Genomic DNA, 54,071 nt, shown 5'->3' on the forward strand with positions numbered 1-54,071 from the left:
GGGCCTGGGGGCTGATCGGGGACGGCGGGCGAGCCCGGTGGAGTCGGGCCCGCCGCCTCAGCCGGCCGAGCGGATCCCTCCGGTCGGACCCCAGGCGACTCCGGCGCCGCCCGCGTCGCCCTGGTAGTCGTCGGGCGAGAGGGCCATGCCGCTCGCGACGAAGTCCGCGGTCGCCGCGCAGTCCGTGACGACGACGTCGCCGTCGGAGCGCGCGAGCCCGTAGAGGCAGACGGACTCGTCGGCGAGCTCCGCGGCCGAGAAGGAGTCGAGGCTGAGGGTGGCGAAGTAGTCGACTCCGGCGATGCTGCCCAGGTAGCGCGTCGGCCCCCAGTGGAAGACGCGGAGGCTCGCGAGGGTCGACAGCGGGCGCGTGGCGACGTCGTCGGGGACGGCCCAGGGCTCGGTGAAGACCTCCAGAGACGGGCGAGGGGCCAGCGCGACGGAGGCGGCCGTGCCGAGGGCGGCGAGCCCGAGCACGGCGACGAGGGCGGCGATCACCCCGAGGCGGCGGCGCGGGCGGGGCGTGGTGGAGGTGCGGGAGTCGGCGTCGTCGGCTCCGGTGGTCTCGCCGGTCTCGTCCCCACCGGTCCGGCCGCTCGCCGTCCCGCGGCCGATCCGGCCCTGGGCCGCTGCGGGTCCGACGGGCGCGGCCAGTCCCGCGACCGCGGCGTCGAGCGCCTCCTCCCGCTCGCGGCGCTGCGCCCGCAGCAGTGCCAGCTCCTCGAGCGCCGCGGGGTCCGCCTCCGCGCTGAACGCCCGGCGCTCGAGCGCGGCCCGCTGCCTCCGCTCCTCCGGCGACGCCCCGTCGCGGCTCCGCTGCAGGGCGGCCCGGCCGCGACCGCGACCTCCGAGAGCCGCGTCGAGCGCCTCCTCCGTCGCGGGATCGAGCTCGTCGAGCAGCCGGGCCGCGCGCGCGGGCGTGACCGCGATGCCGACGGACGCCGGCATGTCAGCCCCGGTCGCGGACGGCGCGCGCCAGCGACTCGAGGCGCTCCCGGTACTCCGGCCACCACTCCTCCGGCACCGGCGGGAGGTTGTCGCCGGGCGTCCGGAGCCCGACCCGCCCGTCGATCAGCTCGCGGACGATGTCGGCGTGGCCGGCGTGCCGGTGCGTCTCCGCGGTGATGTGGACGAGGATCCGGTGCAGCGTCACGTCGCGGTTCGTCCACCAGGGGACCTGCCCGGGAGCGTCGAGCGGGAGGGCCGCGACCGTCGCGTCGGAGTGGGCCCACACGCGGCGGTACAGCGCGACGACGTCGGCCGGGGACTCGTCGGCCGTCGCCCACATGTCCGAGTTCGGCTCCGACTCGTCCTCCATCCACGGCATCGACTCCGGGAACGGCCGCCCGAACACGGCGCCGAGGTAGCCCGCCTCGGTGCCCGCCACGTGCTTCACCAGGCCGAGCAGGTTCGTGCCCGTCGAAACCAGCGGCCGCCGCACGTCGTACTCGTCGAGCCCGTCGAGCTTCTGCAGCAGGGCGTCGCGCCCCTCCTGCAGGTAGCGGAGGAGGGTCTGCTTCGCGTCGTCGCTCATCCCCCCAGCCTGCCGCGCCCGCCCGAGCCGCGCCAGAGCGGTGCCGGAGCCGCGCCGTGCCCAGACCGCATGAAGGATCGCCCCGCGGGCACCGGGATCCGCGGATCCACGGCCCGCCGGAGCGATCCTTCCAGCGTTGTCCACGGGGTCAGGCCGGGACGCCCGCTCCCGCCCGCTGGACCCGCGTGCCGACGAGGCGCTGCGAGGAGGCGTCGACAGCGGCGGCCGGGCCGACCAGCTCGAGCGCCGTCTCCGTCTCGCGCGTCGCGCAGTCCGGGCCAACCCACAGCTCGACGCGGCCGGGCTCGACGATCCGCACGCCCTCGCGTCCGGTGAAGGCCAGGCGCGCGGCCGGGACCTCGAAGCGGACCTCCGCCTCCTCGCCGGGCTCGAGCGCGACCCGCGCGTAGCCGAGCAGCTGCGCCACCGGCCGGGTCACGCTCGCGAACACGTCGCGGGCGTACAGCTGCACCAGGTCGATGCCCGCCCGCTCGCCCGTGTTGCGGACGCGCACGGTCGCCGTGAAGGATCCGTCCGTCGGGGCGGACTCCTCGGCCGCCAGCTCCGTCCGGGCGAAGTGCGTGTACGAGAGCCCGTGGCCGAACGGCCGCACCGGCGTGCTGTCGGCGGAGGTCACGTCCGACGGCCCGCCGAGGATCGGGTGCAGGTACGAGAACGGCTGCGCCCCGGCCGAGCGCGGCAGCGAGACCGGCAGGTGGCCGGAGGGGTCGACCCGTCCCGAGACGACGCCCGCGATCGCGCCGGCGCCCTCCTCCCCCGGGAAGAACGCCTGCAGCACGGCGGCGGGAGCCGACGGCCTGTCGAGCGCCCAGCCCACGGCGTAGGGGCGGCCGGTCAGCAGCACGAGCACGACCGGAGTCCCGGTCGCCACGACCGCCTCGACCAGCTCGCGCTGGCGGCCCGGGAGCTCGAGGCTCTCGACGTCGTTGCCCTCGCCGACCGTGCCGCGGCCGAACAGACCCGCCCGGTCGCCGACGACCACGATCGCCACGTCGGAGTCGGCGGCCGCCCGGACCGCTTCGGCGATCCCGGAGGCGTCGTCCCCCTCGACCGAGCAGCCCTCGGCGAGCAGCAGCTCCGCCGACCCGAACTCGTCGGCCAGCGCGTCCGCGACCGTCGGGATCTCGAAGCCCAGCGGCACGCCCGGGTGGTGCGCCAGCACGTGGTTGGCGAAGGAGTAGCAGCCCATGAGCGCGGGCGCGCTGTCTGCGTTGGGGCCGATCAGCGCGAGGCGGCGCGGCGCAGCGAGCGGCAGGACGCCGTCGTTCGCGAGCAGCACCACCGACTCCTCGGCCAGGCGGCGGGCGATGTCGCGGTGGGCCGGCGAATCGAGGTCGATCGACTCGGGGGCGTCGTCGAAGCGCGCGTCGAGCAGGCCGAGCCGCTCCTTCTGCGCGAGCACCCGCAGCACGGCCCGGTCGACGAGCGCCTCGTCGGCCTCCCCGGCCCGGATCCGCGCGGCCAGCGGCGCGAGGAACGCGTCGCCCGTGGGAAGCTCCACGTCGATCCCCGCGGCGAGCGCCAGCTCGGCCGCCTCGCCCAGATCGGCGGCGACCGCGTGCATGAGGTGGAGGAACGCGACCGAGAAGTAGTCGGCGACGACCACGCCGTCGAAGCCCCAGCGCTCGCGCAGCACGCCGGTGAGGTAGGCGGGCGTCGCTCCGACCGGGTCCCCGTCGATCTCGGCGTAGGAGTTCATCACCGAGCGGGCGCCCCCGTCGCGGATCGCCATCTCGAACGGCGGCAGCAGCACGTCCGCGATCTCGCGCGGTCCGGCGTGCACCGGCGCGTGGTTGCGGCCGCCGCGGGAGGCGGAGTAGCCGATGAAGTGCTTCAGCGTCGCGTCGACGCCGGTGGACTGCAGCCCCTGCACGTACGCGGTGCCGATCGTGCCGACCACGTACGGGTCCTCGGCGATGCACTCGTCGACCCGGCCCCAGCGGGGGTCGCGGATCACGTCGAGCACGGGCGCCAGGCCCTGGTGGATCCCGAGCTCGCGCATCGAACCGCCGATCACGGCGCCGAGCTCGGCCACGAGCTCCGGGTCGAAGGAGGCGCCCCAGGCGAGTGGAGTCGGGAACGTCGCGGCCTGCCAGGCGGCGAGCCCGGTCAGGCACTCCTCGTGGACGATCGCCGGGATGCCCAGCCGCGTCTCCTCGACGAGCCGGCGCTGCTCCGCCCACAGCCAGCGGGCGCGCTCGAGCGGATCGACGGGGCGCGTGCCGTAGACGCGGGTCAGCTGGCCGATCCCCTCGCGGGTCGCCTCGGCGTACCCGGTCGAGGTGGCCATCTCGCCGGCGAGCGGGGCGACGACCTCGCCGCCCTGGTCGACCCAGTAGCCGACCAGCTGGGAGAGCTTCTCCTCCAGCGTCATCCGGCCCAGCAGCTCGGTGGTGCGGGCGGACGGGGCCTGGGGGTCCTCTGGTGCGTGCGGTGCGGTCACGGTGCGACCCTCTCTGCGGGTGGGGCGACGGGTGCGGACGGGACGGGGGACGCGGCGGACGGGCGGAGCGATCCGCTCATCCCTTCACCGCCCCCGTCAGCCCGCCGACGATGCGGCGCTCGAAGACGCTGAAGAAGATCAGCGCCGGGATCATCGACAGCGACACGAAGGCCAGCACCTTCGCCGTGTCGACCGAGTACTGCGACGAGAACGCCTGCACTCCGAGCGGGAGCGTGAAGGTGGACTCGTTGTTGAGGATGAACAGGGGCAGCAGGTAGCTGTTCCAGCTCGCGATGAACGCGAGGATCCCCGTGGTGATCACGCCGGGCATCGCCAGGCGCACGACCATCCGGAAGAAGAAGCCGATCCGGCTGCAGCCGTCGATGAAGGCCGCCTCCTGGATCTCGTCCGGGATCGCGCGGAGGAACGGCACCAGGATGATGATCGTGGTCGGCAGGCCGAACGCGATCTGCGGCAGCACCACTCCGGCGAGCGAGTTCATCAGGCCGAGGCTCTTGATCACCAGGTAGAGAGGAGTGATCGCCACGGTCATCGGGAACATCAGGCCGGCGGCGAAGAGCGCGTAGAACACGCCGCGTCCGGTGAAGTCGTAGCGGGCCAGGACGTAGCTCGCCATCAGGCCGAGCACGACCACGCCGAGCGTCGTCGCGAGGCCGGCGACGGTGGAGTTGCCCACCTCCTGCCAGAAGACGCCGCCGGTGATCACGTCGAGGTAGTTCTGCACGTTCCACGGCGAGGGCAGGCCCGCCGGGTCGGTGGTGATCTGCGCGTTCGTGCGGAAGCCGCCGAGGATGATGTACGCCACCGGGGCGAGCATCAGCGCGATCACGACGATCGCCACGACGTAGGCGATCGTGGTGCCGCGGCCCAGGGGCTGCCGGCGCCGCTTCACCGCGAGAGGCCGAGGGGTCTCCGGAGTGATCGGCGGGGCCGTCATCGTCGTGCCGGTCATCGCTTGTCTCCCGTCAGTGCGCCCGCCGTGTCGCGCCGGAGCACGAAGCGCTGGTAGAGCAGCGCCACCACGAGCGAGATCAGGAACAGGACCACCGCGACGGCGTTCCCGTACCCGTAGTTGCCGGCGTTGCGGCCGTTGGTGACCAGGTAGATCGCCATGGTCGAGGTGCCCGCGGTCGAGGACACGTACTGGCCCCAGATGATGTAGACGAGGTCGAACAGCTGCAGTGCGCCGATGATCGACAGGAACGCCCAGATCCGCAGGGTCGGCGCGAGCAGGGGCAGGGTGATCCGCCGCTGCACCTGCCAGTAGGAGGCGCCGTCGATGGCCGCGGCCTCGGACAGCTCCTCGGGGATGCCCTGCAGTCCCGCGAGGAAGAGGATCACGGCGAAGCCGATGTACTTCCACGTGATGATCAGCATCAGCGTCCAGATCGCGATCGCCGGATCCGAGAGCCAGTCCTGCTTCAGCGCGCCGAGGCCGACCTTCTCGAGCAGGCCGTTGACCGCGCCGCTGGTCTGGAGCATCAGGCTCCAGCCGGTGCCGACGACGACCTCCGAGATCACGTACGGCACGAAGATCAGGACGCGGATGATCGACTGCCCGCGCAGCTTGCGGTTCAGCAGCAGCGCCAGGAGGATCGCGACCGGCCCCTGGAGCACGAGCGAGAGCACCACGATGATGCCGTTGTGCGCGAGGGCGTCGTGGAAGGTGGGGTCCTGCAGGATCGTCAGGTAGTTGCGGAAGCCGACGAAGTCCGTCGGCACTCCGTAGCCCTGCCAGCTGGAGAAGCCGTAGTAGGCCGCCATCACGACCGGGAAGATCACGAAGGCGAGGAAGACGATCAGCGCCGGGCCGACCAGGAGCGCGATCTCGAAGCGCCCCGCCCAGCCCACGCTGCGGCGGCGCCGGCGCACCGGAGGCGTCGAGGTGACGCCTCCGGTGCGCGCGGTCCCGCGGGGCTCATCCACTCCGAGGAGCGGGCTCTCGCGGAGTGCCATGGTGGCTAGGCCTTCGCCGCGGCGGCGTTGACGGCCTCGACCAGCTGCTCGGGGTCGCTCTTGCCGGCCAGCAGGTCGACGACTCCGACGTTCAGCGCGTTGCCGACGTTGAGGCCGTAGACGGTGTCGAGCCACTGCGAGACGTACGGGGCCGAGTTGTAGGCCTCGAGGATCTGCTGCAGGTACGGCTCGGTGACCGCCTCCTGCGCCACGGTGTTCACCGGGGGCGCGTTGAAGGCCGCGTAGTACTCCTTCTGCACGTCGGAGGTGGCCAGGTAGTTGAGGAAGTCGACGCACTCGTCGGGAGCGCCCGCGGAGCAGGAGTAGCCGTCGACGCCGCCCATGATCGCGCCGGCCTCGCCGTCGCCGCCGTCGATCTCGGGGAACGGGAACCAGCCCAGGTCGGGCAGCGGCTTCTCGTCGGGGGTGAGGGAGGCGATCACGCCGGGGTTCCACGCGCCCATGAGCTCCATCGACGCCTGGTGATTGGCGAGGAGTCCGGCCGAGCTGCCCGCGCCCTGCTGGGCGGCGGTGGTGAGGAAGCCCTCGTTGAACGGCTCGGTTGCCGAGAAGTCCTGCAGGTCCTCGCCCGCGCGGACCCAGCAGTCGTCCGAGAAGTCCTTGGTGTCGGCCGCCTCGGCCATGGTGTCGGCGCTGCACTCGCGCAGCGCGAAGAAGTAGTACCAGTGCGCGGCGGGCCAGGCGTCCTTCGCGCCGAGCGCGACGGCCTGGGCTCCGCTGCCCTTGATCTTCGTGATCGCCGAGTCGAGCTCGTCGATGGTCTTCGGCGTCTCGGTGACTCCCGCCGCCGTGAAGACGTCCTGGCTGTAGAACAGGCCGCCCGGGAGGACGGCGACCGGCATCGCCCAGACCTTGTCGTCGAGCGTGTTCGCCGAGAACGAGCCCTCGGGGATCTCGCTGCGCGCCTGGTCCGAGATGCCGCCGGTGAGGTCCTTCAGCTGTCCGCCCGCGACCAGGGCGGCGAGCTTGCCGCCTCCGCGCTGGAGGAAGACGTCGGGGGCGTCGCCCGAGTTGAGCGCCGTCTGGAGCTTGCCGTCGAGGTCCTCGTTCTGGATGGCCTGCGACTCGATGGTCACTCCGGGGTTCGCGGCCTCGAAGTCCGCGATCGTCTTGTCCCAGAACTCCTGGCCGGGGCCCGTGGTCGAGTTCTGCCAGAGGGTCATCGCGACGGTGCCGTCGCTCGATCCCGAGTCCTGAGCCGAGCAGCCGGTGAGGGCCGCGACCGTGCCGAGCAGGGCTGCTGTCGCCACTGCGATCTTCCTGAACTTCATCGTCCAACCGTTCTCTTCATCGAGGGCGCCGCCTGGTGCACCGGCGCCGTGGGGGTTCCCGCCTTCGCGGGTGGAGTCAGTGTCCGCAGTGCTTGCGAAAGTGGTCAAACGTTTTCGAAATGGTTTTCGAAGCACGGGTTACAGTCGGCCACATGACCACCCGACCGACCATCCACGACGTCGCCGCTGCCGCCGGCGTCTCGGTGGCGACGGTGTCCAAGGCCGTGAACGGCCGCTACGGCATCGCCCCGTCCACCGCCACCCGCGTGCTCGAGGTCGTGCGCGAGCTCGGCTACGAGTCGAGCCTGGTGGCGAGCAGCATGCGCTCCCGACGCACGGGCGTGATCGGCGTGCTCGTCGCGGGGTTCGAGCCGTTCAGCGCCGAGATCCTGAAGGGCGTGGGGTCGGTGCTGGCGGAGTCGCGGTTCGACCTGCTCGCCTACTCCGGCTCCCACGAGGGCGAGCAGGAGGGCTGGGAGCGGCGCTCGCTCAGCCGGCTCAGCGGCACCCTCATCGACGGGGCGATCATGGTCACGCCGAGCGTGGTGAGCGCGCCCTCCGACATCCCGCTCGTCGCCGTGGACCCGCACACCGGCCGCGCCGACCTGCCCACCGTCGAGTCCGACAACTTCGGCGGCGCCCTGCTCGCCACCCGCCACCTCGTCGCCCTCGGGCACCGCCGCATCGGCTTCGTCGCGGGCCGCGGCGACCTGCGCTCGGCGCGGCTGCGGGAGGCCGGCTACCGGGCGGCGCTGGCGGAGGCCGGCATCGCCTTCGACGAGCGCCTGCTGCGGGTGGGCAACTACCACCGCGACACCGCCCGGCGGCCCGCCTCCTCGCTCCTGTCGCTGCCCGACCGCCCGACCGCGGTCTTCGCCGCCAACGACGTCTCGGCGCTGGCGATCATCGAGACCGCCGCGCACCTGGGCCTCGCCGTGCCCCACGACCTGTCGGTGATCGGCTTCGACGACGTGCCCGAGGCCGCGCGCTTCGATCCGCCGCTGACCACCGTCCGCCAGCCGATGCAGACGCTCGGAGCGACCGCCGCCGAGATGCTGATCGCCCTGATGGCCGGGCGCGAGCCGCGCTCGCTGCACGTGCAGCTGCCGACGCAGCTCGTCCGCCGCGCGACGACGGGACCGCCGGCATGAGCGGCGACGGGACCGCCGGCAGGGGCGACGAGCTGGAGGACGACGGCCCGACCGCGGTGCACGCCGCCCTCTTCGACGCGCTGGAGCTGGTGGACCTGCCCGCGCTCGAGGCGCTGCTCGACGAGCGCTTCGTGATCGAGCACCCGACCGGCCTCGTGCAGTCGCGGGAGGAGTGGCTCGCCGACATCGACGAGGCGCGCAAGGAGTACCACGAGATCGACCACGTCGAGAGCGCCCTCTCGGGCGGCGCCGCGCACCCGGTGCTCACCTCCCGCACCATCACCGAGGCGACCATCGGCCGCCTGCACGCGACCTGGCGGCTCCAGCTGACGAGCCGCCTCGTCCGCCGCGACGAGGGGTGGGTGATCACGCGGACCGTGGTGACGAGCTGGTGAGGCGGGCGGACCGGCGCGTCCGTGGCCGGCTGCGGGCGCGGCGGGCAGGATCGACACCGTGCTCCTCCAGGTCGTGACCCGCTCCGCCCGCCCGGCCGCCGAGATGTTCGACCGGGCGCGCGACATCGACCTGCACACCGCCTCGCAGGCCGGCGCTCGCGAGCGCGCGGTGTCCGGGACGACCACCGGGCTGATCGGGCTCGGCGAGCACGTGACCTGGAGCGCCCGGCACTTCGGTGTCCCGCTCCGGCTGACCAGCACCGTCACCGCGCTCGACGCCCCGCACTCCTTCGTCGACGAGCAGACCCGCGGACCCTTCGCGACGTTCCGGCACGAGCACCGCTTCGAGCCCGACGGCTCCGGCTCCGGCTCGGTGATGATCGACCGGCTCGAGTACTCCGCCCCGCTCGGCGTCCTCGGGCGGATCGCGGAGCGGCTGGTGCTCGACCGGCACCTGCGGCGGCTGCTGGAGGAGCGCGGCGCGTTCCTCGCCGGGGGCGACCGGTGAGGCTCCTGATCCGGACCCTGCTGACGCTCGTCGCCGTCGCCGGGGTCCTCTCGCTCGCGACGACCTCGGTCCTGTTCGCCCTGTCCTCCCTCGACACCGGCCGGGACCCCGGCGAGCTGCTCCCCCCGCTGGCCCGAGCGCTTCTGGCGACCGCCGTGACGGCGGCCGTCGGCGGGCTCCCCTACTCCGCGGGACGGGGTCGCGCGCCCTGGCCGGTCCTCTGGTCGGCCTCCGCGGTCTGCATCCTCGCGATCGCCTGGATCGTGGTCTCGATCGCGGCGTGGACCGACGCGGGCGACGGGACGGACGCCGTCGTCGCGCTGCTGACCGTGGTGCCCGCCGCCTGCTGCTCGATCGCCGCGGTGCCGGTGACCGAGCTCGTCCTCCGGGTGGGAACCCGCAGGATCGGCGCCCGCTAGCGGATCCGTTCCCGCCGCTTGACGTTGACGCCGCGTCAACCCGTACCGTCGCTTCCATCGCCGCCGGAGTCACCGGCGACGCGGAGACGGAGGGCGCTGTGGAGCAGGAGTGGACCGTGCACGAGGTGGCGCGGCTGGCCGGCACGACCAGCCGGACGCTGCGGCACTACGGTGCCGAGGGACTGCTCACGGCGAGCCGGGTGGGCGCGAACGGCTACCGCTACTACGACGCCGCCGCGCTCGTGACGCTGCAGCGGATCCTGCTGCTGCGCGACCTCGGTCTCGGGCTGCCCGAGATCGGGCGGATCCTGCGACGCGACGCGGAGCCGGTGGCCGCTCTCGAGCGGCACCTCGACGTGCTCCAGGAGGAGCGCCGGCGGATCGACCGCCGCATCCGGGCGGTCGCCGGGACGATCACGACGATGAGGGAGGGGAACGGGCCGATGGCCGAGGAGATGTTCGACGGGTTCGACCACGCGGAGCACCGCGAGGAGGTGGAGCGCCGCTGGGGCGCCCCGGCGTACGCCGACGGCGACCGCTGGTGGCGGTCGATGAGCGCGGAGGAGCGGGAGCGGTGGCGGCGGAGGCAGGCGGACCTCGCCGGCGCGTGGACCGCCGCGGCGGCGAGCGGAGCGGATCCGACGGGGGACGCGGCCCTCGCGCTCGCCGAGCGGCACCGGGCCTGGCTCGCGGAGGTGCCGGGCACGCCCCGCGACGCGACCGGCGGCCCGAGCGACGAGTACCTGCTCGGGCTCGGCGAGATGTACGTCGACGACGAGCGGTTCTCGGCGCACTACGGCGGAGTCGCCGGCGCCCGGTTCGTCCGCGACGCGCTGCGGGCGCTGGTCGAGCGGCGGGGATGACGGAGGTTCCGTCGGCCGGGCCGGGACCCCGCTCCGGAACGGCATGATCGCCTGATGGGACGCATCCGATTCAGCAGTCCGGGCTGGGACGAGGACACCGACCGGGGGCCCGCGCCCGACCCCGACCGCGGCCGGTACTCCCGGGGCGACGGGGCGAGGTTCACCGCGATCATGCTCACCTGCCTGTCGGTCCTCCCCGCGATCGTCCTCACGGCCGCGTTCCTCCTCGTGCGGCTCCGTCCGCTCGACCGCGACGACCAGCCCGACTGGACGGCGCCGAGCGCGGACGTCCTTGCTCCGTGGCTGCTGCTGTTCCTGCTCCCGCCGCTGGTCACGGGGCTGCTCGCCCGTCTGGTCGGCGGGCGGGACTCCTCCCACGGGTTCGGTCGCTCCGCCGCGGTCTGCCTCGTGGTGATGGCGCCGTTCCTCGGGCTCTCGGCCCTGTCGCTCCTCGGCTAGGCGCGGCCTCTCACGCCTGCAGGACCACCGCGCCGTAGTGGGTGCCCGCGCCCGTGCCCACCAGCAGCACCGACTCCCCCGGCTGCACGCGCGAGCGGTGCAGGGCCAGCGGGATCGCGCTGCCGATCGTGTTGCCGACCTCGCCGAGCGTGATCGTCATCCGGTCGCGGCCCCAGAGGCGGGCCATGCCCTCGAGCCCCGCCGCGCTGGTCTGGTGCGGGACCACCCGGTCGATGCCGGGGAGCCCAGTCGAGAGGCCGGGCCGCACCTCCTCGAGGAACCCCGGGAAGTGCCGCAACGCGTCGACGAGCAGCGCCTTGCCCTGCATGTCGAAGCGGAAGTCGGCGAGCCGGTCCTGCGCCTCCTCGATCCGGATCCGCGAGCCGAAGCCGCGCAGCTCCGCGTGGCGCACACCGCTCGGGCGGGTGCGGAAGTGCGTGGTGACCAGGCCCTGCCCCGGAGTCTCGGCGCGTCCGATCACGACGGCGGCGGCCGCGTCGCCGAAGAGCAGGGCGCTCTCGGGCTGGCCCGGGTCGATGCCGCGGCTGCCGCAGTCGGTCGAGACGATGAGCACGGTGTCGGCGCGACCCGTGGCGAGGAGGAATCCCGCCTCCTGCAGCGCGAAGAGGAACGACAGGCAGGTGGCGCCGACGCTGTACGCCGAGACGTCGTCGAGGCCGAGTCCCGCCGCGAGCAGCGCGCCTCCGTCCGGGATCGCCTGCAGCTGAGTGCCCGAGGCGTTGAGCACCACGTCGACCGTGTCGAGCCCGGCCGCCGCGAGCGCCCGGCGGGCGGCGAGCAGGCCGAGCTCCAGCGGGTCCTCGTCGTCGGTGACCCAGTGGCGGGTGCGTACGCCGGAGCGGCGCTCGGCCTCGTCGGCGGGCAGGCCGCAGAGCGCGGCGACCTCGGCGGTCGTGACGATCCGCTCGGGCAGCGCTTCGCCCGTGCCGAGGACGCGGAGCGGGAGGAGGTCGGGCACGCGGGCCCCTTCCTGCCCCGGGACGTGCGGAGCGAATCCCTGTATAGCGCGCCTCTGCACCTCCGCGCGCACTGTTCGGCGCGGTTTGACGGCACGGGCCCCCGCCGACACCATGGTCCCGGAGCGGGGGACGGATGGACGCGCGCGGTTTCTGGGTGGTCGTGCCCTTCCTCGACGAGGAGAAGCTGCTCGGCGGCGCCCTCGACGCGCTCGCCCGCCAGACCGATCCGGACTTCACCCTCCTGCTCGTCGACAACGGCAGCACCGACGGCTCGCGCGCCGTGATCGAGGAGTTCCGCCGCCGACGCCCGGAGCGGCAGGTCGCCGTGATCGACGAGGCGCAGAAGGGCACGGGAGCCGCCTCCGACACCGGCTTCCGCCACGCGATCGCCGAGGGCGCGTCGGCCGTCGCCCGCACCGACGCCGACTGCCTGCCGAAAGCCGACTGGGTGGCGCGCCTCAAGGCCGACCTCCGCGGCGGCGCCCGTTTCGTCGGCGGCCGCCTGTCCCCGCGGCGGGACGAAGCCGTCTACCGCTGGTACGACGGCGTGCTCGGCACCGCGCTGATCCGCCTGATGGAGCACGCGCCGGGCGTCTTCTACCGCCGCCCCGGCCAGCGGTACCGGATGTTCATGGCGGCCGGCTGCAACCTCGCGATCGACGCCGCGCTGTACCTCCAGGTCGACGGCTTCCCGCGCTCGAGCATCGACGACACCGACGAGGACCTGGAGCTGCACCTCAAGGTCTGCCAGGTGATCGGGCGGAGCGAGGCGCTGCTCGACAAGGACGCGGTCGTGCTGATGTCGATCCGGAAGGGCAAGGCGCTCGGGTACCTGGGGATCCTGCTCTGGTACTGGGGCCGCAAGCGCGGGTTGGAGGTCGTCGATGTCCGCTGAGCGCCGGCGCCGCGTGCTGATCACCGGGGCGACGGGCTTCCTCGGCGGCTACGCGGTGCGCGAGTTCCTGGCCGCGGGCGACGACGTGCTCGCTACCGGTCGCGCCCCCGAGGCGCTGGCGCGGCTGGAGGAGGAGGGCGCCACGGTCCTCCGCGCCGACCTCGCCGAGCTGGGCGCGACGACCGTCGAGGCCGACGTGCTCGTGCACGCCGCCGCTCTCTCGAGCCCGTGGGGCACGTGGAGCGAGTTCGAGCGCGCGAACGTCGCGGGGACCGAGGCGATGATCGCGCTGGCCGAGCGCTGCGGGATCCGCCGCTTCGTCTTCGTCTCCTCGCCGAGCATCTACTCCGCCCGCCGCCACCAGTACCTGGTTCGGGAGGAGGAGGTCGACACCGGCAGCCGGATGAGCCTCTACATCCGCAGCAAGATCGAGGCCGAGCGGCTGCTGCAGGAGGCGCACCGCTCCGGCCGGATCCCCGAGCTCGTGATCCTGCGCCCCCGCGGCCTGATCGGCGTCGGCGACCCCAGCCTCCTCCCCCGCTTCGTCGCCGCGAGCCGCCGCCGAGGCATCCCCCTCTTCGACGGCGGCCGGAACCCCGTCGACATCACCTGCGTCGAGAACGCCGCGCACGCGCTGGTCCTCGCGGCCGACGCTCCCGTGGCCGACGGCGGCGTCTACAACATCACCAACGGCGAGCCCGCTCCGCTCGGCGACCTCCTCGAGCGCTTCTTCGCCGCGATGGGCGAGGAGCCGCGCTTCATCCGGGTGGACCTGCGCGTGCTGACTGCGCTCGCCGAGATCCTGGAGCGGGTGTACCGGCTACTGCCCGGCCGCGAGCCGCCGTTCACCCGCTACACCGTGGCGACCCTCGCCTACGCGCAGACCCTCGACATCTCGCGGGCGCGGACCGAGCTCGGCTACGAGCCGACCGTGCCGCTGGCCGAGGGCATCCGCCGGGTCGGCGAGCACCTGAGGAGGACGCGTGGCTGAGTCGTCGCTGCAGGTGATGGCGTGCGGGAGCACCGTCTTCCCGCTGTCCCGGGTGTTCCGCGGGAAGGGGCTCCCCCGCCGCGTCTTCCCCTCGAACGTCTTCCTCTACACGCACGCGAGCGGCCGGCGGGTGCTCGTGGACACGGGCTACCCGCTGACGTTCCGCGGAACAGGCCTCGTCGGACGGCTGTACGAGCGCATCCTGCCCGCGTCCGTGCCGGACGACGAGACCGTCGACCAGCGGCTGCTCGCCCTCGGCCTGACCCCGGCCGACGTGGAGTTCGTGGTGCTCACGCACCTGCACCCGGACCACGTGGGCGGCGTGCGCTGGTTCCCGGACGCGACGTTCGTGCTGTCGTCTGGCCAGGTCGCCTCCGTGCGGCGGAACCGCGTGCGCGAGGGGATCTTCCGCGCGCTGCTGCCGCCGTGGTTCGCGGCCGGGATCGTGACGGACGAGCAGCCCGTGACGACGATCAAGGGGCTGAGCGGATTCGACCTCTTCGGCGACGGATCGCTGCTCGTGGTGCCGCTCCCGGGGCATGCGCGCGGGCACCTGGGGGCGCTCGTCGAGGGGCGCGTGCTGGTCGCCGGGGACGCGGCGTGGGGGCGGGAGTTCCTCGGCTGGTCCGGGCGCCTGCGCCGGCTGCCGCGGTTCATCAGCGACGACGCGCGGGCGCACGAGCGGACATCCGAGATGCTCGAGCGGGTCGAGGCGGCGGGCGTGCGGCTGCGCTTCTCGCACGACGCGTATCCGGAGGGGGACGTGCGGCTGGGTGGGGCGGCGGCCAGTGGCGGACAGGACCTCATCGACCTCGACGGTGAGAGCTCCCGTCTCCGCTAGACGGGAGGCGACTCAGGTTCACGCGATCCTCGGCGGATCAGCCGTTCGGACGTCCCGTGAGAGGCCCTGTCACCGAGGCTTGTCATCGGGCATGTCTTTCGGGACGCTGCGGACCGCGAGATCTCGAGTTCCGATGCTCGACCAGCCGGCGGTCGTCAGCGGGGCAGGTGCTCGTAGGGGACGCGGCGGCTCAGCCAGGCGAGCAGACCGGCGGCGAGCGCCGCGATCGCCGCCGGGATGAGAAGCAGCCAGAGGGCCGAGGTCACGGCGACGAGGACGAGCGCCGCCGCGGCGACGCCGGCGCCGATCGCGAAGTTCCAGCGCACGTCCGTCGCCACTCCGCCCTCGGGACGCGTCCACAGCACCACGAGGGCCGTCGCGATCGGCCCGAGCAGCAGCCCCAGCACGAACCAGCGCCAGCGCGAGCGGCCCTTCTGCTCGGCGAGACCGGCGGTGACGATCGCGAGTCCGAACCAGATCCAACCGGAGTCCTGGGTGAGTGTCATGCGTGGAGCCTAGGGCGCGGGCAGGATCGCCCCGGCGAGGTCGCCGATCGGGCATGTGGGCCTGTCGCCCGCGTCTCCCGCCCAGCGTTCCCCGGCACGGCCGCTGACCTGGACCGCTACCCAGGCACCACCGCGAAGGCGACTCCGACGACGACGCCCAGCACGAGAGCCGCCGAGCCGAACCCGATCAGGAGGGCGAACGTCAGCGGACGGGTCTCGCGGAAGCTCATCGTGCCGGGGATCAGCTCGTTGATCTCGGCGGGGCTGAGCGTCTTCTCCGGGGCGGGCGGCGCCTCGATCTTCCGCCGACGAGCGGCTCCGGTCAGGCGCGCCCACACGCTCCGGCCACCGGTGTGCACGCCACGCGCCGCCGGCAAGAGCGGCGTCGTCACGGCGGCGACGACGGCTCGCAGATCCTCGATCTCCCAGTCCGACCCGCGGAGCCGCAGCGACCGGCTCCCGTCCGACAGGAACAGGATGAGCGACGGGGGCAGATCGATCCCCTCACTGTTGGGGCCGGCGGGCACCCACGCGAGCAGCGCCTTCACCGACGGGTCGGCGCGGTCGAAGGTCACGACCCTGCCTCGAGCGTCCGTGCACTCGATCGCCCGGACCGAGATCCGCAGCGACGCGCTGGCGAGGAACCGCCGGTTGCGGAGCGCCAGCACTCCGACGATCACCAGAGCCACCACGGTGGCGAAGCCGAACAGCCCGAGGTAGACGGCCAGCGCTGCCCCGCGGTCGTCGGCGATCACGACGCCCCAGACGCTCCCCGCCAGCAGGACCAGCGCGGGAAGGACGGCGACGGGCCTCAGCCGTCGCGACTCGTTCTTCTGCCGGGCCCTCGAGGGCCGGAACTCGCGAACCGGCTCCGAGCGGTCCGTCCGTCGCCGTTCCATCAGACGGACGCGACGGCCGGGGAGCCGGCGCGGGCGCGATTCCGAGGAGGGTCGTCGAGGCTGCGGCGCATGGCGTCAGGGTAGCGGTGGCGTTTGGTCGGGCCGCGCAGGACGTCACCTGACGACAGGTCGACCTCTCCCGAGGTGCCGCCGCCGAGCACGATCATCCGAGCGAGGGCGCGTCCGGGGCGACAGACTGGGCTGGTGTCCTCACCGATGACGATCCGCGCCGTGCTGACCTCGGCGCAGCGTGAGGAGATGCACCTCAGGCTCCATCTCGCGATGAGCGAGCGAGCGCGGCCCCTCGCGGCCGTCCCCGACGACCGGCCTCCTCACGACCTGCCGTACCGGGCGGCGCGCTCGACGCACCCTCGACGCCGGGCGCGGCGGCAGCACGCCGGGCGCACAGCGCCCTGACGCGACTCCCGCGCCGCCGACAACACGCCGCCCCCACTCGACGCCCGCACGTACCCACTCCAGACAGGACCCGCCATGACCTCCTCCCTCTCCCACCCGGCGAGCCGCTGGGCTCTCGACCACATGCCCCTCACCGCGCAGGCGGTCCGGGAGCTCGCTCCGGTGCTCTCCGGGAAGAAGCTGGCGATCTGCCTCCACGTCGAGCCCAAGACCGCCGCCCTCGTCTCGCTCCTCGTCGAGGCCGGGATGGACATCGCTCTGACGGGCTCGCCCGGAACCACGAAGGACGACGTCGCCGACGACCTCCGCACCCTCGGCGTGCACGTCCACACGAAGCAGAGCGACGGCGAGGCGGAGCACCTCCGCAACATCGAGAAGGTGCTCGAGCACGATCCCGATCTCACCCTCGACAACGGCGCCGACCTCACCCTCCGCCTGATCAATTCGGGCGTCCCGGACCACTACCTCGGCGGCACCGAGGAGACCACCACCGGCGGCATCCGCCTGCGGGAGAACAGCGCGACCCTCCCGCGACCGGTCGTCGTCATCAACGACTCGCCCCTCAAGCTGATCGTCGAGAACGAGTACGGGGTCGGCCAGAGCGTCGTCCAGGGCTTCATGAACGCCACGAACCTCATGATCCCGGGCACCCGCGCCGCGGTCATCGGCTACGGCCCGTGCGGACGCGGAGTCGCCGACACCCTCGCGCAGCTCGGAGCGCGGGTCTCCGTCGCCGACGTCGACCCGATCCGCTCGCTGCAGGCGATCCTCCGCGGCCACCGTGTCGGAGCCGTCGCCGACGTCCTCTCGGACGCGCAGTTCGTCTTCACCGCCACCGGCGCACCCGGCGTCATCGGCGCGTCGGAGATCGACGCGTTCGCCGACGGCGCCGTGATCGCCGGCGTCGGCCACTTCCCGTGGGAGATCGACGAGGACGCCCTCGCGGCCGCCACGGAGTCGACCACCGAGTTCGCCGACGGACAGCGCCGGCAGGGCATCCGCCTGAAGAACGGCAAGCAGATCGTCCGCCTCGAGAACGGCCGGATGATCAACCTCACCGCGGCCGGCGGGAATCCGATCCAGGCGATGGACCTCGGCCTGACCCTGCAGGCCCGGAGCCTCGCCGCTGTCGTCACCGCGGACCTCGACGCCGCCGTGCAGCCCGTCCCGGCCGACGTCGAGCACCGCATCGCGACCGACCTCGTCGCCCTCCTCAGCCGCTGAGGGGCGCCGGGCAGGAGGGTCTCGCCGGGCGCAGCGGGTCGGGATCGCGACCCGGCTGCGCCGACGTCGGCGCGGTTGCCGGCAGCAGGAGCAGGCATCCGTGGCCGCTCCCGCGAGGCCGAACCAGCGGGCCCGCCCGGCTCACGGGACCGTCACTCGCGGCCGAGCCAGTCCGTGATCGCGCTGACGACGCCGTCGAGGTGGGACTCGAGCAGGAAGTGCCCGCCGTCGACGAGCTCGATGCGCGCGTGAGGGGCGTCGCGGAGGAACGCCTGGGCGCCGGCGGGGGCGAAGATCTCGTCGTTCCGGCCCCAGACGGCGAGGACGGGGACTCCGGACTCGCGGATCCACGCCTGCACGGCGGGGTACAGGGCGCGGTTGGTGGCGTAGTCGCGGAAGAGCGCCAGCTGCACGTCGACCTGGCCGGGGCGGGCGAGGAGCGCGAGGTCGTGCTCCCAGGCGTCCGGATCGACGGTGGTGGAGTCGGGGACACCGTGGGTGTACTGCCATTCGACGGCCTCCCGGCCGAGGGCCGGTCGGAGGGCTTCGCGCGTCTCGTCGGTCCGCTCGGCGGCGTCGGCCCAGATCGGGTCCCAGAAGCCGGGCACGAAGCCCTCCTCGTAGGCGTTGCCGTTCTGCGAGATCACGGCGACGACCGCGGACGGATCGGCGAGGGCGAGGCGCCAGCCGACGGGGGCGCCGTAGTCCTGCACGTAGATCGTGTACCGGGTCACCCCGATGGTCTCGAGGAAGCGGCCGGTCACCGCGGTCAGGGCCGCGAACGTGTAGTCGAAGTCGTCGACGGAGGGCGCGGACGAGCGTCCGAAGCCGATGTGGTCGGGGGCGATGACGCGGTAGTGGCCGGCGAGGGCGGGGAGGAGATGGCGGAACATGTGCGAGCTGCTCGGGTATCCGTGCAGCAGCAGGAGGACGGGCGCGTCGGCGGGCCCGGCCTCCCGCCAGAAGACGTCGAGTCCGTCGACGGACACGGTGCGGTGATGGACGACGACCATGGCTAACCCCTTCAAAGAGATTTACTGGTTAGTCGGACGCTAGCATGGATCGAACGGGTCGCACGGCGCGGGAGGACGGAGAACGATGGATCGGGACGAGGAGCTGCTCCTGGCGGTGCTGAACAGCGCGCCCGTGGTGGACGGACAGCCGACGGACGACCTCGGCGACGCGGCCGGTCGCGAGCTCGCCCGGCGGTGGGGCGGAGTCGGCACCGAGGACGAGCTCGAGCGGCTGCGCCGCGCCCGCGACGCGCTCCAGGCCGTCGTGCGCTCGGACGCGCCCGCGGCCGTCACGGAGCTCGCGGACCTGGTCGCGCGCGCCGTTCGCACCCCGCGCATCACCGGTGAGGGCGTCGTGTGGGAGCTGAGCGCTCCCGAGCCGGATCGCCTCGCGGTGCAGTCGATCCTCGCCTGGTCCGCTGTGAACGCCCGGTTCCCCGGGCGGCTCCGCGCCTGCGCGAACGACGAGTGCAACCTCTTCCTCCTCGACCGCAGCCGCCCCGGCACCGCCAAGTGGTGCTCGATGGCGACGTGCGGCAACCGGATGAAGGCCCGCGCGCACGCGAGCCGGTCGCGGGACTGAGCGCGGCCGGGAGGCGCAGCGGCGAAGGCTACGCGGCGCGCAGCCGGGCCGTCGATGCGGACGCCTGCGCTCGAGCCCGTTGCAGGGCCTCCTCGCGTCCTGCCGCGTCGAGGCGGGCGGGACCGTAGGTGACCACCGGAGGCAGGACGTCGTAGCCGACGAACTCGAGCATCCCGCGATGGATGTGGAAGAGGAACGACTGCAGGTCGCCGTAGCCGTCGGCGGCGCCGGGCGCGAAGGCCGCCTCGCCGCCGCCCGTCGTCAGCAGGAGCATCGCGCTCCTGCCGCGCAGGCCGCCCTCGGCGAAGACGCCGTGCTCGCCTCCGAACGTCGCGCCCATCACGAAGACGCGGTCGATCCAGCCCTTCATGATCGCCGGCATCGAGAACCACCACAGGGGGAACGAGAGCACCAGGAGATCCGCCTGCATCAGCTCGTCGAGGTCGCTCGTGACGGGCTCCCCGAGCGTCTTCTCGAGGACCGCGGTCATCTGCTGCGCCTGCGGCTTGAAGTAGCCGGAGCCGGGCGCGAACTGGTCGCGGTGCAGCACCGGGTCCCGGCCCTCGGCGTACAGGTCGAGCCGTCGCACCTCCATGCCGTCGGCCCTCAGCTGCTCGAGGACCGCGTCCGCCTGCGCCGAGGAGAAGGACCGCTCCTCGGGATGGGCGTGGACGAGCAGAGCACGGCGAGCGGGAGCGGCCTCGGAAGCATCGGTCATGCGGCCGATCATATCGACGATTCGCGATATGTCGCTAGATCGAGGCTCCGAGCCGCTTCAGGAGCCCGTCGACGTCGGCGTCGCTCCTCCGGTAGTGGGTGTACTTCCCCACGCGCGTCGAGCGGACGAGGCCCGCGCGCTCCAGGGATCCCATGTACGACGAGATGGTCGACTGCGCGAGACCGCTCTTCGCGGCGAGATGGGTGACGCAGACCCCGAACTCGGCGCGGTCGGCGATCGGCTCGAACTCGCTGAACGACGCCTCGGGAGAGCGGAGCCACTCCATGATCTGCAGTCGCGTGGGATTGCCCAGCGCCTTCAGCACCTCGACCAGTCCCGTGTCCACCGCGCCATTCTCCTCCGCTCGCCGTCCGGGCGCCTCCGCGCCGGAATCACCCTCCGCCCGGACGCACCCCGCTCACGGCAGCAGGATCACCTTGCCGTCGAGCGTCCGGGACTCGGCGAGCTCCATCGCCTCGACGATCCCGGTGAGCGGGAAGCGGGCGGCGATGTTGGCCGTCAGCGAGCCGTCGGCGAGGAGTCCGAGCACGCGGCCGAGGTCCTCCTCGAGCCGAGCACGGAAGCGCGCGGGGCGCAGCGAGTGGCCCGCCCAGAGGTCGTAGAAGACCGCGCGCCGGCCGTTGGGGGCGAGCTGGTAGGCCTAGATCCGCGCGAGCTGGCGGAGGAACGGGGGCCAGATGCTCCCGGTGCTCGCGCTGACGATCGCGTAGGCGACGAGGGTGCCGCCGGGCGCGAGCAGCGACCACGCCAGCCGGGTCGTCGCTCCGCCGACGTTGTCGAACACGGCCTGCACTCCGCCGGGAGCGAGCTCGCGCACGCGAGCGGCGAGGTCGGGATCGGCGTAGTCGACGGGCTCCACTCCGGCCGCTCGGAGGGCCTCGTGGTGGCGGGGCGAGGCGGCGCCGATCACGCGGATCCCCTCGAGGCGGGCGAGGCGGTGCACGAGGCCGCCGACTCCGCCGTTCGCGCCGAACAGGAGGATCGTGTCGCCGCGGGAGACCCGGGCCGAGCGGTGCAGCATCTGCCACGCCGTCACTCCGTTGACCACGACGGCCTCGGCGTCCTCGGACGCGACTCCGTCGGGGACGAGAACGCAGTCGCGGGCGGCGACGCGGGCGTGACCCGTCCAGCCGCCGGTCTTGGTGAGGGCGGCGACGCGGCGGCCCTCGAGCGACGCGTCGCCGCCGGGGCCGACCGCGAGGACCCGGCCGACGAGGTCGTAGCCGGGCGTGAAGGGGAACGGCGGCTGGGCGAAGTAGCGGCCGCGGCGCATCGACTGCTCGGCGAACGAGATGCCGGTGGCCTCGACGGCTACGAGCAGCTCGCCGGCCGCGGGAGGCTCGACCGGCGCCTGCTCGAGGAGCAGCCCGGACGGCTCGACGATCCCGGGGAGGACGACGCGGGTAGTGGTGCGGGGAAGCGTGGTGGGCATGAGCGGCTCCTGAGGTCGTAGGTGAGTGACTGAACAGTCACAACGGCGGTTATGAAAAGGGATGATGGCGAAGAGGAGAAGGAGGAGGGAAGGAAGAAGAGGAGGAGAGGCGAGCGCCGCGGACTCAGTCGCGGTGCCGGATGCCGTCGGAGACGATGCGGGCCCACTCGGAGTCGACGCCGCCGAGGTCAGTCTGCACGATCAGGTGGCAGAGCTGCCCGTAGGCGATGAAGCGCTGCACGGCCGGGCCGTCGGCTCCGGAGACGACGGTGACCGTCCGGACGACCGCGGAGATCCCGCGGCACACCGCCTCGCGGATCTCGGGGACCTCGCACGCGCTCTGCGCCTGCGACTGCAGCATGATCAGGTCACGGTCGGCGATCAGGTCGATGTAGGCGACGGTCATCGCCTCGAGCCGGTCGGCCGGGTCCGAGGAGGGCGAGGCCTCCCCCGCCGCCGCGAGCGTGGACGCCACCTGCTCGTAGCAGCGGTCGACCGCGGCGACGAAGACGCCGAGCTTGCCCGGGAACAGGCGGAAGACGTAGGCGGGCGAGACGCCGGCCTCGGCCGCGACCTCGGTGATCGGAGTCGCGGCGTAGCCGGTGCGCGCGAACACGTGGAGCGCCGCCGCGGTGATCCGCTCGCGCTGCGCCTCGGCGGTGGAGCGGGTGGAGGGAGAAGGCATGTGACTGATCGAACACTTACTTTGCTCGCCTGTCAAGAAGGGCTGCCGGACGGATCGAGACTGCGGCCCCGATCAGGGGCACCTCCACGATCCGGTCCGGCACGCGGCAACGGCAGGCCTAGCGATCGTGGAGCCCGCCGCACACCCCCTACCCCGCACCCCCACCCCGCCCCTAGGTTGGGGGGACCCGCATCGCCGACCGCGCACCACTGAGTTCCGATGGAGGAACGCCATGGCCACGACACCCGTGCTCCGCAGGATCGCGATCGCGCTGGTCGCGGTCGTCGCAGTGGGAGTGGCGGGTGCCGCACCGGCGTCCGCTCTCGACAGGCCCGTCTCCGGGTACCTGAAGGACAGCGGGCTCACGCCCGAGAAGATCCGCGACTTCCTCGGCGGACCCCTCATCTCGCCCTCGACGCAGGTGGGCTACGGCGGAGCGGTCTCGAGCGTCGACGCGAACGCGAGCCGCGTGGGCATGGAGGTGCTGAAGCGCGGCGGCAACGCAGCTGACGCCGCTGTCGCCACGGCCGCGGCCCTCGGCGTGAGCGAGCCCTACAGCGCCGGCATCGGCGGAGGCGGGTACTTCGTCTACTTCGACAAGGCCTCCGGCGAGGTCAGCACCATCGACGGACGCGAGACAGCGCCGGCCGGCATCACCTCGGACGCGTTCCTCGACCCCGCGACCGGAGCCCCGTACCCGTTCACCCCGGACCTCGTCTCCTCCGGCGTCGCGGTCGGCGTGCCCGGCACGGTGGCGACCTGGGACACCGCGGTCGACCGCTTCGGCACCCTGCCGCTCCCCGTCGTGCTGGCGCCCTCGATCGCGCTCGCGGCGAAGGGCTTCCGGGTGGACGAGACCTTCCGCAACCAGACGCTCGACAACCTCGAGCGGTTCCAGGCGTTCCCCGACACGGCCGAGCTCTTCCTCCCCGGTGGGGACGCGCCGAAGGTGGGCAGCACCTTCCGCAACCTCGACCTCGCGAAGACGCTGACCTCCATCGCCGTCCACGGGCCGGACGCGTTCTACGAGGGCGCGCTGGCCGCCGAGATCGCCGACACGGTCCAGAACCCGCGGATCGCCGAGGGGTCGGACCTCCCCGCCCCGGCCGGCACGATGACCGCCGCCGACCTCGCGGCGTACTCGGTCGCCGAGCAGGCGCCGACCCGCGTCTCCTACCGCGGACTCGACGTCTACGGGATGGCGCCCTCCTCCTCCGGCGGGATCGCGGTCGGCGAGGCCCTCAACATCCTCGAGAACCACGACCTCGCGGCCGAGGACACGGGCAGCGCCCTGCACCTCTACCTCGAGGCGTCCGCCCGCGCCTTCGCCGACCGCGGCGCCTACGTCGGCGACCCGGCCTTCGTCGACGTGCCCACCGAGACGCTCCTCAGCCAGGAGTTCGCGGACTCGCGGGACTGCACGATCGACCCGGCGACCGCCTCCGTCCGCCCGGTCGCGCCCGGCGCTCTCGACGGCTCCGGATGCGCGACCGCCCCCGCCGCGGAGGAGCCGGACACCGAGAACATCTCCACGACCCACCTCTCGGTCGTCGACAAGTGGGGCAACGCCGCCTCCTACACGCTCACGATCGAGCAGACCGGCGGCTCGGCGATGACCGTCCCCGGCCGCGGCTTCCTCCTCAACAACGAGATGACCGACTTCTCCCCCACCTTCGTCAACGGGGACCCGAACCGGATCGAGCCGGGCAAGCGCCCGCGCTCGTCGATGTCGCCGACGATCGTGCTCGACGGCGGGGACGTGCGGTTCGTCGTCGGCTCGCCGGGCGGATCCACGATCATCACGACGGTCCTGCAGACCCTGGTCAACCGCATCGACCTCGGCATGACGCTCCCCGAGGCGGTGGCAGCGCCCCGCGCCTCCCAGCGCAACGGCGCGACGACCTCGGCCGAGCCCGAGTTCATCGAGGCGTACGCCGACGACCTCGCTCCCTTCGGCCAGCAGCTGGTCCCCTCGGGCGACACCTTCACCTCGGCCGCGCAGATCGGGGCGGTGGCCGCCATCGAGGTCGACCCCTCCGGCCGGATGACCGCGGTCGCCGAACCGGTGCGGCGCGGCGGCGGCGTCGGGCTGGTGGTCCGGCCCGAGAAGTGACGCCCCGGAGCCTCCGCGGCCCGCTGAGAGGAACCGTCGGCCGGCCGCCCCTCTCGCCCGAGAGCGGTCCTCCGCGGGAAGGAGGCGTCTGCGACACTGGGGAGATGTCGTCGTCGCGCCCGCTGCGCACCCTCCGGGGTGTCGTCGCGGCGACGGTGGCGACGCTCGTCGCGCTGTTCTCGCACGTGGCCGGTGGCGGCCAGATCCCGGGTCCGCTCGGTGTCGCGATGCCGCTCGTCCTGTCGGTCCTGGTGTGCGTGGCGCTCGCCGGGCGCAGGCTCTCCCTGGTCCGCCTGGCGGCCTCGGTGGGAGTCAGCCAGTTCCTGTTCCACACGCTCTTCACGATCGGGACCTTCGCGGGGCCGGTCGATGCGCCGACTTTGCACGCGCACCACGGTGCCATGATCGACGTCAGCGCGGCGATGACGCACAGCGGGATGACCGGCTCCTCGATGTGGGCGGCGCACCTCGTCGCCGCCGTCGCGACGACCGCGGCGCTCCACCGCGGCGAGTCCCTCCTCGTCCGAGTCGCCGCGACGACGAGCCACCTCGTCACCCGCCTGGTGCGGGTCCTGCCGGCTCCGGTGGCCGCTCCTCGACCCGCGCGACGCTCCTCCTTCGAGCTGCGCGACGTGCTCCCCCTCGCCTCGGGCGTCTTCCCCCAGGCGGCGTTGCGGCGCGGCCCCCCTCTGCAGCCCGCCTCCTGATCATCGACGCGAGCCGCGGCGAGGACCTCCCCGGAGGTCCCCGCGGCGTCTGACCGACCCGTCTCCTCCCCGGACCCTCGCGAACGGCGCGCCCCTCACCGGGACGGCGGAGGCCGACGAGCGCGACTTCGAGGCGACGACGACCATCGGCTTCCCGGTGATCCCGGAGTTCTCGCACATGAGGCGCGCCCGCTCGGAGAACACCACCGAGCGCTTCCACCGCCGGGCCTACAACTACGACGACACCCCGACGGGCGAGGACATCTCGAACTCCGGGCTGATCTTCGCGGCGTTCCAGGCCGACGTCACCGCGCAGTTCGTGCCGATCCAGAAGCGCCTGGACGAGCTGGACCTGCTCAACGAGTGGACGACGCCGATCGGCTCCGCCGTCTTCGCGATCCCGCCGGGCTGCGTCGAGGGCGGCTACATCGGCGACACCCTCCTCTGACCCTCACCGGCACCCGCCACAGCACCGAAGGACCGGAAGCATGACCACCACCGCCACGAGACCCCGCGACTCCGCCGACACCCCGCCCCCGCCGCGCAGAAGCAGCGCAGGCTGGCTCGGACAGCTGCTGCTCCGCCTGCACTTCTCCGCCGCCCTGTTCGTCGGGCCGTTCATCCTCGTCGCCGCGACCAGCGGAGCGCTCTACGCACTCACCCCGCAGCTCGAGCAGGTCGTCTACGCGCAGGAGCTGCACGCCGCCGAAGCGGACACCTACCTGCCCCTGGCCGACCAGATCGACGCCGCCGACGCGTACACCGGAGGCGGGCAGAGCATCGTCGCCGTCCGCCCCGCCCCGAACCCCGGCGACACCACCCGGGTGATGTACGCGGACCCGGCGCTCGGCGCCAGCGAGACCCGCGCGGTCTTCATCGACCCGGCCACCGCCGACGTCCGCGGCGACCTCACCGCCTACGGCACCAGCGGCGCCCTGCCGTTGCGGACCTGGATCAGCGACCTGCACCGGACGCTGCACCTCGGGGACGTGGGCCGCTCCTACAGCGAGCTCGCCGCCTCCTGGCTGTGGGTCGTCGCCCTCGCCGGCCTGGGCCTCTGGATCATCCGCCTCCGCCGCGCCCGCGTGAAGAGGGACCTGCTGCGCCCCGCGCCGAGGACCACCGGCTACAAGCGCCTGTTCTCCTGGCACGCCTCCACCGGCGTCTGGCTGCTCGTCGGCGCCCTGTTCCTCTCGACCACAGGCATCACCTGGTCGCTCTACGGAGGCGGGAACTTCGAGACTCTCCGCTCCGCAGTCGGCTGGACCACGCCCTCGCTGGGGACGACGCTCGGCGACCGGACCGGCGAGGTGGCCGACGAGCACGCCGGGCACGCCGGACACGGCGCGGCCACCGACGACGCCGTCGAGTCGACGGCGGGCTACTCGCCGGCCGCCTACGACTCGGTGCTCTCGGTCGCCCGCGAGGTCAACGTGAACACGGGACTGGTCGAGATCCGGCCGCCCGCGGCGGAGGGCTCGGCCTGGGTCGTGCAGGAGATCCAGCGCAGCTTCCCGACCGAGGTCGACGGCGTCGCGATCGACGGGAGGACGATGCAGGTCGTCGACCGGGTCGACTTCGCCGAGTTCGGCCTCGTCGCCAAGCTCTCCCGCTGGGGCATCGACACGCACATGGGCTCGATGTTCGGGCTGCCCAACCAGCTGCTGCTGTTCGTCACCGCGGCCGGCATCGCCACGATGGTCGTGCTCGGGTACCTGATGTGGTGGAAGCGCCGCCCCACCCGCGGTTCCCGACGGCTCGGCGGCACCCCGCCGGCCCGGGGAGCGCTCCGGCGCGCGCCGTGGTGGGGAGTCGCGTCCGTCCTGGTCGTCGCCACCGCGCTCGGGCTGTTCCTCCCGCTCCTGGGTGCGAGTCTCGCGGCCTTCGTGATCGTCGACACGCTGCTGGGGCTCCGACCCGCGCACCGCTGAGCGCGCGGGCGTCGGCCCGGTGAGGTCCACCGGGCCGGCGTCACAGCCCCTTCGGGAAGCCGAGGGAACGCAGCGCGGGGGCGAGGCCCTCCCACTGGTCACGCCGCTCCGCGTCCCGGTCGGCGTCGCTCCCCCGGATTCCGACCGCCTTCCTTACCGTTATCTCCGTGGATCCGGGGCAGTTGTAGGCTCCGGAACGCGCCAGGGGTCCCGGGTATGGCTGACCGCCTTCAGCCGCCTGATGGCACGCCGTGATGAGCCGCCCGGGACCCCGCAACGGCAGGACCGCTCATTGAGAAACGCGACCAGATCGCCCCGTAAGGACATGCCGGCACGGTCGTTCACGGCGCACCGCAGCCCTCAACGGAAGGACCCTGCATGCCACAACTCTGGGCCGGTATCGACGCCGGCAAGACCGACCACCACTGCCGGTGAGGGTGCATCGATGATGCTCATCGCGCGCCTCCGAGCCAGAGTCCTGTTGCTGCGGCGATGACGCTGAGGAGGAGCGTGCCGAGGGCGTTGATGGCGGAGGCGAGTTGGCGTCCTTCGGCGAGGAGACGGACGGTTTCGAGGCTGGCGGTGGAGAAGGTGGTGTAGCCGCCGAGGAAGCCGGTGCCGAGGACGAGTCGCCACGGCTCGGGGGCGATGCCTGCGAGGGCGAGGCCGGTGATCAGGCCGAGGAGGAGTGATCCGGTGACGTTGATGACGGTGGTGCCCCAGGGGTAGGCGCCGCCGGTGCGGGCCTTGATGAGCCCATCGAGGAGGAGCCGTGTTGCGGCTCCGATTCCACCGGCGAGGGAGAGCGCGAGGAACAGTGCGGGTGTCATGCCGGCACCTTCCTCTGCGTGCGTCGCCGGTGGAGTGCTGCGGCGAGGGCGACTCCGGTCCAGGACGCGAGGGCACCGAGCAGGACGGTGCCGAGCGCGTAGAGGGCGGCGGGTGCGGGGTGTCCTGTGGTGAGCAGGTGGGCGGTGTCGGTGGCGAGGGTGCTGTAGGTGGTGAAGCCTCCGAGCGCTCCGGTACCGAGCAGCAGCCGTGCGGTGCGGCGTCGGCCCTCGTCGCTGCCGGCTCTGGCGAGGCTCTCCAGGAGTACGCCGAGCAGGAGCGCGCCGACGATGTTGATGGCGAAGACGACGGTGTCGAAGGCGGGATCGGCGGGGAACGCGAGGGTCAGGCCTTCCCGCGCCCCGGTCCCGACCGTGCCGCCGGCGGCGACGAGGAGGAGGTATCGCGGACGCAGGTGCACGGGTCGTGGCGTCCCGTCGGGGGCGTCGTCGAGGTCGCTGTCGACCGGCAGCTCGGGGTCGGGGTCCGGGGGGCGGTGACGGTGGCGGTCATCAGTCACGGGGAGTGGGACCTTTCGGGAGGGGGCGGGTCAGTGGGTGAGACCGTAGTGCAGCGTGGGGTCGAGGTGTTCGATGTCGACGAGGCGGTTGTACTTCGCGACCCTCTCGCCGCGCGCGGGGGCGCCGGATTTGATCTGCCCGACTCCGGTTCCCACCGAGAGGTCGGCGATGAAGGTGTCGAGGGTCTCGCCGGAGCGGTGGGAGACCATGCAGCGCATGCCGGCGTCGTGCGCGGCCGCGATCGCGTCGAGGGTGCCGGTGATGGTGCCGATCTGATTGGGCTTGATGAGTGCGGCGTTGGAGTAGCCGTCGCGGGCTCCGTCGCGGATGCGGTCGGCGTCGGTGACGTAGAGGTCGTCTCCCACGAGCTGCACCCGGTCGCTGATGGCGTGGGCGAGGAGGGCCCAGCCCTCGTGGTCGTCCTCGGCGAAGCCGTCCTCGATGCTGCGGATCGGGTAGTCGGCGATCAGCTTCTCGTAGTAGCGGGCGAGTGCGTCGCGGTCGAGATCGGTGCCGGCGACGGTGTAGTGGCCGTCGCCGTGGAAGAAGCCGTTCGCGGCGGGATCCATCGCGATCGCGATGTCACCGGTGCCGGGCTGGTATCCGGCGTCGGTGATCGCTGCGACGAGGAGGTCCAGGGCGTCTTCGGGCCGGTCGATGGGGGGCGCGAAGCCGCCCTCGTCGCCGAGCCCGGAGGTGCCGTAGGCGGTGCGGACGCGGGCGGCGAGGGCGTGATAGATCTCGGCGCCGACCTGCACTGCCTCCTCCTCGGTGCCGGCGGAGACGGGGGCGATCATGAACTCTTGGAAGTCGAGGCCGTTCGCGGCGTGCGCGCCGCCGTTGATGACGTTGAAGTGCGGGACGGGCAGGGAGGCGGTCGCCCCGGTGTGATCGGCGATCCACCGGTGCAGGGGCAGGCCGGTGCGCGCGGCGAAGGCGCGGGCGGCCGCGATGGAGACGGCGACGACGGAGTTCGCTCCGAGGCGGGCGAGGTTCGCGGTTCCATCCAGCGCTCGCAGCGCTTCGTCGATCTCGCGAAGCGAAGTCCAGGAGTGATCGAGCAGGAGGGCGCGGATCTCGCCGTCGACGGCCGCGACAGCGGAGCGGACTCCGCGTCCGCCGAACGCGGGGCCGCCGTCGCGCAGCTCGACCGCTTCGAACGCGCCCGTCGAGGCGCCCGCGGGGGCGGAGGCGTCCAGGACGGTGTCGTCGTCCAGACGCAGGGTGACAGCGACGGTCGGGAAGCCGCGGGAGTCGAGGATCTGCCGTGCGGCGACGTCGGTGATGACCAGCGGGTGTCCGGCGGGGTGGGTGACGTACTCGCCCGTCCCGTGGATGCTGGTGCGGGTGTGGCTGATGTAGGCGTTCATCAGGTTCCTCCTTCGTGGGCGAGCGTGATCGCCGCCCGGTCGGCTCTTGCGGGGTCGAGGTAGCGTCCGCTCCTCGAGATCGGTGTCCCGGACGGCCCGGTGTCGTACAGGTACGGCTGACCCGTCGGGATGTTCAGATCGCGGACCGCGGCATCGCCGAGGTCCTCGAGAAGGGCGCGCAGCGCGCGCAGGGAGTTGCCGTGCCCGACGATGAGCACCGTCTCGCCCTCCTGGAGGGCGGGCATGATGCGCTCCTCGAGGAGCGGCTGCAGTCGGTGGACGACGTCGCGCAACGACTCCATCTCCGTCATCGCCTCGGCCGGCTGCCCACGGAACGCCGCGGACCTGTGCAGCTGCACGAAGGCGGCGGCGGACAGAGCAGGCGGGCGGACGTCCATCGACCGGCGCCACTCCAGGAAGGCGTCGGCCCCGTACCGGGCTCCGACGGCGCTTGTGGACAGGCCGGTGAGCGCTCCGTAGTTGCGCTCGTTCAGCCGCCACTGGGCCGCGACGATCCGCGGCCGCCCGGGAAGGGCGCCGGCGATGATCCGGGCCGATTCGGTGGAGCGTTGCAGGGTCGACGTGAGGATCAGATCGGGGTCGATCGATGCGTCCCTCAGTACCGTCGCGGCCTGTCGCGCTTCGTCACGTCCGAGGTCGGTGAGGGGGACGTCGAGGACGCCGCAGAAGAGACCGTCGGCGTTGCCGGTGCTCTCACCGTGGCGCACGAGGACGAGCGGGGGATGCGCGGGCATGGGTCACCTACCTGGTCTCTGATCGAGAAGGTAGGAACCATCAGCCTCGGCGGCAGTTCGAGCTCACGCTCGGGCGGGATCCATCACCACTGCCGTCAGCCTACGCCCGCACCTCGGTCAGGACCAGGGCAGCGGCTCCGAATCATCGACCGGGGCGAGGGGGATCATGAGGGCCGGCCGGTGCTGACGGTGAGCGAGACGGGCGCCGACGGCGCCGGAGAAGACCTCCTGCACGGTGCGACGCAGAGACGGCTCCTTCGTGCCGACAATGATCATGACCGCATCGACACGGTCCGCGAGCTTCGCCAGAGCGTGTGCAACGTCACCGGCCATCTGATGCGTCTGCCACGGGACACGGTCACCGACGATCCGGTCAAGCCGCTCGAGGATCGCAGGATCTGGAGCCAGTGGAGTGTCGCAGATGCACTGCGGGCGACACCGGCCCCTTCCCCAGGGTCCGGTCCCCGCCAGCTGCCCGCGCGTACACGTGCGGACGCTGCGGCGTACCCGGATCGGCTGCTACTGACGAAGCGCGCCTCGGGAACGAACGGTGGGATCACGCTCGACCCGACGATCGGGGTGTCGTCGAGGATGGCACGCGGTCGAACCGATCACCATGGAGACCACCGCGCGCGAGACGGTGAGAAGCAGCTCAGGCGCAAGGGGGTCTCGGATCGTCGTTGTCGCGGTTCACTCACTGCATGGATGGTCTGCCCTTCGTTGTTCTCGTCGCCATCTTTCTCGCCGCCGCCGCAGTGGTGTGGATCGTCGGCATCCAGTTGTCGAAGGCCACGGACGTTCTGGATGCGCGTCTGCACCTGGGGAGTGCGCTGGGCGGTCTGATCGTTCTCGCCGTCGCGACGAACCTGCCGGAGATCGCGATCACCGTGTCCGCCGCGCTCTCCGGGAACCTGGACGTCGCGGTCGGCAACATCCTCGGCGGCATCGCACTGCAGACCGTGGTCCTCGTCGTCCTCGACCTGTTCGGCAAGCGCGGAAGAGGTGCGAAGCCGCTCACCTACCGTGCCGCGTCCCTCACACTCGTGCTCGAGGGGCTCGTGGTCGTCGCGGTGCTCGCCGTCGTCATCGCCGGCAGCCAGCTGCCCTCCGGACTGGAAGTGCTGCGCCTGACCCCGGACGTCGTCCTCATCGCCGGCCTCTGGGTCGTCGGGCTGCTGCTCGTGCAACGCTCCGGCAAGCACCTCCCCTGGCACGAGGACGGGCGGGCCCCCGACGCGACAGCATCCCCCTCGAAGAAGAAGACGCACCCGATGAGCACACGCAAGGCGACCATCGTGTTCACGATCTCCGCCGCGGCGACCCTCCTCGCCGGTGTCGTGCTCGAGCGCGCCGGTGACGCAGCATCCTCGCAGCTCGGTCTCTCCGGGGTGCTGTTCGGAGCCACCGTGCTCGCTCTCGCCACCTCCCTCCCCGAGATCTCGACCGGGCTGCAAGCCATCAAGCAGGGCGACGACGACCTCGCCATCAGCGACATCTTCGGCGGCAACGCCTTCCTCCCCGTCCTGTTCCTCGTCGCCACCGTCCTCTCCGGCACCGCAGTCCTCCCGCAGGCGAACTCGTCCGATATCTACCTCACCGCTCTCGCCGCCCTGCTCACCCTCGTCTACATCGTCGGACTGATCTTCCGACCCACCCGCCGCATCGCCGGCATGGGAATCGACTCGTTGATCGTGCTCGCGCTCTACACCGTCGGCATCGCGGGACTCTTCGCCATCACCGCGACATGACGTCCGTGCCGCCGTGGGCAGATCGACCAGATCGCTGCAGTTGAGCAGACACGGCCGCTGGCGTGATCGGCGTTGCGACGAGCCGTGCACCGGTCAGCGCATCTCGTGCGCGATCTCCAGGAACGCCGCCGCGGACGACCCGATGCGATCGGACCAGATGGCGCGGAGGGGTCGCACGAGTGCTGGTCCGCGGAGGGGCACTCGTATCAGTGAGCGCGCGGCGAGATCTGTTTCGACGGTGAGGATGCTCATGACGGCGGGCGCGATGCCGGCGCGGGCGTTCGCTCGGATGATCGCCGTCGTCTCCAGGATCGCGGCGGGAGTCGTGAGTGCGAGCCCGGCGTCGTGGAGCCATGCTTCGAGGGTCGTCCGGGTGCCGGAGCCTTCCTCTCGCGTCAGCAGTGCGGTCCCGGCCAACTCCTCGGCGCTGATACTCGCCGCGCGTGCCCAGGGGTGGTCGGGTGCCACGACGACAGCGAGTTCGTCCTCCGTGACCACGTCAGAGGAGAGCGTGGCCGTGGACGCTGGTGTCTCGACGAATCCGAGTTGCGCGGCACCGGATCTCACGAGCTCTGTGACCGTGGCTGAATTGCCGGCGATCAGCTGCACACTCACCTCGGGTGTGCGCTGTCGGAATTCGAGGAGCCAGCGTGGGAGCAGCAGTTCGGCGATGGTCTGCGACGCCGCGAGAACCAGTGAGCCGGTCGGCTGTCGCAGTGCTGCCGCGCCCGCCTCGAGGCGGCGGGACGCCTCGAGGACCGGGCCGGCCAGCTCGAGCACGAGCCGGCCCGCGTCGGTCATCAGGGACCCGGTCGGAGAGCGGCGCACGAGCGGCTGCCCGATGGCGCGCTCCGCGACCCGCAGACGCGCCGAGACGGCCTGCTGGGTGACGCCGAGGTCTTCGGCAGCGCGGGAGAGCGAGCCCGCCTCGGCGATGCGTTCGAGCACCTCCAGCGTGTCGAGATCCAGGATCCGGTCCGTCAATCGCCGCGTCGCCACAAGCACTCATTGTGCCCCGCCAAGACGATCGCTGTATCGGCTGGTGCCGGCGATGCTCAGGCTGGAGGCATGACAACTTTCTCCCCCGCCCGCGCATCTTCCTCGATCGGGCATCCTCCGCGGTCGAGGCGCTTGTTCCGGGAGCTGGAGCATCCGGGACTGATCGTGTCGAACCTGACGCCGAACTGGTTCGCGTCGATCATGGGCACCGGCATCGTCGCGGTCGCCGCCGCGTCCCTGCCACTCCAGTTCCCCGGACTCCGTACCGGGGCCACCGTCGTCTGGGCGATCGCCGCGCTGCTGCTCGTCGCGCTGACGGTCGCGACCGGGCTGCACTGGGTCCGCTACCGCGGTACAGCGGTGAGGCACCACCTGAATCCCGTACTCTCGCACTTCTACGGCGCGCCGCCCATGGCGTTCCTCACTGTCGGCGCGGGAACCCTCCTCCTCGGCAAGGACTGGATCGGCCTGCCGGCCGCTGTCACCATCGACTGGGTGCTCTGGGGTGCGGGGACTCTCGGCGGGCTGGTGACGGCGGTCCTGGTGCCCTACCTCGCGTTCACCCGGCATGAGAACAAGCCCGATTCGGCGTTCGGCGGCTGGCTGATGCCGATCGTTCCGCCGATGGTGTCCGCTTCCACCGGCGCACTGCTGCTGCCGTACGCGCCCGCCGGGCAAGCGCGGGAGACGCTCCTGTGGTCCTGCTACGGCTTCTTCGGCCTCAGCCTGGTCGCGTCGCTGGTGGTGATCACCCTGATCTGGAACCGGCTCGCGCAGCACAAGGTCGGAGCGGCGGGGATGGTGCCGACGCTGTGGATCGTCCTCGGTCCGGTCGGACAGTCGATCACCGCCGTGAATCTGCTCGCCTCGAACGCGCCCACCGTCGTGGACGCCGGCATGGCGCGTGCGCTGCTGGTCGTGGCTCTGGTGTACGGCTTCGCGATGCTCGGCTTCGCACTGCTCTGGACCGTCATCGCCCTCGCGATCACCCTCCGCACCGCGAAGGAGCACCTGCCGTTCAGCCTGACGTGGTGGTCGTTCACGTTCCCCGTCGGCACCTGCGTCACCGGACTGAACGGCCTCGCCCTGCACTCCGGTCTCACGGTTGTCGCCGGCCTCGCGGTGCTCTACTACGTCGGCCTGGTCGCCGCGTGGATCATCGTCGCCGCCCGCACGTTCCACGGTTCCGTGATCCGCGGAACCCTGCTCGCACCACCGCGGCCGGCCTGACCGGGATCGAGGACCATCGTGGACATCCGGACCCTGAACGCCCTCGCCGAGACCTGGCGGAGTACCGCGGACGCGACCGGACGCTTCGTTCCGGGCTTCGATCCCTGCTCCGGCGGCACCGCCAGTCGCGTCCTGGTGCTGATGCAGTCACCCGGCCCTCGGACGATCGCCGCGGGATCCGCTGCCGTCTGCAGCGAGGACAACCTCGGGCCCACCGCCGCCGCGTTCCGGGCGGCCCGCATCGAGTCCGGACTCTCCCGCGACCACTACGTCCGGTGGAACCTCATCCCGTGGGAGATCCCTGGCCGCGTCCGCCCCGCGGACATCGAGGAGGGTCGGCTCGCGCTCGGTGAGCTGCTGGAGCTGCTGCCCGCGCTCGGCGCCGTCGTCACCTACGGGACCGTGGCGCTCGACGGGGTCATGCGCTATCTGACCCTGCACGATGATCCCCGTGTCGTCCCCGTCCTCGCGGCACCGCACCCCTCACCGGCCAACGGGCGTCACCGCGCCGACCAGCACCTCCGCTCCGTGAACGCGCTCCGCCTCGCGAATCGTCTCGGATCCGGTCGGCGAGTCGCAGACTGACGGCACTGAAGGGAGACGTCCGCGTCTCGGTCGTCACCGGTCGTCGTGACCGATGAGGTGTTGATCTCAGACGGTCCCCGTCCTCGGACCGCTGACGGGAGCGGCCTGGTCGTCCACGACGTCGACGGTGTACGCCGCGCCGTGCTCGAGCGTGTGGCCGACGGTGCACTGGCGATCCACGGCCCGGTGGGTGCGTTCGGACAGTGAGGCGATCCGCTCGGGATCGAGCGCCGACAGGTCGGCGCGGATCACGGCGGTGATGGAGTCGTAGCGGTCCTCGCCCTCGGGCTTGGTCGCGGTGATGTCGGTGGTCGCTTCGAAGTCGGCTCCGAGTCGGCTGGCGAGGATGTGGTCCGAGGAGAGCATGCCGCAGGCGGCGAGGGCGAGGTGCAGCAGCTCGCCGGGCGAGAACACGCCGTCGGCGTCCGACCCGCCGATGCGGACCTCGGCTCCTCGCGCGTTGCGGCCGATGAAGCTTCTCGGGCCCTCGCGGGTGATGTGCAGCGGTGTGGTCTCGGTGCTCATGGTCTGCTCCTGTCCTGTGTCCGCGGCACCGCGGGCAGTGTCGGTGTCTCCTGCGGGTGGGCGGTGTCTCAGGTGTCGGTGCGGACGAGGGGGGAGTTCGTGCCGCGGACCCTGATGTCGACGCCGGTGATCTCCGACCGGGCGATGCCCGTGGACGCCGCCAGGTCGACGGCGCGCTGCCCGGCCGCCGTCCAGGTGGCGACGGTGATCGTGCTGCCGTCTGTGCGGGTGATCACGAGTTCGTACTCCGCGTCGGCGGGCGCATCACCACTGTAGGTGCAGCTCCACTCCAGCCGGGTGCCCCACGGCTTCCCCTCGACCTGGATGTCCGCAGCGAGAGCGGGATCGTCCGCGATCGGGTCCATCGGTTCGAGGGTCGCCTCGCTCGCCACGGGAGCACCCGCGATGCCCGTGCCGAGAGCGACACCTCCGAAGACGGAGGCGGTGACGGCGGCCGCGACGGCGAGGGACGTCACCAGCCGGCGCCGACGTCGGCGCGTCCGGACACGGTGAGCGATGGCGGGCAGCGTCACCGGGGAGGGCGGCGCGTCCTCGCCGTCGTCCGATGCGCTGATGGCGAGAGCGTCCTCGACGGAGAGCCGACCGACGATGCCGGGCAGTCCTGCCAGCTCTGCCACGGCCGCGCGGCAGGCCGCGCAGCCGCTGAGGTGCTGCTCGTACTCGAGTCGCTGATCCGCGGGGAGAGCGCCGAGGACGTAGGACGCGTCCCAGTCGCGGTACTCGTCCTCCGTCGCAGAGCTTCCGTGGTGGTCGTTCATCGGGTGACGCCCCTTTCCTGCAGAGCCAGTCGCAGTCCGCGCAGTCCGTAGTGCAATCGAGATTTCGCTGTTCCCTCGGGGATGGAGTGCCGGCGGGCGATCTCGGGGACGGTGTGTCCGAGGAAGTACGCGTCCACCACGATCCGACGATGCTCCACCGACAGCGATGCGAGAGCGTCGGCGACGAGGATGCTGTCCAGGACTGCGTCGGTGTGATCGGGGACGGCGCCGCCGCCGTCCTCGTCCTTCGCCGGCACTTCGCGTCGGCTCCGAGCGGAGCGGGCGTCGTCGATGACGAGGTTGCGGGCGACGGTGAACAGCCACGCGCGAGCGGCGTCGGCGTCGCGTTCGAGGACCTGCGGGCGCTGCCAGGCCCGGACCATCGTCTCCTGCACGACGTCCTCCGTCAGCGCCGCGTTCCGAGTGAGGTTCTGCACGAAGCGCCGCAGCGCCGGGCCGTGACTCTCGTATAGCGCCGCCAGGAGCTCATCGACGGGGCGGGGCACAGTGCTCACCGCCTCGAAGCGCCACGGTGCGCTCCCTCATCACGGTTGCTGCGATCACTGCCGGTCATCCCTTCCGTCCATGCCTGTCGAGAACCGGCGACCCGGCCCGACGATGCGCTTCGCTGCGCGGGGACGGGTCGCCGTCGCATCAGGACGCCGGGGTGGCGGTGCTCATGGCCGCGGCTTCCTTGTTCATCGTGCCGTCAGGGAGGAGGACGTACCAGGCGTCCTTCACACCCTGCCCGTTGACCTGGCCCGGCGCGGTGTCCTTCGCGAACCGGTAGACCGGCCATCCGTCGACGGTCAGCTGGGTCGTCCCGTCGGTGCGGGTGATCGAGCCGACCTCTCCGGTGATCCCGTCCGCGGCGGTCGTGCTGGACGCCGACACGGCCGGCCAGGTCGTGGCGCACTCGTCGTAGCAGCTGCTGCTGCCCGAGTTCTGCGTGTCCTTGGCGAATGTGTAGACGGTGTAGCCGGCCTCGTCCGTGATGATCTCGCCCAGCGGCGAGGACGCCGTCGTGAGAGCCGCCGTCCCAGCGGAGGCGGTCGCGGTGGCGGAGGCCATCGCGGTGGCGGAGGGGCTGTCGGCCGGCGCTTCCGACGAGGCGGCCGAGCCGGCGGCCGTCGAGCATCCGGCGAGAAGGACGGCGGCGAACGCCGCAGTCGTCACAGTGGTCGCGATTCGCTTGAGCATGATGCCTCCTGTAGTGCGGGGGCCGAGGTGGTCCCACCGAGGACACGACACAGCAGTCGCGGACGTTCAACGACGCGAGAAGATCGCTGGGAGAGCATCCGCGCAGCGGGCGGATTCAGTGAGAGCGACGATCCGTTGCGCGCTCCTTCGCGTGAAGGCCCGAGGCTGCGCGCTGCTCTCCACGGCGGCGTGCGAGCAGTGATCGACCATGTGCGCGACGGCCGCGGCCTGCCCGGCCGCCCGCGCGGCAGCGGTGGCGGCCGGCTCGCCCGCCTGCGTCGCGGCGCGGGCTGCGGCGTGCGCCGCGAAGGCCGCCGAGCGGCACTCCGTCATCGGAGCCTCGCCCCGCTCCCACGCGAGGAGGACGTCGAGCGCGCGCCGGGGCCGGGGATCGTCCGGGTCCCACTCCTCGAACGCCGGGAGGGCGCGCTCCGCGCACTCCGCCGCCCACCGCGCGAGCGCCCGGTGGACCTCCGGCTCCGGATCCGCCCAGGCCTGCTTCTCCGATCCGCCCACGGGTCTTCCTCCGATTCCGGAGCTCAGCTGGCTCTTCCCAGATGAGGGTGTAGGTCGGCCGGGAGCGTCGGTCCGCAGATAGACGTCGAGGTCTCCCGACGACGGAGGTTCCTACGCCATCCGTCCGAAAGACCTCGACGTGACCGACGCTACCCCGCCGGCCGGCTTCAGCCGCCCTGACCTGACCGCCTTCGCGTCTCATCCCAGTCGACCCTGATCGAGTCTGCTGACCCCCTCGACGAGAACGCAGCGACATCACAGCCACCCAACCCCGACCGTCCGGGAAGCCGGGACACGTCACATGACCTGTGCTGCGGGCGTGTCGAGTGGGTCGTCCAGGGGCGACGCAGGAGCGTCGACGCGACGTGCTGAGAGGTGGTTCCAGTCGAGCGCTAGGACACCGGCTACAGGCATGGCGATAGGTCAGGAACGGCGTCGCTCCCTGCGCAGGAGGGAGCGCAGAGTCTCGGCATTCGCGTAGCCGACCCGTAGCGCGATCTCGGCGGAGGTGAAGTCCGTGGTTGCTGAGAGGTGCCGAGCTCGTTCGATGCGAAGCCGTTGGACGAAGCCGAGCGGAGTGAGGTTGAGCGCCGCACGGACTCGTCGTTCGAGGGTGCGCCGGCTGGTGCCGAGCGACTGCGCGACGAAGGCGACGTTGAACGGTTCGTCCAGGCGGGCGCGCACGAAGCGTTCGAACTCGACGACGATCGGGTCCTCGTGCCGGAGATGTTCGTAGGCGACGAAGGCCGCCTGAGACGGACGCTCGTCGATGATGAGGAGCTTGGCGACATGTTGGGCCAGGTCGGGGCTGATCGATCGCACGAGTGAGAGCGCGAGGTCGATGTGGGCGAACGCGGCGCCGGCGGTGACGAGGTTCCCGTCGACCACGACCATGGTGTCGAGATCGAGGGCGACGGTCGGATAGCGCTTCAGGAACTCCGGCCCCAGGAACCAGCTGGTCGTCGCCCTCCGATGATGCATCCGTCCGGTCTCGGCGACAGCGAACACGCCGGTGCACGCCGCGGCGATCCGGGTGGTCGCCTCGTCGAGGCGCCCGAGCGAGGCGATGACCGAACGAGCATCTCGGCTCTGGAGGACGTCGTTGGTAGCGGCGGCCGTAAGGGTTCCAAGCGCAGGGACGACGACCACGTCGAACTCTCCGGACTCCGACAGCGGGTGGTCCACCGACAGGGTCATCGATGCCGTCGTGGTCACTCGCCGTTTCGGTCCGAGGATGGCGAGTTCGATCGGGTCGATCCGCGGGTCGACATCGCCGCGGGCTCCGTCGGCCACCCGCACGATGTCGATGATCGACGCGATAGCCGAACCGAAGCAGCCGTCGATCGCGATCAGTCCGATACGCATGACGTAAACAATAGCAATACTGCCGTATACGCCACTCCCCACCGGCCCTCGCTCGTCATACGCTGAACTCGTCCCACGAAGAACCCCGACGTCAAGGAGAGCCCCTCATGTCCACACCCGCATCACTTCCGTATGCCTTCGTCGCCAAGATCGTCGCGGCCGACGGACAGCACGACGCAGTCGCCGATCTGCTCGCCGGCGCTGTCGCACTCGCCAACGAAGAAGGAGGAACGATTGTCTGGTTCGCGGTCAGGACCCACGCCGACACCTTCTGGATCTTCGATGCATTCCCCGACGAAGCCGCTCGCGACGCCCACGCCAACGGCGCCATCGTCGCAGCCCTGATGGCCAACCAGCACCTCCTCGGCGCAGCACCCGAGATCCTGGCGGCCGACGTCCTCGCGTCCAAGCTCCCGTAGTCCGCCAACGCACGAGACGATCGCGCCCCGCCGAGCCGTCGCCAGGTCGCGACGCAACGCCACGCTGCGTTGCCGAGCGGTGCGAGGCCTATCGGCACACGGACAGGATGCCGGCCGCGAGCGCTCAGCCGGCGAGGGGTCCGTCGCAGAGGAGAGCGACGTCGGTGTCGGGCAGAGCCGTGAGGCCAGCGCATCGCGCGACCACCAGAACGGTTCGCCGGAGCCGCCTGTCGGAATCGAACGGACGACCTCATCACGTCGGCTTTGCGTCTATCGCTTGATGCGCCCACTGGGCGAGCGAGCCGCTGACCTGCGCAAACGCCGAGCGTGGAGGACGCCGCCATCCGGTGGTGACCGACGACGACCGACCAGTACCGACCGTTTCACCGGAGCTTGCGGCGGCGTCGAAGCCGAGCAAGCTCCATTCTTCTAGCTCACCGCGCCCTCCTCCTCGCCGGCCCCGTCGTCGGCGAAGACGTTTCAGGGGTCTTCTCAGATGACGGTGTAGGTCGGCCGGGCGCGTCGGTCCGCAGATAGACGTCGAGGTCTCCCGACGACGGAGGTTCCTACGCCATCCGTCCGAAAGACCTCGACGTGTCCGACGCTAGCCCGCCGGCCGGGTTCGGCCGCCCTGACCTGACCGCCTTCGCTCGACTCGACGGCCTCGGTCTGCACACCGGCGCGGACCTGCTCACCGACAAGCAGAGCGACAGGCTACGCGCGCTGTTCGTTGATGACGCTCACGTCGAGGTCGAGGCGACCTGGGGTGTCTACCAGCGCATGATCGCCGCCTATCGCCACGAGGACCGGCAACGTGGCCGCGAGCTCATGGAGAAGCTGATCACCGACCTCAGCGCCGGCGTCCCCAAGGTGCTCACCGAGCTCACCACCCTGGGCCGGACCCTGAAGAAGCGAGCCGCTGACGTGCTCGCCTACTTCGAACGACCCGGCACCAGCAACGGGCCCACCGAGGCGCTCAACGGACGGCTCGAACACCTGCGCGGCTCCGCACTCGGGTTCCGCAACCTGACCAACTGCATCGCCCGAAGCCTGCTCGAGACCGGCGGCTTCAGACCCCAACTCCTACACCCCCGATGGGGATGAGCCGCTCAGCTCCGGCGCGGCCGCCCCGTGAAGTGCTTCACCCCGTAGACCAGGAGGAGCAGGATGCCGCTCAGCTGCAGGGCGAGCGAGAAGCCGGAGGCGAATTCACCGGCCGGCCACACCAGCCTCAGCACCAGCGCGACGAACATCGCTGTGACCCCGACGACGAACAGGACTCGATTCCGCATCCGTCGAGTCGACCATCCGCACGCGGGCCCTGGCCAACCGCCAGTGCTCAGCTCAGGCGCTCGGTCAGGTGGACGGTGACGACGTCGCCGAGGTCCTTGCCGATCGTCTTCCGCAGTTTCGCGCTGATCGACAGCATGTGACCGCCGGTGCCGGTCGGCAGCAGGCCCGCGGTCACCGGCTCGCCGTCGACGGTGGCGACCACCTTCTCCGACCTCCCTGTGCCGAGCAGCTCGACGGAGCCGGGCACCTCGACGCACGACCAGAGGTCGCCCTTCACGGCGACACCGATCGGGGCGGTGAAGGCGAGGTCCAGGGGGCCGGCGCTCATGCGCTCTCCTCCGCGGACGCCGCGCTCTCGCCGGAGGAGTCCTGCCCGCTGTACCGGTCGAGGATCTCGTCGTACATCGCGGCGTCGAGCAGACCATCGGACAGGGCCCGGCGGACCTCCTCGAACTCCCCCGGGTCGAGGGTCGTCCAGTCGAAGCCGTCGCTCGGCGATCCGGGCCGGTAGCGCCGGCGGCCGAGCTCGTCGACGGCCTGCTCCCGCGTCAGCTCCCCCGCGGCGAAGCGCTGCGCGATCCCGTACGGTGTCGCGGTGGAGAAGCCGGAGCGCACGTGCGGCAGCGCGGCGGCGGCCTCGATCCCGTCGGACACCTCGTCGATCGACATGCGGACCCCTCCCGTCCGAGGGTCCACCGACCCTCCCGTCGACCCTACGACGAGACGTCGCATCCCGGTCGGGCCGGGCGACGCGCACTGCCCTCGACAGGCGGCTACCGTTCCTCCATGACCGGACACGCCGCTACGTCCCGGCACGAGTTCCGCGTCGACTCGCGCACGCTCGTCGCCCACGACTTCCCCGGCACTCGAGCCCCCCGCGCTGCAGTCGTCTGGTGCGGAGGGACACCGCACACCGGCGCACTCCTCGCTCCCCACGTCGACGCCGCTGCGGCGCGCGGCATCCGGCTCGTCTCCGTCGCCCGTCCCGGCTTCGGCGGCTCGATGCGCGCTCCCGGACGGAGCATCGCGGACGCGGCCGCCGATGTGCTCCGCGTCGCCGACCTGCTCGGGATCGAGCGCTTCGTGGTGACGGGCTACTCCGGCGGCGGCCCGCACGCACTGGCCGTCGGGGCTCTCGGAGGTGATCGCGTCCGGGGCGTCGCGACGTTCGGCAGCCCGGCGCCCTTCAGTGACGACGGAGCATGGTTCGACGGCATGCAGGATCCGGGCGCTCTCCGCAGCGCGCGCAACGGCCGGGCTGCGCGCGAGGAGTGGGAGGAGACGGCCCGCTTCGATCCTGAGCAGTTCACCGGTGACGACTACTCGGCCCTCGACGGCCCGCTGACGGCGCTCGGCGCAGAGGCCGGCCGCGCCTCGGAGCTCGAACAGGGCGGGAGCGTCGACGACGACCTCGCCCTCGTCATGCCCTGGGGCGTCGACCTCTCGCGCCTCACCGCGCCGGTCCTCCTCCACCACGGCGCGGCCGACAGGGTGGTCCCGGTGGCCCACGCGGAGCGGATCCGCCGCCTCCACCCGGCTGCGGAGCTCACGATCCGGCCCGGTCGAGGCCACATCGGCGTCCTGCTCGACTGGCCGGACGTCCTCGACCGCCTCCTCGCGGACGGGTTCCTCGGGGACCGCCCCGGCAGCGGAGGCTGAGCGTCTCATCGCGGCCGGCAGCGGATCCGACGCGCAAGGTGGGCCTGGAAGGGCCACGCTTCGGGAGGGCTCCCTCCGCGAGGATCACGGCATGGCCCCCCACACGGATCCCCGCCGATGACTCTGCAGGACCTCGCCGACGAGCTCGCCCAGGCTCTCGACCGCCCGGTGACGATCGAGGACGCCTCGAGCCGGGTGCTGGCCGCGACGCGCGCGCGCGAGGAGGCGCCTCACGACGGCGTGTTCCCCGTCCAGGATCCGCGGGGCCGGCTCGCGACCCTCCTCCTCCCCCGGGAGCGGCCCGCGCCGCTCACTCCGGCCGAGTACTCGCTCATCGATGCGGCCGTCGGAGCGATCCGCCGCCTCCTCGGCCCCTCGACGCGGGCGGGCGGCAGCTCCCGGCGCGCAGACGTCCTCGCGGCGCTCCTGTCGGGCGACGGCGGCACCCGGCGCGCCTCCTTCGCCGAGGCGGTCGAGCGCCGCTGGCTGCGCCGGGACGCCCAGACCGTGGTCCGCGCGGTGCGGCTGACCGGCCCGACCGGCTCCCTGCAGCGGACGGCGCTGGCGCGGCGGATCGACGCGAGCGCCGCCTCCGGCCTGACGTTCCTCGGCGACCAGGAGGGCGTGCTGTTCTTCGTGAGCGTGGAGGCGCCCGAGGCCGCCGCGGAGGCGGACGACGTCCTGCGGGCGGAGGCGCGCGGCCGCGGCACGGCCGTCGACGCGATCGGCTCGGCGCACTTCGACGTCCGCGACGACGACCTCCTGCCGACCGCCGAGCGGGCCGCTCTCGCGGCGACCATCGTCGGCTCCCTGCCCGACGGCCGTAGCCGGGCCGACATCGCCGAGCTCGGGGCCTGGGTGCTCCTCGCCTCGATCGGGGCGGACAGCTCGCAGCTCGCCATGCTCTCGCCGGCCGCGGCGACGCTGCTCGAGCGGGGCGACGAGGTGCAGCGGCGGACGGTCGAGGCCTACCTCGACGTGCGCGGCAGCGTGCGGGAGGCGTGCGGGCTCCTCCACATCCACCGCACCACGCTCTACTACCGCCTCGACAACCTGCCCGAGGCGGTCCGGGAGGCGCTCGACGACGGCCTCGCCCGCAGCACGCTGCACCTCTGCCTCAAGCTGATGAAGTTCCGCGACGGGCTCGAGCGGCGGCGGGCCTCGTGACCGTGGCCGGGGACCTCCCGCAGGTCCGCCTCTACGGGCGGCGCGAGAGCCGCGACGCGTGGGAGATCCGCGACCTCCTCTCGCGCAGCGTCGTCTCGTTCTCGTGGACGCCGATCGACACGGACGAGCAGTGCCTCGCCGTCGCGGGGCATCCGCTCGCCACCGCGTCGCTCCCCCTCGTGGTGTTCCCGGACGGCAGCCGCGCCTCCGATCCGACGCTCGCCGAGGTCGCGGCCCGGCTCGGCTGGGTGGGCTCGCCGCGGCTCGCGGAGTACGACCTCTCCATCTACGGAGCCGGCCCGGCCGGGCTCTCGGCCGCCGTGTACGCCGCCTCGGAGGGGCTGAAGGTCGTGGTCCTCGAGCGCTCGGCCATCGGCGGGCAGGCCGGCTCGAGCAGCCTGATCGAGAACTACCTCGGCTTCCCGCACGGGATCGCGGGAGCCGATCTGGCCGAGCGCGCGCGGCAGCAGGCCGTCTCGTTCGGCGCCGAGCTGCTGCGGATGCGCGAGGGGATCCGCGGGCGCTTCGCCGACGACCGGATCCACGCGCTGCTCGCCGACGGGACGACCGTCGTCGCCCGCACCAACATCTGCGCCACGGGCATCCAGTGGCGCCGGCTCGGCCTCGAGCGCGAGGACGAGCTGCTCGGCGTCGGCCTCTACTACGGCGCCGGCACGAGCGAGGCGCCGCTCTGCGAGGGCGAGGACGTCGTGGTCGTCGGAGGCGGCAACTCGGCCGGGCAGGCCGTGATGAACCTCTCGGCGCACGCGCGGCACGTGACCATGCTGGTCCGCGGCCCGGATCTGGCCGACAGCCTCTCCTCCTACCTCGCGGAGCGCGTCGTCCGGCAGCCGAACGTGACGATCCTGCTCGACTCGCGCGTCACCCGCCTGCACGGCGCCGACGCCCTCGAGTCGATCGAGGTCGAGAACTCGGCGACCGGTGTGCACGGGGCGCTGGCCACCTCCCACCTCTTCGTCTGCATCGGGGGCGAGCCGGATACGACGTGGGCGGCGGAGACCGCGATCGTCCGCGACTCCGGCGGCTACCTCGTGACGGGACCGGATCTCGCCGGTGAGCACGCGGCTCGCGACTGGCCGCTCGAGCGGGCGCCGTTCTACCTCGAGACCAGCGTCCCCGGCTCCTTCGCCGCGGGCGACGTGCGCCGCAGCTCGGTCAAGCGCGTCGCCTCCGCCGTCGGCGAGGGCGCGATGGCCGTCACCTTCGCCCACCGCCACCTGCAGGAGACCTCGTGAGCCGCCGGCTGCCGATGGTGCGCCACGGCGTCGGCTTCTGGATCGTCGCCGCGACCTTCCTGCTCGTGATGGCGTACTCGACGGTGCCGACTCCGCTCTACCCGCTCTACCAGCAGCTCGACGGCTTCCCGCCGTTCGTGATCACCGTCGTCTTCGCCGCCTACGCGGTCGGAGTGATCGTGAGCCTGTACCTCGCCGGTCACGTCAGCGACTGGCTAGGCCGCCGCCGAGTGCTGCTGATCGCGGTGCTCGTCTCGGCGATCTCGGCCGTGCTCTTCTCGCTGACGACGGAGGTGCCGGGGCTGATCGTCGCCCGCTTCGTCAACGGCGTCAGCATCGGGATGCTCACCGCCACCGCGACCGCCCACCTCGGCGAGCTGCGCGCCCGCGCCCGGCCGGACGAGAACACGATCGTCGCCGCGTCGATCTCGGGCGCGGTGAACCTCGGCGGGCTCTCGCTGGGCCCGCTGCTCGGAGGGGTCTTCGCCGAGTTCCTGCCCGATCCGCTCCTCCTGCCGCACCAGGTGTTCCTGGTCGCGCTGCTCGTGGCGGGCCTCGCGCTGCTCCTCGTGCCCGAGACGGTCGACGTGCCGGAGACGGCGCCCGCCTACCGGCCGCAGCGGCTCTCGGTGCCGGCGGACGCGCGCAGGGCGTTCCTGCTCGCGGCGTTCGGAGCGTTCTCGGCCTTCTCCGTCCTCGGCCTCTTCACCTCGCTCGCACCGACGTTCCTGGTGCAGACCTTCCAGGTGCGCGACCACCTGCTGGCCGGCGCGACGTCCTTCGCCGTGTTCGCCTCCGCGGCCCTCGGCCAGCTGCTGCTCGTGAAGGTGGGGACGCGCCTGCAGCTCTCGATCGCGGTGGCGGGCTGCGCGGTCGGGCTGGCGGCGGTCGCGGCCGGAGCGATCGCTCCGCAGCTGGGAGTGTTCCTCGCCGGGGCCGTCGTCTCGGGCTTCGGGGTGGGGCTGCTCTTCAAGGGCTCGATCGGCACGGCGGTCGCCCTCGCGGATCCCGCCCGCCGGGGCGAGACCCTGGCGGTGGTGTTCCTGGTCGCGTACACGGGACTCGCGGTGCCCGCACTGGCGGCGGGAGCGGCGCTCAACCTCGTCGCCGCGACGACGGTGCTGACGGTGTTCGCGGCGCTCGTGCTGGCGGCGACCGCGACGGCCGGCGTGCTGCTGCGCGCCCGCAGCGCGGCGGCCGGGCGATGAGCGGCGGAGCGGGGCGGCGCTGCGGGGTGCGGGCCGGCGGCCGTCCGGGTGCCGGCCGCGTGCACCCCGGACGGCCGCCCGCCGCATCAGAAGTCCTCGCGCCGCTCCTGCTCGGCCTCCGCGGCCGGCTCGAGCGCGGCGAGATCCCCGAGCGCGAGGCGCAGCTGGCGCAGCAGCCACTCCTCGGTCAGCGCACCCGCGTCGAGCGCGTCCAGCCGGCGGAGGCGCTCGGCGGCCGACCCGGTGAGGTCGGCGGGCGTCCCCGCGCTCATGCGCCGTACCCCGCTCCGCGGAGCAGGCGGCGCAGGTCGACGAGCTGCTGCTCGTCCACGTCCTTGCGGTGCGGCCGGTGGAGGGTCTCGGTCGTCGAGCCGACCGTCACCGAGAAGGCGCCGTCGTGCTTCTCGTGGACGGTGCCGACGGCCTCGAGCAGCGTCAGCACGTCCGCCCAGAGGACGTTGTGGCTCGGCGAGTCCTCGAGCAGCCGCTCGAGGGTGTCTCGCTGGTTCGAGTGGAGGTGGCGGGTGTCGGTCATGAACGGCCCTTCGGTGTCTGCGCACGCGCCCCGGTGGCGGTGCTCGGCGTCGCGTCCGACGGTAGGCGCGCGGGTGGAGCCGGTGCGCGAGTCGGATGACTCGAAGAGCGGACGCCGCGGGGCGGCCCCGCGAGAGGTGCGGTCCCCGCGAGAGGTGCGGCCGTGAATCCGGAGCCGGGCGACCGCCTCGACGAGGAGGACTCTCCCCGAACGCCCGCGTTGCCCGAGGCCGCCGTCTCCGCCGCGTCGCTCCCGGACCGGCCGGCCGCGTTCCTCAACGCCCTGCTGACCGAGCACTTCGTGCTGGAGTCGGCGCGCGGGATCACCGTGACGGAGTCGAGCAGCCGCGCCTCGCTCTACCTGACGATGCTCTCCAGCTCGCTCGTGGCCTTCGGCTTCCTCGCCCCGACCCGGTACGCGATGGGGTTCCTCGCGGTGATCATCCCGGTCGTCGTGCTGCTGGGGGTGTTCACCTACGAGCGGCTGGTGCAGACCTCGATGGAGGACATCGCCGCGCTGACGGCCATCCAGCGCATCCGTCGCTACTACGGGACCCTGCTGCCGGGCGCGGGCGCCTACTTCGCGGTGCCGCGCGGCCGACACGCGCCGAACGAGCTGCTCGAGATCGGCCGGCGGCAGAGCTGGCGGGGCATCTTCTTCACGATGTCCTCGGCGATCGCGGTGGTCAACTCGATCGTGGCGGGCGCCGGAGTCGCGCTCGCGCTGACGCAGAGCGGCGCGGACGAGGTCCCCGCGATCGCGTGCGGGATGGCGGCCGCGGTCGTTCTCGCGGTGCTGCACGGGGTGTACCAGTTCCACCGCTACCGGCAGATGCGGCTGCGGATCGCCGAGGCGGAGGCGCTGGACGGGGTCGAGAGGGGGTGACGGGGCGGGGCTCGGCCGGCGGGGTCCGGAGCTGACGAACGCCGATCAGGCGCGGCGTCGGCCGCCGGCTGGTCAGCTGGCTCCGACCTGCTCCCGCGACTGCTCCCTTGACTGATCAAGAGTTGTCGCACTCGACGCCCAGTGCGACGACTCCTGGACTCTCGTGGCGATCGCTCCTCGGCGGGCCGCCGCGACCATCCAGAAGTCGCCGTCGTCGGTCGCGAGTACGGCGACTCCTGGCTACTCGCCGCCTGTGGACGAGCGTTGGGTGTCGGCGGCTCCGACGGCCGCGACTGCTCGAGACTTGTCGCAGTCGACGCCCAGTGCGACGACTTCTGGACTCTCGTGGCGATCGCTCCTGGGCGGGCCGCCGCGACCATCCAGAAGTCGCCGTGGTCGGTCGCGAGCACGGTGACTTCTGGCTGCACGCCGCCTGCGGACGTGCGCAGGTAGCCGGCGGCCGGCGGCCGGCGACTGTCCAGGAGTTGTCGCAGTCGATGCCGAGTGCGACAACTCCTGGACTCTCGCGAAAGTCCTGCGCTCTCGCGGAGGCGCGCGGCTCAGCCGCGCTCGGCGCGCTCGGCGAGGAGGTACTGCCAGTCGCGCGGCACGCGGTCCTTCGGCCCCGGGGTGGTCTGGCTCGCCGGGTGGCTCTGCGGGTCGGCCAGGGCGGGGCCGTCGGCGTAGTCGTCGGTCCGGTAGTCCCAGAACCAGTCCTCGCCGGGCTCGAAGCTGCGGATGACCGCGTGGCCGGTCGAGTGGTAGTGGGCCGTCGCGTGGCGGTTCAGCGAGTCGTCGCAGCAGCCGATGTGCCCGCAGAGCGCGCAGCGGCGCAGGTGCAGCCACCACGAGCCGGACTGCTCGCACTCGACGCAGCCGGGGCCGCTCGGCGGGACGGAGGGGTCGATCATCTGCTGCGACGTCATGCGCTCAGCATGCGCCTCCCGCGGCGGCAGGCACCAGGTCGGATGACTCGATCCTGCGGCTCCGTCACGCGCTCCGGGCGTCCTCGAGGCTGAGGAGCGCGTCGCGGAGCCCGGCCCGCGAGGTCACCCCGAGCTTGGGGAAGATCCGGTACAGGTGCCCGCTGACGGTGCGGGGCGAGACGAAGAGCTGCTGGGCGATCTGCTTGTTCGACAGGCCGGCAGCGGCCAGGGAGACCACGCGCCGCTCCTGCTCGCTGAGGTCGGCGGCGACCGGCGCCTCCCCCGCTCCGCCCGCCGCCCGCAGCTCGTGCTGGGCGCGGGCGAGCCAGAGCTCGGCCCCCACCGCGGCGAATCCCGCGGCGGCCTGGCGGAACCGGGTGCGCGCCTCCAGCGGGCGCATCCGGCGGCGCAGCCACTCGCCGTGGCAGAGCTGGACGCGCGCCCGCTCGAACGGCCACTCCTCGGAGGCCGGGTCGAGGGAGCGCTCGAAGAGGGCGCCCGCGCCGCCGGTCGGATCGAGGACCGCGGTCGCCGCGAGGGCGAGCATCCGCCCGCGGGGAGCGAGGGGCCGCGCGGCGAGTTCCGCCGCGGCCGCCGCCAGCTCGGCGCAGTGCTCGGGCAGGCGGAGGCGCGAGGCGGCCTCGGCTGCGTCGAGGAGCTCCAGCGGGTCGCCGCCGGCGCAGGAGGAGGAGCGGGCGTGCGCCTCCTCGAAACGGCCGCCGCCGAGGTCGAGCGAGCACAGGGCGTGATCGGCGGCGCGCGCGACCGACGCCGCTCCGTGCCGCAGCGCCCAGGCCGTCGCGCGCTCGGCGCACTCGAGGGTGCGTGCACGGTCGCCCTGCACGGCGTGGACCCGGGCGCGAGTCGCGTCGATCAGCGCGCGCACGGCGGTCAGGTCGTCGGCGCGGGCGGCCGCGCGGTCGAGGTCGGCCGAGGCGTCGTCGAGGCGACCGCCGTCGAGGGCGGTGATGCCGCGGCGGAGGAGGGCGAGGGCGCCGGGCAGGCCGTCCGCCTCCTCCCCGCCGTCGAGGAGCCCGGCGAGGCGGTCGCGGCGCTCGTCCGAGACCTCGAGCAGCGACCAGGCGAGGTGCAGCGCGACCGTCTTCCACGGGTCGCCCGTGACCGCGGAGTCCTCGGCGAGCAGCAGGCGGCGCTCCCACTCCTCGTCCGGGACCGGCCGCACGCAGGCCTCCACGAGGCGCAGGACGGGATCGAGGGGGTGCTCCTCGCCGACGGCGAGCGCCTCCTGCCACCACGCGGGATCGCCGCGGAGCATGCAGGCGAGGTGGAGGACGGTCGCCAGCAGGTCGACGGCGTCGTCGTGAGGGGCTGCGTGGTCGGCGGGGATGCTGCCGGCGTCGTCGCGGGAGGCGCCGATCTCGGCGGGAGCGACACCGCCGACAGGAGAGTCGCCGCCGGCGAGCGAGGCACCACCGACTCCCGCGCCCCCACGCCCCGCCCGAGCGCCGAGCCCCCGGAGGGCCGCGCGGCGGACCCCGCCCACGTCCCCCGTGCGGAGCAGCGCATCGGCCAGCCGCGCCGCCTCGACGCCGGTCCCGGGAACCCCGCCGTCCTCCCGCGAGCGCTCGACCACCCGCTCGAGGGCCGCCGCGTCGCCGGTGAAGGCCGCGACGGCAGCCGCGCGCGCCTCGAGCTCCTCCCGCAGAGCAGCACAGCGCGCGCTCGAGCGCGCCTCGGTGAAAAGGAGCAGCGCCTCCTGCGGCCGACCCGCGCGGAGTCGCTCCTCCGCCGCGTCCCTCAGCAGCCGCGCCCGCTCCTCCGGCCCGGCCGCGTCGTCCGCCGCGAGCAGCAGGCGGAGGTGCGGGGCCGACTCCGGGCGCTCGGCGAGCCGCCTCCGTGCCGCCCGCAGCGCTCGGGGCATCGCCGTCGAGAGCACCACCGCTCGGACCACCGGGTCGCGGAACGCACGGCCGCCCGCCGTCAGGATCCCCGCCTGCACCAGGGCGCGGTCCCCGTCTCCGGGGGCCGACCCGATGCTCTCCGGGAACTCGGCGCCCGCCACCGCGGCGACCAGGAGCGCCTCCCGGCACTCCTCCGACAGCGGAGCCAGCAGGTCGAACACCCTGGTCTCGGCCTGCTCGAGCCGCGGGTAGACCGGGAAGGGCGAGGGAGCGTCCTCGTCGGCCCAGGCCCGCCCGAGGACGTCGAGGAGCAGCGGATTCCCCTCCGCGACCCGCAGCAGGCGCGCCTCGACGGCGAGCGACCGCCGGCCGCCGTGGGCGTGCAGGAAGCCGCAGGCCGCCGCCGCGTCGAGGGGCTCCGTGCGACGGTGCCGGAGGCCCTCCCAGCCGGCGAGGACGCGACGGTCGCCGGTGGCGAGGAGGCAGGCGGCACCGACCTCGTCCACCAGCCGGGTCACCAGGGCCTGGAGGGTCTCGCGGGCGGCGACGTCGAACCGCTCCCAGTCGTCGACGACGATCAGGAAGCCGGGGTCGCAGGGCGAGGCGGAGGAGTCGCGCACCCGCTGCAGACGGCCGATCAGCGTGGCGAACAGTGCGAGCGAGGACGCGCCGATCACGGCGTCGCCCCGGTCCGGCCGCACCTCCACGACCTCGCAGCCGGCGGCGCGAGCGGTGGCCGCGGCGGAGCGCAGCATGTGCGTCCGGCCCGAGCCGATCCCGCCCTCGACCACCAGGAGCCGCTCCCGCGCGGGCGACGCCGAGCTCAGCATCCGGACCACCACGTCCTCGGGGGCGCTCGGGTGCGCGGGCGGCGAGGAGAGTGCACTGATCGTCATCGCGACTCCTGAGGGACGGGTTCCGAGGACCCCATGCTGACCGCCGGGCGCGGCCGCGCTCTCCTCCCTCTGTCGGAACCCTCCGGAGCGCACCCTCTGTCGAACCGTCCCGAGCGCCCGTCTCCCGATCGGCGCCGGGCCGGGGGGCACAGGAGGGCAGTGGGCCCCGCGAGCGCCCGACGGTACTCTGTGTCCCACCGGACGACCGGTACGGCCCCACCCCCGCACGACCGCCGCTCGACGCGGCGGGTGATCCGATGGAGTCGCACGATGAGCTCTCGCAGCCCCCTCGCGGAGTTCCTCCGCGCTCGCCGGGCGGCGCTGCGGCCGGAGCAGGTCGGCGTGCCGACCGCGGGCACCCGGCGGCGGGTGCCGGGCCTGCGCCGCGAGGAGGTCGCCGACCGCGCCCGGATCAGCCGCGACTACTACCTCCGCGTCGAGCAGGGGCACGCGGTCGCCCCGTCCGACCAGGTGCTGAACGCCCTCGCCGAGGCGCTCGCCTTCGACGAGTTCGAGCGCGCCTACCTCTTCCGGCTGGCCCGGCTGCGCCCCGGGCCGCGCGATCCCGACTCTCCTCCGCCGGGCCAGGGCGTGGAGTCGCTGCTCGCCCACTGGCCGAGGACCCCGGCGTACGCGTTCGACCGCAACCTCGACGTCCTCGGCGCGAACGACCTGATGAGCCGTCTCGCCCCCGACAAGGGCGTGCCCGGCGCCAACATGCTGCTCTCCACCTCCCGCGGCTACGCGCGCGCCGTGGCGAACGGCGACCCGCCGGACCAGCTGCGGGCGTGGGGCCAGGTCTTCCGCGAGCTGATCGCCGCGCTGCGGTTCTACAGCGACCCCGACGATCCGCGGCTGCACGAGATCGTCGGCGAGTGCTCGGTCGAGAATCCGCTGTTCCGGTCGATCTGGGCCGAGTACCAGGTCCGCCCCTTCACCCACCGGTGGATCCGCGTCCACGTCGAGCCGTTCGGCTGGCTCGACCTCGAGATGCAGACCCTGGAGCTCGCCGGCGCTCCGGGCCGGTACGTCGTGACCTACCTCGCGGCAGCGGGGACTCCGGCGGCCGCGGCCGTCGACGTCCTCGCCTCGCTGCGGCACGCTCCGGAGGCGGGCACCGCGCTGGCCGCCCCGGCCGGCGCCTGACTCGTGGCGGCGAGCCGCGCGAGCGCCTCGCGGCCCGCCGCGTCACCCGCCTCGAACAGGAGCAGGAGGCGCGCGCCGTCCCGGACCAGCCGGTAGTCCATCGGAACGGAGCCGACCGCGGTGTCGAGGAACACGACCGACCCGCGTGCGTCGGCCTCCGCCCCGGCCGCCCACGAGTCCGCGAACCGGGGGCTCCTCGCCGAGAGCTCCCCGACGACCGTCAGGAACTCCCGGTCCCCCCGGTGCCGCTCGAGCGAGTCGCGGAGCATCGCCGCGACCTGGTCGGCGGCGGACCCCCAGCAGGGCAGGTCCTCGACCTCGGACGAGTCCAGGAAGGTGAAGCGGGCGATGCTCGCTCCTGGGGCGAAGGCGGGCGAGAGCGCCCGCGCGAGCGGAGTCGCGGCCAGCACCCGCAGGTGCCGGTCCAGCAGCACCGCCGCCCTCCCCGCCCACGGCAGGAGCGCCGCCTCGTGATCCTCCGCCATGTCCCCGTCCCCTCCGCGCGTCCCTCCCTCAGCGCAGCGGAGTGATCCCCTGCGTCCCGGGCGGGAAGGTCGCCAGCACCTCCTCCGGGATGTTCAGGTGCTGCGCGACCAGCGACGGCGGCAGGTGGCTCAGCCACTGGGCGAGCGACACCTCCTCGTAGCGGGAGCTCTTGAAGGTCTCGATGTAGACCAGCGTGTCGTCGCCGGTGTTCTCCACGTAGTGGCCGAAGTTGCGGCGCACGACGCCCACGTCTCCGGCGTGGAAGTCGGTCGTGTTGGCGTGCGGGCCGGTGTTGAAGACGGTCATCCGAGCGGATCCGCGGAGGTAGTACTGCCACTCGTCGGCGTTGGGGTGCCAGTGCAGCTCGCGCATCGAGCCGGGCTCGACGGTCGTCAGCGCGGCCGAGACCGTGCGCGAGGCCGGGAAGTTCGTGCTGTCGGCGATCTGGATCCGGCCGCCGCTGTTCTGGTGAACGGGCTCCGAGCGGGAGAGCCGGAAGATCACCGCCTCGTCGCCGTCCTGCACCCCGGCCGCGGCCCGGTCGGCCTGGAGGTCGCCGGGCACGTCGCCCGGGAAGATCCAGAGGTCGTGCAGCGGGATGTCGCGGAAGACCTCCTGCGCGACGCCGAAGTTCTTCGCCAGCACGTCTGGCGGGGTGTGCGCGAACCAGTCGGTGAGCAGGAGCGTGTTGCTCTCGGACTGCTCACCGTCGTCGAACGCGAGCACGAACTCCGCCCCGTCCGGGCCGAGGCCCTGCAGGGAGTGCGGCAGGCCGGGCGGGAAGTACCAGAGGTCCCCCTCCTGCACGTCGTCGACGCTGGGCCGGCCGGTGCGGCTGAGCGTGGTGATGCGGCAGTTCCCCTTGGTCATCAGCGCCCACTCGGCGCTCTGGTG

Annotated in this window: 60 protein-coding genes, 3 pseudogenes and 1 riboswitch (1 of these 64 running past the window's edge); of the genes and pseudogenes, 26 read left to right on the forward strand and 37 right to left on the reverse strand. The window is 72.7% G+C overall.

Features of this window, described 5'->3' with window-relative positions; translation table 11 throughout:
• Positions 1-57: 57 nt before the first annotated feature.
• From C5C55_RS12220 to C5C55_RS12245, 6 genes are all read right to left on the reverse strand, one after another.
• Positions 58-948, reverse strand: a complete 891-nt coding sequence (locus tag C5C55_RS12220; RefSeq protein ID WP_104234097.1) for a hypothetical protein — start codon at positions 946-948, stop codon at positions 58-60.
• A 1-nt stretch (position 949) separates the two neighbouring features.
• Positions 950-1,534 (reverse strand): DinB family protein, encoded by a 585-nt coding sequence (locus C5C55_RS12225; RefSeq protein WP_104234098.1) that lies wholly within the window; start codon positions 1,532-1,534, stop codon positions 950-952.
• Positions 1,535-1,682: 148 nt separating this feature from the next.
• A complete protein-coding gene (locus tag C5C55_RS12230; protein ID WP_104234099.1) occupies positions 1,683-3,929 on the reverse strand; it encodes a glycoside hydrolase family 3 N-terminal domain-containing protein in 2,247 nt (748 codons plus the stop codon).
• Positions 3,930-4,074: 145 nt separating this feature from the next.
• Positions 4,075-4,971 carry a carbohydrate ABC transporter permease gene (locus C5C55_RS12235; protein WP_104234100.1) on the reverse strand — a complete coding sequence of 299 codons (897 nt, stop codon included), beginning with the start codon at positions 4,969-4,971 and terminating at the stop codon, positions 4,075-4,077.
• Positions 4,968-5,975 (reverse strand): carbohydrate ABC transporter permease, encoded by a 1,008-nt coding sequence (locus C5C55_RS12240; RefSeq protein ID WP_104234101.1) that lies wholly within the window; start codon positions 5,973-5,975, stop codon positions 4,968-4,970. The genes C5C55_RS12235 and C5C55_RS12240 overlap by 4 nt, the downstream gene beginning before the upstream one ends.
• A 5-nt stretch (positions 5,976-5,980) precedes the next feature.
• On the reverse strand, positions 5,981-7,267 hold the full coding sequence (locus tag C5C55_RS12245) for an ABC transporter substrate-binding protein (RefSeq protein ID WP_104234102.1): 1,287 nt from the start codon (positions 7,265-7,267) through the stop codon (positions 5,981-5,983).
• 152 nt (positions 7,268-7,419) lie between these two features.
• On the opposite strand from C5C55_RS12245, the gene C5C55_RS12250 reads away from it, so the two are divergent.
• The 6 genes from C5C55_RS12250 to C5C55_RS12275 all read left to right on the forward strand — a co-directional run bounded on the left by C5C55_RS12250 (position 7,420) and on the right by C5C55_RS12275 (position 11,062).
• Positions 7,420-8,418, forward strand: coding sequence for a LacI family DNA-binding transcriptional regulator (locus tag C5C55_RS12250; RefSeq protein ID WP_104224902.1), 999 nt, complete (start codon positions 7,420-7,422; stop codon positions 8,416-8,418).
• Complete coding sequence (locus tag C5C55_RS12255; RefSeq protein WP_104234103.1) at positions 8,415-8,813, forward strand: nuclear transport factor 2 family protein; 399 nt, start codon at positions 8,415-8,417, stop codon at positions 8,811-8,813. Before C5C55_RS12250 ends, C5C55_RS12255 begins: the two co-directional genes overlap by 4 nt.
• 58 nt (positions 8,814-8,871) lie before the next feature.
• Entirely contained in the window at positions 8,872-9,321 is a 450-nt protein-coding gene (locus C5C55_RS12260) for an SRPBCC family protein (RefSeq protein ID WP_308471876.1), read from the forward strand.
• Complete coding sequence (locus tag C5C55_RS12265) at positions 9,318-9,740, forward strand: hypothetical protein (RefSeq protein WP_104234104.1); 423 nt, start codon at positions 9,318-9,320, stop codon at positions 9,738-9,740. The genes C5C55_RS12260 and C5C55_RS12265 overlap by 4 nt, the downstream gene beginning before the upstream one ends.
• A 98-nt stretch (positions 9,741-9,838) precedes the next feature.
• A complete protein-coding gene (locus C5C55_RS12270) occupies positions 9,839-10,603 on the forward strand; it encodes a TipAS antibiotic-recognition domain-containing protein (protein WP_104234105.1) in 765 nt (254 codons plus the stop codon).
• A gap of 54 nt (positions 10,604-10,657) precedes the next feature.
• Positions 10,658-11,062, forward strand: a complete 405-nt coding sequence (locus C5C55_RS12275) for a hypothetical protein (RefSeq protein ID WP_104234106.1) — start codon at positions 10,658-10,660, stop codon at positions 11,060-11,062.
• A gap of 10 nt (positions 11,063-11,072) precedes the next feature.
• On the opposite strand, the gene C5C55_RS12280 is transcribed toward C5C55_RS12275, so the two are convergent.
• Positions 11,073-12,041: a 3-oxoacyl-ACP synthase III family protein gene (locus tag C5C55_RS12280; RefSeq protein WP_219812379.1), complete on the reverse strand. Its 969-nt coding sequence runs from the start codon at positions 12,039-12,041 to the stop codon at positions 11,073-11,075.
• 134 nt (positions 12,042-12,175) lie between these two features.
• Here C5C55_RS12280 and C5C55_RS12285 point away from each other — a divergent pair, with 134 nt between their 5' ends.
• From C5C55_RS12285 to C5C55_RS12295, 3 genes are read left to right on the forward strand one after another with little or no spacing between them, the layout of a single operon-like run.
• Positions 12,176-12,937 (forward strand): glycosyltransferase family A protein, encoded by a 762-nt coding sequence (locus C5C55_RS12285; protein WP_104234108.1) that lies wholly within the window; start codon positions 12,176-12,178, stop codon positions 12,935-12,937.
• A complete protein-coding gene (locus C5C55_RS12290) occupies positions 12,927-13,928 on the forward strand; it encodes an NAD(P)-dependent oxidoreductase (protein ID WP_104234109.1) in 1,002 nt (333 codons plus the stop codon). The genes C5C55_RS12285 and C5C55_RS12290 overlap by 11 nt, the downstream gene beginning before the upstream one ends.
• On the forward strand, positions 13,921-14,769 hold the full coding sequence (locus C5C55_RS12295; protein ID WP_104234110.1) for an MBL fold metallo-hydrolase: 849 nt from the start codon (positions 13,921-13,923) through the stop codon (positions 14,767-14,769). The genes C5C55_RS12290 and C5C55_RS12295 overlap by 8 nt, the downstream gene beginning before the upstream one ends.
• Before the next feature lie 155 nt (positions 14,770-14,924).
• On the opposite strand, the gene C5C55_RS12300 is transcribed toward C5C55_RS12295, so the two are convergent.
• Positions 14,925-15,275: a hypothetical protein gene (locus C5C55_RS12300; protein ID WP_104234111.1), complete on the reverse strand. Its 351-nt coding sequence runs from the start codon at positions 15,273-15,275 to the stop codon at positions 14,925-14,927.
• Positions 15,276-15,391: 116 nt separating this feature from the next.
• Complete coding sequence (locus C5C55_RS12305) at positions 15,392-16,174, reverse strand: hypothetical protein (RefSeq protein WP_104234112.1); 783 nt, start codon at positions 16,172-16,174, stop codon at positions 15,392-15,394.
• 492 nt (positions 16,175-16,666) lie between these two features.
• Here C5C55_RS12305 and C5C55_RS12315 point away from each other — a divergent pair, with 492 nt between their 5' ends.
• Positions 16,667-17,815: an adenosylhomocysteinase gene (locus C5C55_RS12315; RefSeq protein ID WP_104234114.1), complete on the forward strand. Its 1,149-nt coding sequence runs from the start codon at positions 16,667-16,669 to the stop codon at positions 17,813-17,815.
• Between the two features lie 152 nt (positions 17,816-17,967).
• Here the strand turns inward: C5C55_RS12315 and C5C55_RS12320 are convergent, their stop codons facing one another.
• A complete protein-coding gene (locus C5C55_RS12320) occupies positions 17,968-18,828 on the reverse strand; it encodes an alpha/beta fold hydrolase (protein WP_104234115.1) in 861 nt (286 codons plus the stop codon).
• A gap of 85 nt (positions 18,829-18,913) precedes the next feature.
• On the opposite strand from C5C55_RS12320, the gene C5C55_RS12325 reads away from it, so the two are divergent.
• Positions 18,914-19,411 carry a CGNR zinc finger domain-containing protein gene (locus C5C55_RS12325; RefSeq protein ID WP_104234116.1) on the forward strand — a complete coding sequence of 166 codons (498 nt, stop codon included), beginning with the start codon at positions 18,914-18,916 and terminating at the stop codon, positions 19,409-19,411.
• A 28-nt stretch (positions 19,412-19,439) separates the two neighbouring features.
• On the opposite strand, the gene C5C55_RS12330 is transcribed toward C5C55_RS12325, so the two are convergent.
• From C5C55_RS12330 to C5C55_RS12345, 5 genes are all read right to left on the reverse strand, one after another.
• Complete coding sequence (locus C5C55_RS12330; protein WP_104234146.1) at positions 19,440-20,129, reverse strand: NAD(P)H-dependent oxidoreductase; 690 nt, start codon at positions 20,127-20,129, stop codon at positions 19,440-19,442.
• A gap of 34 nt (positions 20,130-20,163) precedes the next feature.
• Complete coding sequence (locus C5C55_RS12335) at positions 20,164-20,475, reverse strand: helix-turn-helix transcriptional regulator (RefSeq protein ID WP_244230566.1); 312 nt, start codon at positions 20,473-20,475, stop codon at positions 20,164-20,166.
• Positions 20,476-20,547: 72 nt separating this feature from the next.
• Entirely contained in the window at positions 20,548-20,727 is a 180-nt protein-coding gene (locus tag C5C55_RS16760; RefSeq protein WP_258072555.1) for a zinc-binding dehydrogenase, read from the reverse strand.
• A gap of 63 nt (positions 20,728-20,790) precedes the next feature.
• Positions 20,791-21,582 (reverse strand): zinc-binding dehydrogenase, encoded by a 792-nt coding sequence (locus tag C5C55_RS12340; protein WP_219813013.1) that lies wholly within the window; start codon positions 21,580-21,582, stop codon positions 20,791-20,793.
• Positions 21,583-21,706: 124 nt separating this feature from the next.
• Positions 21,707-22,267 carry a TetR/AcrR family transcriptional regulator gene (locus tag C5C55_RS12345; RefSeq protein WP_104234117.1) on the reverse strand — a complete coding sequence of 187 codons (561 nt, stop codon included), beginning with the start codon at positions 22,265-22,267 and terminating at the stop codon, positions 21,707-21,709.
• A 232-nt stretch (positions 22,268-22,499) separates the two neighbouring features.
• Here C5C55_RS12345 and ggt point away from each other — a divergent pair, with 232 nt between their 5' ends.
• The 4 genes and pseudogenes from ggt to C5C55_RS12365 all read left to right on the forward strand — a co-directional run bounded on the left by ggt (position 22,500) and on the right by C5C55_RS12365 (position 27,018).
• A complete protein-coding gene (gene ggt, locus C5C55_RS12350) occupies positions 22,500-24,380 on the forward strand; it encodes a gamma-glutamyltransferase (RefSeq protein WP_104234118.1) in 1,881 nt (626 codons plus the stop codon).
• A 104-nt stretch (positions 24,381-24,484) separates the two neighbouring features.
• Positions 24,485-25,087 (forward strand): hypothetical protein, encoded by a 603-nt coding sequence (locus tag C5C55_RS12355; RefSeq protein ID WP_104234119.1) that lies wholly within the window; start codon positions 24,485-24,487, stop codon positions 25,085-25,087.
• Between the two features lie 67 nt (positions 25,088-25,154).
• A pseudogene (locus C5C55_RS12360) lies at positions 25,155-25,535 on the forward strand (Dyp-type peroxidase); the annotation flags it as partial.
• A gap of 40 nt (positions 25,536-25,575) precedes the next feature.
• Positions 25,576-27,018: a PepSY domain-containing protein gene (locus C5C55_RS12365; RefSeq protein ID WP_104234120.1), complete on the forward strand. Its 1,443-nt coding sequence runs from the start codon at positions 25,576-25,578 to the stop codon at positions 27,016-27,018.
• Between the two features lie 452 nt (positions 27,019-27,470).
• Here C5C55_RS12365 and crcB read toward each other — a convergent pair whose 3' ends face one another.
• From crcB to C5C55_RS17035, 5 genes are all read right to left on the reverse strand, one after another.
• The gene (gene crcB, locus C5C55_RS12370; RefSeq protein ID WP_104224798.1) at positions 27,471-27,848 is read right to left on the reverse strand and encodes a fluoride efflux transporter CrcB; all 378 of its coding nucleotides are present in this window, start codon (positions 27,846-27,848) and stop codon (positions 27,471-27,473) included.
• The gene (locus C5C55_RS12375; protein ID WP_374953769.1) at positions 27,845-28,366 is read right to left on the reverse strand and encodes a fluoride efflux transporter FluC; all 522 of its coding nucleotides are present in this window, start codon (positions 28,364-28,366) and stop codon (positions 27,845-27,847) included. Before C5C55_RS12375 ends, crcB begins: the two co-directional genes overlap by 4 nt.
• Positions 28,367-28,396: 30 nt before the next feature.
• Positions 28,397-29,737 carry a phosphopyruvate hydratase gene (gene eno, locus C5C55_RS12380; RefSeq protein ID WP_104234121.1) on the reverse strand — a complete coding sequence of 447 codons (1,341 nt, stop codon included), beginning with the start codon at positions 29,735-29,737 and terminating at the stop codon, positions 28,397-28,399.
• Positions 29,737-30,492, reverse strand: coding sequence for a 2,3-diphosphoglycerate-dependent phosphoglycerate mutase (locus C5C55_RS12385; RefSeq protein WP_104234122.1), 756 nt, complete (start codon positions 30,490-30,492; stop codon positions 29,737-29,739). Before C5C55_RS12385 ends, eno begins: the two co-directional genes overlap by 1 nt.
• A 24-nt stretch (positions 30,493-30,516) precedes the next feature.
• A riboswitch (Fluoride riboswitch) is annotated at positions 30,517-30,589 on the reverse strand.
• A 20-nt stretch (positions 30,590-30,609) separates the two neighbouring features.
• Positions 30,610-31,005: a universal stress protein gene (locus C5C55_RS17035; RefSeq protein WP_374954241.1), complete on the reverse strand. Its 396-nt coding sequence runs from the start codon at positions 31,003-31,005 to the stop codon at positions 30,610-30,612.
• A gap of 188 nt (positions 31,006-31,193) precedes the next feature.
• Here C5C55_RS17035 and C5C55_RS12395 point away from each other — a divergent pair, with 188 nt between their 5' ends.
• Positions 31,194-32,240 (forward strand): sodium:calcium antiporter, encoded by a 1,047-nt coding sequence (locus C5C55_RS12395; protein ID WP_104234124.1) that lies wholly within the window; start codon positions 31,194-31,196, stop codon positions 32,238-32,240.
• A 93-nt stretch (positions 32,241-32,333) separates the two neighbouring features.
• Here C5C55_RS12395 and C5C55_RS12400 read toward each other — a convergent pair whose 3' ends face one another.
• Both C5C55_RS12400 and C5C55_RS16880 read right to left on the reverse strand, forming a co-directional pair.
• Positions 32,334-33,020 (reverse strand): LysR substrate-binding domain-containing protein, encoded by a 687-nt coding sequence (locus tag C5C55_RS12400; protein ID WP_258059817.1) that lies wholly within the window; start codon positions 33,018-33,020, stop codon positions 32,334-32,336.
• Positions 33,021-33,083: 63 nt separating this feature from the next.
• Positions 33,084-33,245 (reverse strand): annotated as a pseudogene (locus C5C55_RS16880) (LysR family transcriptional regulator); the annotation flags it as partial.
• Positions 33,246-33,404: 159 nt separating this feature from the next.
• Between C5C55_RS16880 and C5C55_RS12405 the strand changes: the two are divergent.
• The gene (locus C5C55_RS12405) at positions 33,405-34,469 is read left to right on the forward strand and encodes a TDT family transporter (RefSeq protein ID WP_020624523.1); all 1,065 of its coding nucleotides are present in this window, start codon (positions 33,405-33,407) and stop codon (positions 34,467-34,469) included.
• 18 nt (positions 34,470-34,487) lie between these two features.
• The gene (locus C5C55_RS12410; protein WP_258072551.1) at positions 34,488-35,054 is read left to right on the forward strand and encodes a uracil-DNA glycosylase family protein; all 567 of its coding nucleotides are present in this window, start codon (positions 34,488-34,490) and stop codon (positions 35,052-35,054) included.
• Positions 35,055-35,120: 66 nt separating this feature from the next.
• Here the strand turns inward: C5C55_RS12410 and C5C55_RS12415 are convergent, their stop codons facing one another.
• The 6 genes from C5C55_RS12415 to C5C55_RS12440 all read right to left on the reverse strand — a co-directional run bounded on the left by C5C55_RS12415 (position 35,121) and on the right by C5C55_RS12440 (position 39,439).
• On the reverse strand, positions 35,121-35,579 hold the full coding sequence (locus C5C55_RS12415; protein ID WP_104234127.1) for an OsmC family protein: 459 nt from the start codon (positions 35,577-35,579) through the stop codon (positions 35,121-35,123).
• A 68-nt stretch (positions 35,580-35,647) separates the two neighbouring features.
• A complete protein-coding gene (locus C5C55_RS12420; RefSeq protein WP_055794430.1) occupies positions 35,648-36,358 on the reverse strand; it encodes an anti-sigma factor in 711 nt (236 codons plus the stop codon).
• Positions 36,355-36,864 (reverse strand): sigma-70 family RNA polymerase sigma factor, encoded by a 510-nt coding sequence (locus C5C55_RS12425; RefSeq protein ID WP_055794427.1) that lies wholly within the window; start codon positions 36,862-36,864, stop codon positions 36,355-36,357. Before C5C55_RS12425 ends, C5C55_RS12420 begins: the two co-directional genes overlap by 4 nt.
• A gap of 148 nt (positions 36,865-37,012) precedes the next feature.
• Positions 37,013-37,558 (reverse strand): hypothetical protein, encoded by a 546-nt coding sequence (locus C5C55_RS12430; protein WP_104224787.1) that lies wholly within the window; start codon positions 37,556-37,558, stop codon positions 37,013-37,015.
• A gap of 66 nt (positions 37,559-37,624) precedes the next feature.
• Positions 37,625-38,074: a putative immunity protein gene (locus C5C55_RS12435; protein WP_146080949.1), complete on the reverse strand. Its 450-nt coding sequence runs from the start codon at positions 38,072-38,074 to the stop codon at positions 37,625-37,627.
• A gap of 423 nt (positions 38,075-38,497) precedes the next feature.
• Complete coding sequence (locus C5C55_RS12440) at positions 38,498-39,439, reverse strand: GlxA family transcriptional regulator (RefSeq protein ID WP_053548963.1); 942 nt, start codon at positions 39,437-39,439, stop codon at positions 38,498-38,500.
• Positions 39,440-39,546: 107 nt separating this feature from the next.
• Between C5C55_RS12440 and C5C55_RS12445 the strand changes: the two genes are divergently transcribed.
• Positions 39,547-39,858 (forward strand): putative quinol monooxygenase, encoded by a 312-nt coding sequence (locus C5C55_RS12445; RefSeq protein WP_104234129.1) that lies wholly within the window; start codon positions 39,547-39,549, stop codon positions 39,856-39,858.
• Positions 39,859-40,527: 669 nt separating this feature from the next.
• Positions 40,528-40,962: pseudogene (locus C5C55_RS12455) on the forward strand (transposase); the annotation flags it as partial.
• A 5-nt stretch (positions 40,963-40,967) separates the two neighbouring features.
• On the opposite strand, the gene C5C55_RS12460 reads toward C5C55_RS12455, so the two are convergent.
• From C5C55_RS12460 to C5C55_RS12470, 3 genes are read right to left on the reverse strand one after another with little or no spacing between them, the layout of a single operon-like run.
• The gene (locus C5C55_RS12460) at positions 40,968-41,150 is read right to left on the reverse strand and encodes a hypothetical protein (protein WP_104224784.1); all 183 of its coding nucleotides are present in this window, start codon (positions 41,148-41,150) and stop codon (positions 40,968-40,970) included.
• Positions 41,151-41,197: 47 nt separating this feature from the next.
• Complete coding sequence (locus C5C55_RS12465; protein ID WP_104234130.1) at positions 41,198-41,479, reverse strand: DUF1905 domain-containing protein; 282 nt, start codon at positions 41,477-41,479, stop codon at positions 41,198-41,200.
• Positions 41,476-41,820: a hypothetical protein gene (locus C5C55_RS12470; protein ID WP_104234131.1), complete on the reverse strand. Its 345-nt coding sequence runs from the start codon at positions 41,818-41,820 to the stop codon at positions 41,476-41,478. The genes C5C55_RS12465 and C5C55_RS12470 overlap by 4 nt, the downstream gene beginning before the upstream one ends.
• 117 nt (positions 41,821-41,937) lie before the next feature.
• Here C5C55_RS12470 and C5C55_RS12475 point away from each other — a divergent pair, with 117 nt between their 5' ends.
• The 4 genes from C5C55_RS12475 (at position 41,938) to C5C55_RS12485 (ending at position 46,441) form a co-directional block, all read left to right on the forward strand.
• Positions 41,938-42,810, forward strand: coding sequence for an alpha/beta fold hydrolase (locus C5C55_RS12475; RefSeq protein WP_104234132.1), 873 nt, complete (start codon positions 41,938-41,940; stop codon positions 42,808-42,810).
• Positions 42,811-42,927: 117 nt separating this feature from the next.
• Positions 42,928-43,977, forward strand: coding sequence for a helix-turn-helix domain-containing protein (locus C5C55_RS16765; protein ID WP_219813014.1), 1,050 nt, complete (start codon positions 42,928-42,930; stop codon positions 43,975-43,977).
• Positions 43,974-45,233, forward strand: a complete 1,260-nt coding sequence (locus C5C55_RS12480) for an NAD(P)/FAD-dependent oxidoreductase (protein ID WP_219813015.1) — start codon at positions 43,974-43,976, stop codon at positions 45,231-45,233. The genes C5C55_RS16765 and C5C55_RS12480 overlap by 4 nt, the downstream gene beginning before the upstream one ends.
• Positions 45,230-46,441 (forward strand): MFS transporter, encoded by a 1,212-nt coding sequence (locus tag C5C55_RS12485; protein WP_258072553.1) that lies wholly within the window; start codon positions 45,230-45,232, stop codon positions 46,439-46,441. The genes C5C55_RS12480 and C5C55_RS12485 overlap by 4 nt, the downstream gene beginning before the upstream one ends.
• Before the next feature lie 86 nt (positions 46,442-46,527).
• Here the strand turns inward: C5C55_RS12485 and C5C55_RS12490 are convergent, their stop codons facing one another.
• Together C5C55_RS12490 and C5C55_RS12495 are read right to left on the reverse strand one after the other, a co-directional pair.
• On the reverse strand, positions 46,528-46,713 hold the full coding sequence (locus C5C55_RS12490; protein WP_104224778.1) for a hypothetical protein: 186 nt from the start codon (positions 46,711-46,713) through the stop codon (positions 46,528-46,530).
• Positions 46,710-46,976, reverse strand: coding sequence for a hypothetical protein (locus C5C55_RS12495; protein WP_104234134.1), 267 nt, complete (start codon positions 46,974-46,976; stop codon positions 46,710-46,712). Before C5C55_RS12495 ends, C5C55_RS12490 begins: the two co-directional genes overlap by 4 nt.
• A gap of 162 nt (positions 46,977-47,138) precedes the next feature.
• On the opposite strand from C5C55_RS12495, the gene C5C55_RS12500 reads away from it, so the two are divergent.
• Positions 47,139-47,861, forward strand: coding sequence for a hypothetical protein (locus C5C55_RS12500; RefSeq protein ID WP_104224776.1), 723 nt, complete (start codon positions 47,139-47,141; stop codon positions 47,859-47,861).
• A 560-nt stretch (positions 47,862-48,421) separates the two neighbouring features.
• Here the strand turns inward: C5C55_RS12500 and C5C55_RS12505 are convergent.
• Positions 48,422-48,787 carry a UBP-type zinc finger domain-containing protein gene (locus tag C5C55_RS12505; RefSeq protein ID WP_104227372.1) on the reverse strand — a complete coding sequence of 122 codons (366 nt, stop codon included), beginning with the start codon at positions 48,785-48,787 and terminating at the stop codon, positions 48,422-48,424.
• A 64-nt stretch (positions 48,788-48,851) separates the two neighbouring features.
• Positions 48,852-51,545, reverse strand: coding sequence for a LuxR C-terminal-related transcriptional regulator (locus C5C55_RS12510; RefSeq protein WP_104234136.1), 2,694 nt, complete (start codon positions 51,543-51,545; stop codon positions 48,852-48,854).
• 270 nt (positions 51,546-51,815) lie between these two features.
• On the opposite strand from C5C55_RS12510, the gene C5C55_RS12515 reads away from it, so the two are divergent.
• Positions 51,816-52,691, forward strand: coding sequence for a helix-turn-helix transcriptional regulator (locus C5C55_RS12515; protein WP_181067851.1), 876 nt, complete (start codon positions 51,816-51,818; stop codon positions 52,689-52,691).
• Here the strand turns inward: C5C55_RS12515 and C5C55_RS16355 are convergent.
• Both C5C55_RS16355 and C5C55_RS12525 read right to left on the reverse strand, forming a co-directional pair.
• Positions 52,583-53,176, reverse strand: a complete 594-nt coding sequence (locus tag C5C55_RS16355; protein ID WP_146080950.1) for a hypothetical protein — start codon at positions 53,174-53,176, stop codon at positions 52,583-52,585. The genes C5C55_RS12515 and C5C55_RS16355 overlap by 109 nt on opposite strands.
• Before the next feature lie 28 nt (positions 53,177-53,204).
• On the reverse strand, positions 53,205-54,071 hold the 3' portion of the coding sequence (locus C5C55_RS12525) for a cupin domain-containing protein (protein WP_258059808.1). It continues 345 nt past the right edge of the window; 867 of the gene's 1,212 nt are visible here — the last part of the coding sequence; the start codon falls outside the window, past its right edge; its stop codon occupies positions 53,205-53,207.

Source organism: Rathayibacter sp. AY1C2 (assembly GCF_002931195.1).
Taxonomy (GTDB): Bacteria; Actinomycetota; Actinomycetes; order Actinomycetales; family Microbacteriaceae; genus Rathayibacter.

Coding starts and splice junctions, on each gene's coding strand:
- ggt (WP_104234118.1), top strand. CDS start 22,500: ATGGCCACGACACCCGTGCTCCGCAGGATCGCGATCGCGCTGGTCGCG.
- C5C55_RS12460 (WP_104224784.1), bottom strand. CDS start 41,150: ATGCGGAATCGAGTCCTGTTCGTCGTCGGGGTCACAGCGATGTTCGTC.
- C5C55_RS12470 (WP_104234131.1), bottom strand. CDS start 41,820: ATGTCGATCGACGAGGTGTCCGACGGGATCGAGGCCGCCGCCGCGCTG.
- C5C55_RS16765 (WP_219813014.1), top strand. CDS start 42,928: ATGACTCTGCAGGACCTCGCCGACGAGCTCGCCCAGGCTCTCGACCGC.
- C5C55_RS12510 (WP_104234136.1), bottom strand. CDS start 51,545: ATGACGATCAGTGCACTCTCCTCGCCGCCCGCGCACCCGAGCGCCCCC.
- C5C55_RS12490 (WP_104224778.1), bottom strand. CDS start 46,713: ATGAGCGCGGGGACGCCCGCCGACCTCACCGGGTCGGCCGCCGAGCGC.
- C5C55_RS12365 (WP_104234120.1), top strand. CDS start 25,576: ATGACCACCACCGCCACGAGACCCCGCGACTCCGCCGACACCCCGCCC.
- C5C55_RS12255 (WP_104234103.1), top strand. CDS start 8,415: ATGAGCGGCGACGGGACCGCCGGCAGGGGCGACGAGCTGGAGGACGAC.
- C5C55_RS16355 (WP_146080950.1), bottom strand. CDS start 53,176: ATGGCGGAGGATCACGAGGCGGCGCTCCTGCCGTGGGCGGGGAGGGCG.
- C5C55_RS12290 (WP_104234109.1), top strand. CDS start 12,927: ATGTCCGCTGAGCGCCGGCGCCGCGTGCTGATCACCGGGGCGACGGGC.
- C5C55_RS12385 (WP_104234122.1), bottom strand. CDS start 30,492: ATGCCCGCGCATCCCCCGCTCGTCCTCGTGCGCCACGGTGAGAGCACC.
- C5C55_RS12340 (WP_219813013.1), bottom strand. CDS start 21,582: ATGCCCACCACGCTTCCCCGCACCACTACCCGCGTCGTCCTCCCCGGG.
- C5C55_RS12300 (WP_104234111.1), bottom strand. CDS start 15,275: ATGACACTCACCCAGGACTCCGGTTGGATCTGGTTCGGACTCGCGATC.
- C5C55_RS12420 (WP_055794430.1), bottom strand. CDS start 36,358: ATGAACGACCACCACGGAAGCTCTGCGACGGAGGACGAGTACCGCGAC.
- C5C55_RS12275 (WP_104234106.1), top strand. CDS start 10,658: ATGGGACGCATCCGATTCAGCAGTCCGGGCTGGGACGAGGACACCGAC.
- C5C55_RS12245 (WP_104234102.1), bottom strand. CDS start 7,267: ATGAAGTTCAGGAAGATCGCAGTGGCGACAGCAGCCCTGCTCGGCACG.
- C5C55_RS12475 (WP_104234132.1), top strand. CDS start 41,938: ATGACCGGACACGCCGCTACGTCCCGGCACGAGTTCCGCGTCGACTCG.
- C5C55_RS12250 (WP_104224902.1), top strand. CDS start 7,420: ATGACCACCCGACCGACCATCCACGACGTCGCCGCTGCCGCCGGCGTC.
- C5C55_RS12225 (WP_104234098.1), bottom strand. CDS start 1,534: ATGAGCGACGACGCGAAGCAGACCCTCCTCCGCTACCTGCAGGAGGGG.
- C5C55_RS12240 (WP_104234101.1), bottom strand. CDS start 5,975: ATGGCACTCCGCGAGAGCCCGCTCCTCGGAGTGGATGAGCCCCGCGGG.
- C5C55_RS12515 (WP_181067851.1), top strand. CDS start 51,816: ATGAGCTCTCGCAGCCCCCTCGCGGAGTTCCTCCGCGCTCGCCGGGCG.
- C5C55_RS12445 (WP_104234129.1), top strand. CDS start 39,547: ATGTCCACACCCGCATCACTTCCGTATGCCTTCGTCGCCAAGATCGTC.
- C5C55_RS12430 (WP_104224787.1), bottom strand. CDS start 37,558: ATGCTCAAGCGAATCGCGACCACTGTGACGACTGCGGCGTTCGCCGCC.
- C5C55_RS12325 (WP_104234116.1), top strand. CDS start 18,914: ATGGATCGGGACGAGGAGCTGCTCCTGGCGGTGCTGAACAGCGCGCCC.
- C5C55_RS12495 (WP_104234134.1), bottom strand. CDS start 46,976: ATGACCGACACCCGCCACCTCCACTCGAACCAGCGAGACACCCTCGAG.
- C5C55_RS12395 (WP_104234124.1), top strand. CDS start 31,194: ATGGATGGTCTGCCCTTCGTTGTTCTCGTCGCCATCTTTCTCGCCGCC.
- C5C55_RS12465 (WP_104234130.1), bottom strand. CDS start 41,479: ATGAGCGCCGGCCCCCTGGACCTCGCCTTCACCGCCCCGATCGGTGTC.
- C5C55_RS12220 (WP_104234097.1), bottom strand. CDS start 948: ATGCCGGCGTCCGTCGGCATCGCGGTCACGCCCGCGCGCGCGGCCCGG.
- C5C55_RS12320 (WP_104234115.1), bottom strand. CDS start 18,828: ATGGTCGTCGTCCATCACCGCACCGTGTCCGTCGACGGACTCGACGTC.
- C5C55_RS12315 (WP_104234114.1), top strand. CDS start 16,667: ATGACCTCCTCCCTCTCCCACCCGGCGAGCCGCTGGGCTCTCGACCAC.
- C5C55_RS12355 (WP_104234119.1), top strand. CDS start 24,485: ATGTCGTCGTCGCGCCCGCTGCGCACCCTCCGGGGTGTCGTCGCGGCG.
- C5C55_RS12415 (WP_104234127.1), bottom strand. CDS start 35,579: ATGAGCACCGAGACCACACCGCTGCACATCACCCGCGAGGGCCCGAGA.
- C5C55_RS12330 (WP_104234146.1), bottom strand. CDS start 20,129: ATGACCGATGCTTCCGAGGCCGCTCCCGCTCGCCGTGCTCTGCTCGTC.
- crcB (WP_104224798.1), bottom strand. CDS start 27,848: ATGACACCCGCACTGTTCCTCGCGCTCTCCCTCGCCGGTGGAATCGGA.
- C5C55_RS12235 (WP_104234100.1), bottom strand. CDS start 4,971: ATGACCGGCACGACGATGACGGCCCCGCCGATCACTCCGGAGACCCCT.
- C5C55_RS12345 (WP_104234117.1), bottom strand. CDS start 22,267: ATGCCTTCTCCCTCCACCCGCTCCACCGCCGAGGCGCAGCGCGAGCGG.
- eno (WP_104234121.1), bottom strand. CDS start 29,737: ATGAACGCCTACATCAGCCACACCCGCACCAGCATCCACGGGACGGGC.
- C5C55_RS12230 (WP_104234099.1), bottom strand. CDS start 3,929: ATGACGCTGGAGGAGAAGCTCTCCCAGCTGGTCGGCTACTGGGTCGAC.
- C5C55_RS12285 (WP_104234108.1), top strand. CDS start 12,176: ATGGACGCGCGCGGTTTCTGGGTGGTCGTGCCCTTCCTCGACGAGGAG.
- C5C55_RS12305 (WP_104234112.1), bottom strand. CDS start 16,174: ATGGAACGGCGACGGACGGACCGCTCGGAGCCGGTTCGCGAGTTCCGG.
- C5C55_RS12505 (WP_104227372.1), bottom strand. CDS start 48,787: ATGACGTCGCAGCAGATGATCGACCCCTCCGTCCCGCCGAGCGGCCCC.
- C5C55_RS12440 (WP_053548963.1), bottom strand. CDS start 39,439: ATGCGTATCGGACTGATCGCGATCGACGGCTGCTTCGGTTCGGCTATC.